59 protein-coding genes (1 of these 59 only partly in view) are annotated in these 55551 nt (G+C 64.5%); 30 read left to right on the forward strand and 29 right to left on the reverse strand.

The window, feature by feature from the left end:
• Positions 1-74: 74 nt before the first annotated feature.
• Both ftsA and FKB36_RS00350 read right to left on the reverse strand, forming a co-directional pair.
• Complete coding sequence (gene ftsA / locus FKB36_RS00345) at positions 75-1430, reverse strand: coenzyme F390 synthetase (protein ID WP_261596039.1); 1356 nt, start codon at positions 1428-1430, stop codon at positions 75-77.
• A 43-nt stretch (positions 1431-1473) separates the two neighbouring features.
• Positions 1474-2982 (reverse strand): SLC13 family permease, encoded by a 1509-nt coding sequence (locus tag FKB36_RS00350; protein ID WP_261596040.1) that lies wholly within the window; start codon positions 2980-2982, stop codon positions 1474-1476.
• 201 nt (positions 2983-3183) lie between these two features.
• On the opposite strand from FKB36_RS00350, the gene FKB36_RS00355 reads away from it, so the two are divergent.
• Positions 3184-4182, forward strand: a complete 999-nt coding sequence (locus tag FKB36_RS00355) for a DUF3821 domain-containing protein (RefSeq protein ID WP_261596041.1) — start codon at positions 3184-3186, stop codon at positions 4180-4182.
• A gap of 4 nt (positions 4183-4186) precedes the next feature.
• Here FKB36_RS00355 and FKB36_RS00360 read toward each other — a convergent pair whose 3' ends face one another.
• From FKB36_RS00360 to FKB36_RS00385, 6 genes are all read right to left on the reverse strand, one after another.
• Positions 4187-4504 carry a HEAT repeat domain-containing protein gene (locus FKB36_RS00360; protein ID WP_261596042.1) on the reverse strand — a complete coding sequence of 106 codons (318 nt, stop codon included), beginning with the start codon at positions 4502-4504 and terminating at the stop codon, positions 4187-4189.
• A 63-nt stretch (positions 4505-4567) separates the two neighbouring features.
• Positions 4568-5743, reverse strand: a complete 1176-nt coding sequence (locus FKB36_RS00365) for a putative hemolysin (protein WP_261596043.1) — start codon at positions 5741-5743, stop codon at positions 4568-4570.
• A gap of 127 nt (positions 5744-5870) precedes the next feature.
• Positions 5871-7691: a DUF2207 domain-containing protein gene (locus tag FKB36_RS00370; protein ID WP_261596044.1), complete on the reverse strand. Its 1821-nt coding sequence runs from the start codon at positions 7689-7691 to the stop codon at positions 5871-5873.
• A 12-nt stretch (positions 7692-7703) separates the two neighbouring features.
• Complete coding sequence (locus FKB36_RS00375; RefSeq protein ID WP_261596045.1) at positions 7704-8267, reverse strand: LemA family protein; 564 nt, start codon at positions 8265-8267, stop codon at positions 7704-7706.
• Positions 8268-8386: 119 nt separating this feature from the next.
• Positions 8387-10063, reverse strand: coding sequence for a PAS domain S-box protein (locus FKB36_RS00380; protein WP_261596046.1), 1677 nt, complete (start codon positions 10061-10063; stop codon positions 8387-8389).
• Positions 10064-10675: 612 nt separating this feature from the next.
• Positions 10676-11515 carry a nucleoside 2-deoxyribosyltransferase gene (locus FKB36_RS00385; RefSeq protein WP_261596047.1) on the reverse strand — a complete coding sequence of 280 codons (840 nt, stop codon included), beginning with the start codon at positions 11513-11515 and terminating at the stop codon, positions 10676-10678.
• A 35-nt stretch (positions 11516-11550) separates the two neighbouring features.
• Here FKB36_RS00385 and FKB36_RS00390 point away from each other — a divergent pair, with 35 nt between their 5' ends.
• Positions 11551-12042 carry a DUF367 family protein gene (locus tag FKB36_RS00390; RefSeq protein ID WP_261596048.1) on the forward strand — a complete coding sequence of 164 codons (492 nt, stop codon included), beginning with the start codon at positions 11551-11553 and terminating at the stop codon, positions 12040-12042.
• A 582-nt stretch (positions 12043-12624) separates the two neighbouring features.
• Positions 12625-13437, forward strand: a complete 813-nt coding sequence (locus FKB36_RS00395; protein WP_261596049.1) for a cache domain-containing protein — start codon at positions 12625-12627, stop codon at positions 13435-13437.
• 39 nt (positions 13438-13476) lie between these two features.
• Here the strand turns inward: FKB36_RS00395 and FKB36_RS00400 are convergent, their stop codons facing one another.
• The gene (locus FKB36_RS00400; protein WP_261596050.1) at positions 13477-14214 is read right to left on the reverse strand and encodes an SAM-dependent methyltransferase; all 738 of its coding nucleotides are present in this window, start codon (positions 14212-14214) and stop codon (positions 13477-13479) included.
• Between the two features lie 213 nt (positions 14215-14427).
• Between FKB36_RS00400 and FKB36_RS00405 the strand changes: the two genes are divergently transcribed.
• The 3 genes from FKB36_RS00405 to FKB36_RS00415 all read left to right on the forward strand — a co-directional run bounded on the left by FKB36_RS00405 (position 14428) and on the right by FKB36_RS00415 (position 17678).
• Positions 14428-16317, forward strand: a complete 1890-nt coding sequence (locus FKB36_RS00405) for a PAS domain-containing protein (RefSeq protein ID WP_261596051.1) — start codon at positions 14428-14430, stop codon at positions 16315-16317.
• A 105-nt stretch (positions 16318-16422) separates the two neighbouring features.
• The gene (locus tag FKB36_RS00410; protein ID WP_261596052.1) at positions 16423-16923 is read left to right on the forward strand and encodes a HEAT repeat domain-containing protein; all 501 of its coding nucleotides are present in this window, start codon (positions 16423-16425) and stop codon (positions 16921-16923) included.
• A gap of 86 nt (positions 16924-17009) precedes the next feature.
• Positions 17010-17678, forward strand: coding sequence for a hypothetical protein (locus FKB36_RS00415; protein ID WP_261596053.1), 669 nt, complete (start codon positions 17010-17012; stop codon positions 17676-17678).
• Here FKB36_RS00415 and FKB36_RS00420 read toward each other — a convergent pair.
• The 5 genes from FKB36_RS00420 to FKB36_RS00440 form a co-directional block, all read right to left on the reverse strand.
• On the reverse strand, positions 17675-18286 hold the full coding sequence (locus tag FKB36_RS00420) for a hypothetical protein (protein ID WP_261596054.1): 612 nt from the start codon (positions 18284-18286) through the stop codon (positions 17675-17677). The two genes, FKB36_RS00415 and FKB36_RS00420, sit on opposite strands and share 4 nt — an antisense overlap.
• Positions 18287-18291: 5 nt before the next feature.
• On the reverse strand, positions 18292-19251 hold the full coding sequence (locus FKB36_RS00425) for a hypothetical protein (RefSeq protein ID WP_261596055.1): 960 nt from the start codon (positions 19249-19251) through the stop codon (positions 18292-18294).
• A 112-nt stretch (positions 19252-19363) separates the two neighbouring features.
• Positions 19364-20233 carry a sulfite exporter TauE/SafE family protein gene (locus tag FKB36_RS00430; RefSeq protein ID WP_261596056.1) on the reverse strand — a complete coding sequence of 290 codons (870 nt, stop codon included), beginning with the start codon at positions 20231-20233 and terminating at the stop codon, positions 19364-19366.
• Between the two features lie 125 nt (positions 20234-20358).
• On the reverse strand, positions 20359-22578 hold the full coding sequence (glgP, locus tag FKB36_RS00435) for an alpha-glucan family phosphorylase (RefSeq protein ID WP_261596057.1): 2220 nt from the start codon (positions 22576-22578) through the stop codon (positions 20359-20361).
• A 44-nt stretch (positions 22579-22622) separates the two neighbouring features.
• Positions 22623-22883: a 2TM domain-containing protein gene (locus tag FKB36_RS00440; RefSeq protein ID WP_261596058.1), complete on the reverse strand. Its 261-nt coding sequence runs from the start codon at positions 22881-22883 to the stop codon at positions 22623-22625.
• A gap of 247 nt (positions 22884-23130) precedes the next feature.
• On the opposite strand from FKB36_RS00440, the gene FKB36_RS00445 reads away from it, so the two are divergent.
• The 3 genes from FKB36_RS00445 (at position 23131) to FKB36_RS00455 (ending at position 25928) form a co-directional block, all read left to right on the forward strand.
• A complete protein-coding gene (locus FKB36_RS00445; RefSeq protein WP_261596641.1) occupies positions 23131-23847 on the forward strand; it encodes an ABC transporter ATP-binding protein in 717 nt (238 codons plus the stop codon).
• Positions 23834-25246: a hypothetical protein gene (locus tag FKB36_RS00450; protein WP_261596059.1), complete on the forward strand. Its 1413-nt coding sequence runs from the start codon at positions 23834-23836 to the stop codon at positions 25244-25246. The genes FKB36_RS00445 and FKB36_RS00450 overlap by 14 nt, the downstream gene beginning before the upstream one ends.
• A gap of 289 nt (positions 25247-25535) precedes the next feature.
• Positions 25536-25928, forward strand: a complete 393-nt coding sequence (locus FKB36_RS00455) for a hypothetical protein (RefSeq protein WP_261596060.1) — start codon at positions 25536-25538, stop codon at positions 25926-25928.
• On the opposite strand, the gene FKB36_RS00460 is transcribed toward FKB36_RS00455, so the two are convergent.
• The 5 genes from FKB36_RS00460 to FKB36_RS00480 form a co-directional block, all read right to left on the reverse strand.
• Positions 25918-26286, reverse strand: coding sequence for a YigZ family protein (locus tag FKB36_RS00460; RefSeq protein ID WP_261596061.1), 369 nt, complete (start codon positions 26284-26286; stop codon positions 25918-25920). The genes FKB36_RS00455 and FKB36_RS00460 overlap by 11 nt on opposite strands.
• On the reverse strand, positions 26283-26792 hold the full coding sequence (locus tag FKB36_RS00465; protein ID WP_261596062.1) for a dual specificity protein phosphatase family protein: 510 nt from the start codon (positions 26790-26792) through the stop codon (positions 26283-26285). The genes FKB36_RS00460 and FKB36_RS00465 overlap by 4 nt, the downstream gene beginning before the upstream one ends.
• Complete coding sequence (locus FKB36_RS00470) at positions 26789-27718, reverse strand: ROK family protein (protein ID WP_261596063.1); 930 nt, start codon at positions 27716-27718, stop codon at positions 26789-26791. Before FKB36_RS00470 ends, FKB36_RS00465 begins: the two co-directional genes overlap by 4 nt.
• A gap of 141 nt (positions 27719-27859) precedes the next feature.
• A complete protein-coding gene (locus tag FKB36_RS00475; protein WP_261596064.1) occupies positions 27860-28090 on the reverse strand; it encodes a KTSC domain-containing protein in 231 nt (76 codons plus the stop codon).
• A 45-nt stretch (positions 28091-28135) separates the two neighbouring features.
• The gene (locus FKB36_RS00480) at positions 28136-28348 is read right to left on the reverse strand and encodes a KTSC domain-containing protein (RefSeq protein ID WP_261596065.1); all 213 of its coding nucleotides are present in this window, start codon (positions 28346-28348) and stop codon (positions 28136-28138) included.
• 144 nt (positions 28349-28492) lie between these two features.
• Here FKB36_RS00480 and FKB36_RS00485 point away from each other — a divergent pair, with 144 nt between their 5' ends.
• Positions 28493-28777, forward strand: coding sequence for a DUF5661 family protein (locus FKB36_RS00485; protein WP_261596066.1), 285 nt, complete (start codon positions 28493-28495; stop codon positions 28775-28777).
• Positions 28778-28843: 66 nt separating this feature from the next.
• Positions 28844-29053 (forward strand): hypothetical protein, encoded by a 210-nt coding sequence (locus FKB36_RS00490; RefSeq protein ID WP_261596067.1) that lies wholly within the window; start codon positions 28844-28846, stop codon positions 29051-29053.
• Between the two features lie 151 nt (positions 29054-29204).
• Here the strand turns inward: FKB36_RS00490 and FKB36_RS00495 are convergent, their stop codons facing one another.
• Positions 29205-29783 carry a GNAT family N-acetyltransferase gene (locus tag FKB36_RS00495; RefSeq protein WP_261596068.1) on the reverse strand — a complete coding sequence of 193 codons (579 nt, stop codon included), beginning with the start codon at positions 29781-29783 and terminating at the stop codon, positions 29205-29207.
• A complete protein-coding gene (locus tag FKB36_RS00500; RefSeq protein ID WP_261596069.1) occupies positions 29780-30370 on the reverse strand; it encodes a GNAT family N-acetyltransferase in 591 nt (196 codons plus the stop codon). The genes FKB36_RS00495 and FKB36_RS00500 overlap by 4 nt, the downstream gene beginning before the upstream one ends.
• 268 nt (positions 30371-30638) lie before the next feature.
• Here FKB36_RS00500 and FKB36_RS00505 point away from each other — a divergent pair, with 268 nt between their 5' ends.
• The 6 genes from FKB36_RS00505 (at position 30639) to cgi121 (ending at position 36759) form a co-directional block, all read left to right on the forward strand.
• Positions 30639-31664, forward strand: a complete 1026-nt coding sequence (locus tag FKB36_RS00505; protein ID WP_261596070.1) for a type II glyceraldehyde-3-phosphate dehydrogenase — start codon at positions 30639-30641, stop codon at positions 31662-31664.
• A gap of 54 nt (positions 31665-31718) precedes the next feature.
• Entirely contained in the window at positions 31719-32666 is a 948-nt protein-coding gene (locus FKB36_RS00510; protein ID WP_261596071.1) for a tyrosine--tRNA ligase, read from the forward strand.
• A gap of 7 nt (positions 32667-32673) precedes the next feature.
• Positions 32674-33450, forward strand: a complete 777-nt coding sequence (locus FKB36_RS00515; RefSeq protein ID WP_261596072.1) for a serine protein kinase RIO — start codon at positions 32674-32676, stop codon at positions 33448-33450.
• A gap of 23 nt (positions 33451-33473) precedes the next feature.
• Positions 33474-34016 (forward strand): KH domain-containing protein, encoded by a 543-nt coding sequence (locus tag FKB36_RS00520; RefSeq protein WP_261596073.1) that lies wholly within the window; start codon positions 33474-33476, stop codon positions 34014-34016.
• Positions 34017-34092: 76 nt separating this feature from the next.
• Entirely contained in the window at positions 34093-36231 is a 2139-nt protein-coding gene (locus tag FKB36_RS00525; RefSeq protein ID WP_261596074.1) for an ATP-dependent DNA helicase, read from the forward strand.
• A gap of 6 nt (positions 36232-36237) precedes the next feature.
• On the forward strand, positions 36238-36759 hold the full coding sequence (cgi121, locus tag FKB36_RS00530; RefSeq protein ID WP_261596075.1) for a KEOPS complex subunit Cgi121: 522 nt from the start codon (positions 36238-36240) through the stop codon (positions 36757-36759).
• 116 nt (positions 36760-36875) lie between these two features.
• Here the strand turns inward: cgi121 and FKB36_RS00535 are convergent, their stop codons facing one another.
• Positions 36876-37373, reverse strand: coding sequence for a MogA/MoaB family molybdenum cofactor biosynthesis protein (locus tag FKB36_RS00535; protein ID WP_261596076.1), 498 nt, complete (start codon positions 37371-37373; stop codon positions 36876-36878).
• A gap of 1059 nt (positions 37374-38432) precedes the next feature.
• On the opposite strand from FKB36_RS00535, the gene FKB36_RS00540 reads away from it, so the two are divergent.
• The 9 genes from FKB36_RS00540 (at position 38433) to pdxT (ending at position 46121) form a co-directional block, all read left to right on the forward strand.
• A complete protein-coding gene (locus FKB36_RS00540; RefSeq protein WP_261596077.1) occupies positions 38433-39716 on the forward strand; it encodes an ORC1-type DNA replication protein in 1284 nt (427 codons plus the stop codon).
• Positions 39717-39720: 4 nt separating this feature from the next.
• Entirely contained in the window at positions 39721-40212 is a 492-nt protein-coding gene (locus tag FKB36_RS00545; protein ID WP_261596078.1) for an Lrp/AsnC family transcriptional regulator, read from the forward strand.
• Positions 40213-40222: 10 nt separating this feature from the next.
• The gene (locus FKB36_RS00550; RefSeq protein ID WP_261596079.1) at positions 40223-41383 is read left to right on the forward strand and encodes an aminotransferase class I/II-fold pyridoxal phosphate-dependent enzyme; all 1161 of its coding nucleotides are present in this window, start codon (positions 40223-40225) and stop codon (positions 41381-41383) included.
• Positions 41384-42026: 643 nt separating this feature from the next.
• Positions 42027-43037, forward strand: a complete 1011-nt coding sequence (locus FKB36_RS00555) for an adenylosuccinate synthetase (RefSeq protein ID WP_261596080.1) — start codon at positions 42027-42029, stop codon at positions 43035-43037.
• Positions 43034-43219 (forward strand): methytransferase partner Trm112, encoded by a 186-nt coding sequence (locus tag FKB36_RS00560; RefSeq protein ID WP_261596081.1) that lies wholly within the window; start codon positions 43034-43036, stop codon positions 43217-43219. The genes FKB36_RS00555 and FKB36_RS00560 overlap by 4 nt, the downstream gene beginning before the upstream one ends.
• A gap of 8 nt (positions 43220-43227) precedes the next feature.
• The gene (locus FKB36_RS00565) at positions 43228-43752 is read left to right on the forward strand and encodes a DUF7524 family protein (protein WP_261596082.1); all 525 of its coding nucleotides are present in this window, start codon (positions 43228-43230) and stop codon (positions 43750-43752) included.
• Positions 43731-44651, forward strand: a complete 921-nt coding sequence (cbiB, locus tag FKB36_RS00570; protein WP_261596083.1) for an adenosylcobinamide-phosphate synthase CbiB — start codon at positions 43731-43733, stop codon at positions 44649-44651. Before FKB36_RS00565 ends, cbiB begins: the two co-directional genes overlap by 22 nt.
• 5 nt (positions 44652-44656) lie before the next feature.
• Positions 44657-45553, forward strand: coding sequence for a pyridoxal 5'-phosphate synthase lyase subunit PdxS (gene pdxS / locus FKB36_RS00575; RefSeq protein WP_261596084.1), 897 nt, complete (start codon positions 44657-44659; stop codon positions 45551-45553).
• Positions 45543-46121: a pyridoxal 5'-phosphate synthase glutaminase subunit PdxT gene (gene pdxT, locus FKB36_RS00580; protein WP_261596085.1), complete on the forward strand. Its 579-nt coding sequence runs from the start codon at positions 45543-45545 to the stop codon at positions 46119-46121. Before pdxS ends, pdxT begins: the two co-directional genes overlap by 11 nt.
• Positions 46122-46132: 11 nt before the next feature.
• Here pdxT and FKB36_RS00585 read toward each other — a convergent pair whose 3' ends face one another.
• The 4 genes from FKB36_RS00585 to FKB36_RS00600 all read right to left on the reverse strand — a co-directional run bounded on the left by FKB36_RS00585 (position 46133) and on the right by FKB36_RS00600 (position 50976).
• A complete protein-coding gene (locus FKB36_RS00585; protein WP_261596086.1) occupies positions 46133-46615 on the reverse strand; it encodes an arsenate reductase ArsC in 483 nt (160 codons plus the stop codon).
• Positions 46612-47697, reverse strand: coding sequence for an ACR3 family arsenite efflux transporter (gene arsB / locus FKB36_RS00590; protein ID WP_315901811.1), 1086 nt, complete (start codon positions 47695-47697; stop codon positions 46612-46614). Before arsB ends, FKB36_RS00585 begins: the two co-directional genes overlap by 4 nt.
• 153 nt (positions 47698-47850) lie before the next feature.
• On the reverse strand, positions 47851-50550 hold the full coding sequence (locus FKB36_RS00595) for a heavy metal translocating P-type ATPase (RefSeq protein ID WP_261596087.1): 2700 nt from the start codon (positions 50548-50550) through the stop codon (positions 47851-47853).
• Between the two features lie 120 nt (positions 50551-50670).
• Positions 50671-50976 (reverse strand): ArsR/SmtB family transcription factor, encoded by a 306-nt coding sequence (locus FKB36_RS00600; protein ID WP_261596088.1) that lies wholly within the window; start codon positions 50974-50976, stop codon positions 50671-50673.
• Positions 50977-51220: 244 nt separating this feature from the next.
• Between FKB36_RS00600 and FKB36_RS00605 the strand changes: the two genes are divergently transcribed.
• Together FKB36_RS00605 and FKB36_RS00610 are read left to right on the forward strand one after the other, a co-directional pair.
• Positions 51221-51625: a DUF2703 domain-containing protein gene (locus FKB36_RS00605; RefSeq protein WP_261596089.1), complete on the forward strand. Its 405-nt coding sequence runs from the start codon at positions 51221-51223 to the stop codon at positions 51623-51625.
• 4 nt (positions 51626-51629) lie between these two features.
• Positions 51630-52001: a putative zinc-binding protein gene (locus tag FKB36_RS00610; protein ID WP_261596090.1), complete on the forward strand. Its 372-nt coding sequence runs from the start codon at positions 51630-51632 to the stop codon at positions 51999-52001.
• On the opposite strand, the gene FKB36_RS00615 is transcribed toward FKB36_RS00610, so the two are convergent.
• A complete protein-coding gene (locus FKB36_RS00615; RefSeq protein WP_261596091.1) occupies positions 51983-52672 on the reverse strand; it encodes a nucleoside-triphosphatase in 690 nt (229 codons plus the stop codon). The genes FKB36_RS00610 and FKB36_RS00615 overlap by 19 nt on opposite strands.
• A 268-nt stretch (positions 52673-52940) precedes the next feature.
• On the opposite strand from FKB36_RS00615, the gene FKB36_RS00620 reads away from it, so the two are divergent.
• Positions 52941-53426 (forward strand): peptidylprolyl isomerase, encoded by a 486-nt coding sequence (locus tag FKB36_RS00620; protein WP_261596092.1) that lies wholly within the window; start codon positions 52941-52943, stop codon positions 53424-53426.
• 10 nt (positions 53427-53436) lie between these two features.
• Positions 53437-53901 carry a ribonuclease III domain-containing protein gene (locus tag FKB36_RS00625; protein WP_261596093.1) on the forward strand — a complete coding sequence of 155 codons (465 nt, stop codon included), beginning with the start codon at positions 53437-53439 and terminating at the stop codon, positions 53899-53901.
• Positions 53902-54126: 225 nt separating this feature from the next.
• Here FKB36_RS00625 and FKB36_RS00630 read toward each other — a convergent pair whose 3' ends face one another.
• On the reverse strand, positions 54127-55419 hold the full coding sequence (locus tag FKB36_RS00630; RefSeq protein ID WP_261596094.1) for an L-lactate MFS transporter: 1293 nt from the start codon (positions 55417-55419) through the stop codon (positions 54127-54129).
• A 6-nt stretch (positions 55420-55425) separates the two neighbouring features.
• Positions 55426-55551, reverse strand: the 3' end of a protein-coding gene (acs, locus tag FKB36_RS00635) for an acetate--CoA ligase (protein WP_261596095.1). 1764 nt of this gene lie beyond the right edge of the window; the window shows 126 of its 1890 coding nt (coding positions 1765-1890); its start codon lies beyond the right edge, outside the window — the gene reads right to left on this strand; its stop codon occupies positions 55426-55428.

Below are 55551 nucleotides of genomic sequence, written 5' to 3' on the forward strand. Positions count from 1 at the left end.
TAAAGTCTCACGCGAAGAACGCGAAGCCGCGAAACCCTGTGTCCCAAAACGAGCCCCCGCATTTCCCGCACTCCTCACCGCCGGTCGACGATCCGCTTCGGCCGGCCGGGCGCCCGGTGGAGTTCGAGCCCGCCCGGCGGCGTGACGCTGCAGAGGATCTGGAGCGACCCGTCCTCGTATGCGCCAGAAAGAGCAGGAACCGAGCGCAAAAGGGAGGCAAGGAACGTCTCTTTGATCTCGTCCTCATCGACGCGGGCGGGATCGAAGCACTCCATGCTCACCCGGAGGACGGTCTCCCCCGCCTCGTCGCCGCCATAGATGAACGCCTCGTACTCCCCGTTCAGGTGAACCATGTTCTCGGGCGCAAAGACCGCCGCCTCCACGTCCACCCGGTTGAGCGGGACATCTCCGATCCGGATCGTCTCCGCCTCCCGCCGGGGGGAGGCGATCCGCATGTGCGTCCGCCCGCACCCGCACCGCTCCCGGGAGACGACCGAGCAGGTATCCTCCGTATCGTAGTTGATGAGGAGTGTCCCCGCCCTCTTTCCCGGCGCAAGGAGCGTCGTGTAGACCAGCCGCCCCGTCTCGCCGTCATGGACGAACCGGTTCATCCCGGGGTCGTAGAGATCGAAGTGAACCAGATCCTCGGGGACGTGGAGCCCTGCCTGGCGGGTGCACTCGCCGCACATCGTCCCCTCGGTACTCCCGTAGGAGTTGTAGACCGGGCATCCCCAGACCTCCTCCAGGTAGCGCCTCGACTCCGGGGCGAAACTCTCGCCCCCGACGACGAGGCGCGCGACACCCGCATCCTGCGGCGGGTGCCCTTCCGCCTCCATCCTGCGGGCGAGCCGCAGGAGCTTGAAGACGCTCCCGATCAACGCCGTCGGGCGGTACTGCTCCAGCACCCTGACCGGGAAGGTGCACTTCCCCTCCGGGACGATCGCCATCCCGATGTCGCGGGCGGCGAGGGTCATGGTGTTTGCCCCGACGTTCATCCCGTAGGAGGCGCAGACCACCACCCGGTCGCCGGCCTCGAAGCCCTGCGAGACAAAGAGCCGGGCATACTTCTCCGCATACCGCTCCCAGTCCTCCCAGGTGAGGAAGAAACTCTTCGGGATACCGCTCGTCCCGGAGGTCTCGTTGACCGTGAAGACCGCTTCCCAGGGGACGCTCTTGAAGCAGAACTCCTTCTCGTGCGGAGGCTGGTATCGCCGGATCGTCGCCCCGGAGACGATGGGCAGCTCGCGGAGGTCCTCGTGCTCCCGGATCGCCTCCGGGCGGATGTTGTGTCGCGTAAACCACCGGCGGTAGAAGGGCGAATGCTCCGTCGCGTACCGGACGGTCAGGCGGATCCGCTCGTCGATGAGGAGATCGAGATCCGATCGCGCGAGCGTCTCCACCGCCGGGTCGTGGTATCGGTTACCTGTCATCCGGCCGGGATAGACGCACGAGATAAAAATAGGTGCCGGGGGATTAGAGCGCCCAGGCAGGAATGTCGAAGGGGATACCGAGCGCCCAGAGGACGACCGTGTAGAGGCAGATCATCCAGAGCCCGACGCCGACGAGGTCGAGCGCCCAGCCGGACTTGAGGAGGTCTTTCGCATCGATGTAGCCGGTCCCGTAGGCGACGGCGTTCGGCGGGGTGGCGACCGGGAGCATGAACGCTATCGAGGCGCAGACCGCGGCGGTCATCATCAGGATGATCGGGTTGATCCCCACGCTGATGGCCGTGACCGCCATGATCGGCATCATGATGGCCGCTATAGCAGTGTTCGAGGTGATCTCCGTGACAAGTGAGGTTCCCAGCGCCACGATGGAGATCAGGAGGACGATCGGGAGCCCATGGATAAGCGTCAGCGACTCGACGATCGCCGCAGCAAGCCCGCTCTCGAGGAACCCGCTCGAGAGGGCGATACCGCCGCCGAAGAGGAGGAGGATCCCCCAGGGGATCTTCACCGCCCACTCCCAGTCCATCGTGAAGATGCCCTCCTTCGTGTCGACCGGGAGGACGAAGAGGAGGAGCGCGCCGAATATCGCGATGGTGGAGTCCTTGATCCCCGGGAAGATCATATCGAGACCCGGGACGATGAACCCGCCGATATCCTTCGTCTGGGCAAACACCCAGGCGAGGGCGGTCAGGGTGAAGACGATCAGCGTCCACCGCTCTCCGGTCGAGAGCGAACCGAGTTTCTCAAGTTCCTCGCGAATGAGCCCCTTTGCGCTCGGGAGAGTCGTCACCATCCGGCGGTAGGAGACCTGCGTGAGCCAGATCCAGGCAATGAGGAGGAATATGGCGGCGAACGGGACGCCGAACTTCATCCAGGTGAAGAAGTCGATGGTGGGCGCGTCGGGAAAGATCGTCGCGAGCTGGGAGATGAAGATCCCGTTCGGGGGAGTGCCGATGATCGTCGCAATCCCCCCGATGCTCGCGGCGTAGGGGATGGATATGATCAGGCATTTTGCAAGTACCGCCTCCTTCCCTTCAAGGTTCTCAAGCGCATGATCAGTCCCCGGCAGGATCGTCAGGATGATCGCGACCGCGATCGGGATCATCATCATCGTCGTCGCGGTGTTCGAGATCCACATCGAGAGGAACGCGGTGGCGATCATGAACCCGAGCACCAGGCGGCGCGGACTTGTCCCGACGAGACGTATGATGTGCAGCGCGATACGCCGGTGCAGGTTCCACCGCTGCATCGACATCGCGATGATGAACCCGCCGAGGAAGAGGAAGATCACCTCATTGCCGTAGGATACCGCCACCTCCACCGGGGAGAGGATGCCGAGCGCCGGGAAGAGGACCAGCGGGAGGAGTGCGGTCGCCTCCAGGGGGATGACGCCGGTGACCCAGAAGAGGACCATAAGGACGGTGACGGCCAGAACGGCCTTCGCCTCGGGCGCAAGAACAGTGGGATCGATGGGGATCGCCAGGATCGCGAAGAAGATGAGGAACGATGCGATAATGAAGGCGACCTTTTTCATCTTCAGGGATTGGCGAAGAGAATATTTAAGCGTAAGGAATCGAATTGCACCCGATTCTGAAGGAGGACAGCCAGATCCGGGATACCGGCGGCTTCCTTCCCATGACCGGGAGAGGCGCACCTCGGCCGAACAGGGCCGGGTGTGGGGGGTCGCCGCGCCGCCACACCAACCTATATCAACAAAATCAGCACAGGGAATGTCATGAGACCGGATCGGATCTTCAGGCGAGGTTTCGCCATCCTCCTTGCCGTCTGTTTCCTTGCCCTCTGTGCCGGAGAGGCCGGGGCCCGCGGGCCGACGATCAACGATATCCAACCCCACGACACCATCTTTGTCCACGAGGAGGGGCTCAACCTCACGCAGCTCCGCGACCCGGCCACGAACAGCCCCGTCACGGAACTGCGGAGATACCAGGACGACAACCCCGACCGGGGTCTCGAAAGGAGCATCCCGGTCGGTGACGACACGGACTTCGAGGTGCAGGAGTTCTTCCTGGGCGGAGACTACGGGACATACTACGCCTTCAACCCCACCGACGGAGCGACTGCACAGGTCATGATCCGTGAACCGCGGCTCTTCATGGATGTGGTGCTCGCGAACCCCCATCACAACGAGCCCCTGGAAGGGCTGACCGTCTCCCCGAACACCCGGATAGCCTTCAGGATAGCCGCCCCCGACGTCGGGGCGTTCTACCAGGCGGGCGGGGTCTATCCGGCGACGATCGATATCGTGCTCACCACACCGGGCGGCGCCGAGACGACGATGATCGGCGGGGTCAACATGGCCGGGCTCAACGTCAGTTCGACCCGGTTCTACACCGATGACCCCGACAGGCCCGGCGCGGTCCGGATCGGTGATATCGGGCGGCCGGGGGAGTACTCCATCCGGGCGGTATGGAGGACGCCTTCGGGGTTCGACGCCTACGCTCCCGACTCTGAAGCGGTGACGTTCACGGTAGCAAACCGTGTCGGGGTGGAAACGACCCCAACGTCGACGCCCACCGCAACCGTGACGGCCGCGCCGACGCCGACAACGGTTCCGCCGACCCCATCCACGACCTCCGCAACCGTGCCGGCCACCCCGACGGTGGTCGAGACGACGGGGCCGGCAACCCCGACACCGACCGCAGCGCCGCTCCCGGCCGCCCTGGCTGCAGCAGCGGTCGGGTTCGCCCTCGCGCTCGCCGGCAGGCGCAGGTAGAGGATCAGCAGAACCGGCAGCCGCAACCGCCGGCCGCGTCCCGGATACGGCGGAGAGCGGCGGCCGCCCATTTTACGACGGCGGGGTCGGTGTCCTCGAGCGCCTCCATGAGCGCCGGAACCGCTCCCGCATCCCCGATCATCCCGAGGGTGTAGGCCGCCCACATCCGGAGGCGGGGATCGGGATCGTCGAGGAGAGAGAGCAGCGGCGGGAGGGCAGCCGGGCCGATGGCAGCGATCTCCGCCGCCGCCGCCATCCGGTCGGCACTGCTGCCGGCGCGGAGGATACCGATCAGCGCATTCGTTCTGTCCGTCACATCCATGGTTGCTCTTCGCTGCGGAAGGGGAAAAAGGTACACGCGACGCTTGTGCTCTCCCAAAAAAGGTCAGTGGGTCTGCCGGTAGTAGTCCCACTCATCCCTCTCGGTGCCGTTTGCAAAGATGCAGACGCCGTACTCGCTCCCGTCGGGGTTCTGCCGGATCTCGTAGGCGTGGCCCTGCTCGATGCACCAGGCCGCGGCCGGGTTCGCGATCCCGGCAGTCTCGCCGCATGCGGAGCAGGCCCACGGGACGGCGAGGATCTCGACCGGGGTTCCCCACTGCTGGAGGGTCATGGTATCGTGGGAGACTTGACCGACGAAGGCAAGGCGCATCCCGTCGACGCGATAGGTCTCGTTCAGGTCGAGCGGGAGGTACTTCGCGCCGTCGTCGGCGACGATACCGTAGAACCCGCCCTCGAGGTCGACATAAGTGACCGTCCCGGTCGTTGCGACGTAGGTCGCGTTCCCTGCCCTATCGATGGCGATGACTTCGACGGGGGTGCCCCACTGCTGGAGGGTCATGGTATTCTCCTTGACCAGAGCAGCGAACGTCACGTTCGTGCCGTCGACCGCCCGGGTCTCGTTCAGGTTGAGCGGGAGGTAGTTGCCGTCGCCGGCGACGAGGCCGTAAAACCCGCCTTCAAGATCGATGTAAGTGACCGTGGCGTTCCCGGAGACGAGCAGGACGCCTTCAATCACCTCGATCGACCGGATCTCCACAGGGGTTCCCCACATCTGGATTCCAGCTGCATCGTCCTGCACGTCGGCGCTGAACTGCACCGAAAGACCGTCCTGCCGGTACTCCGCCGGGAGGTTTCCGGGCAGGTAGTTCCTGCCGTCATCGGTGACGAGGCCGTAGAACCCGCCCTCGAGATCGATGTAGGTGACCGTAGCGTTCGCCGCGACCGTCCGGCGGGTGTCGCCCGCCGCGATCTCGACAACCTCGGCCGGCGTCCCCCACTGCTGGATGGTTGCCGTTTCGTTCATGATATCGACGACGAACGCGACGCGGAGGCCGTCCTGCCGGTACTCCGCCGGGAGGTCGGTGGGGAGGTAGTGCTCGCCGTCATCGGCGACGATACCGTAGAAACCGCCTTCAAGATCGATGTAGGTGACCGTTCCGTTCCCGGAGACGCGGTCGGTCGCCGTCTCATCTCCCCCGGCGGCGATGCAGCCGCAGGCGACGATGGCCCCGAAGAGAACGAGGACGATGACCATATAGTTCGGATTGGATCCCGTCATAAGCATCAACACCGATACATTGCGCCGTCCGGGGTAAGTAAATTGCCTTAACTACGAAGGGATTCGGAGTTATCCGCCCGAAGAGACTTCGGGCACCAGCCGGGAAAAAAGTTATCGAAAGGAGCGGTCAGCGTCCCCCGACGCCGCCGCCGCCAAAGCCGCCGCCACCGCCGAACGACCCGCCGCCACCGAATCCGCCGCTGCCGCCGCCCGAGGACGGCGGGGAGTAGAGGACGATCGGGGCGAAGATCACCGGCATGTTCGAGTAGAGCGGCATCCCGACGTCCGGAAGATCGATACGCAGGTTCTTCATCGCCTCCTCCACTTTATCGCCGAGACCGAGCGCCGTCCCGTAGACCAGCCACTCTCCCCACATCGAGAGATCAGCGGGGGAGTATTGCCGGATCAGCGCGAGATCCGAGAGGAAGTAGGAGAACGCGTCCCACTCGAGTTTCTCCTTGTAGCGGTCGCCTTTCCAGAACCCAAAGAGCGTCGAGGGGAAGAGGGCCGCGATCCCGACCTGGACCGCGGCGATGAAGGCGAGGACGCTTGCCGGAATCAGGAGATAGGCCGCGCCCGGCGCGAGGATGAACGCGAGGATGGCCAGCCCGCACGGGATGGCGCCGAGGAAGATGAGCGGGAGGATCATCGTCCGGCCGTCCTTGATATACCGGTAGGCGAGCGAGGTGTCCACGTCCCGGGTCAGGCCGGCAAGCGACTGCTGGTACTGCTCGATCCGGTGCTGGTAACCGGGGCTCCGCCGGGCGGTCCGGGCGAACTCCTCGAGTTCGGCGGTGTCCACGACGTGATCGTCGGCTATGTTGCCGAGGAAGTTGAGCACCCGCTGCTCGTAAGGATCGGCCGACTCTCCCGAGAGGATCTGGACCGTGACGCCTTTACCGTCCGGTTTTTCAGTCACCACGATCTTCTTCTGCCGGTGAAGATCGAGGACCGTCGCGTAGAACCCGTCCTCGTCGAAATCGAGCGCGTCGCCCTTGAAGAGGAGGTTCACCTGCCAGGGCTTCAGCGCAGTGTTCGGCGTGAAACTCAGGTACTCCGGCACGGTGAACTCCTTCTCCCTGCCGTAACGGAGGTAGGCGCCGAGAAGGACGAACGGCATCGCGAGGACGAGGACGGTCGCAAGGGTGTAGAGGACACCCGCCGCCGCATAGAGGAGGGAGGGCCAGCGGTGGGCGTCGGCCGTCTGCTGCTGCACGCCCGGGACGTACTCGGGGAATCCGCCGATCTCTTCCATGAACGCGGGATCGAGGATCATCTCGATGTTCAACGCGTCGTCCTGCGTGGCGGTTCCCGTGATGACGACCGAATCCGCCGTCCGTTCGACCTCAAGGGTCGGGGGGTGCGTGTAGACCTCCTCGATCTGCCCGGCGAACGGCAGCGTGACCCGGAGGCTGCGGAAGGGGATGTGCTCGTCCACGAGTTTCAGGTTCAGGTGTGCCCATTCCTCGTCGTACTCGACCGGTGGCCGGACAATATAGCGGTACTCCACCGTATAGGTGCCCGGGGCGAAGTAGCCGGGGTTGTAGAGGCCAACCTCATTATCGAACGCAAGACCCCGGATCGTCGAGATATCCGAAGAGGTCGGGCTCCCGGCAGCAACCTGCACCTCGCCCCAGTCATCTTTGACGTAGCCGATAGTTCCGGGCGGGGCGGTCATCCCGGCAAACTCGATATGCGGCCGGTCGATGCTCCCGAAGGTGAGCGGCGCGTCCCAGTAGCGAAAGAGCATCCGGTACTCGCCGGCGGATCTGACGTCGTAGGTGTAGCGTTCGACCAGGGTCCCGTTCGCGTAAAAGACCGCGTCATAATGCTGGACGTCCAGGTCCCCCCGGAAGAGAGCGGGGAGCGCGGCCGCTCCGGCGACCGCCAGCACCCCGACGACCAGGGTGACGGCGAGAAGGGTGAGGATCTGTTGCCGCTCAGTCATCCGCATGATTCATCAGAACGCTATTGTCGGGACGCGCTCGATCTCCTCGCCGAACTCCAGGTACTCGAGTTTCGAGAAGCCCATGGCGCCTGCGATCAGGTTCGAAGGGATCGTGTCGGTCATGGTGTTGTACTGCTGGGCGATGTTGTTGTAGGTGTAGCGGTGCCGGGCGATCTCGTCCTCGACCCCTTTGACCGCGCCCATCAGGTCCTTCACCGTCTGGGAGGTCTTGAGATCGGGGTAGTTCTCCGCGACCGCGAGCAGCCGCCCGAGAACCGACCGCGACTCGCGCTCGATCTCGTTCAGGTCGCCCGGACCGGCGCTGCCGACACGCGCCCGCATCGCGGTCACCCCGGTCAGGGTCTCCTTCTCGAAGGTCGCGTAGCTCTTCACCGCGCCGAGAAGCTGCTCGATCATGTCCAGCCGCTTCTTCATCGCGACCTTCACCTGCCCGACCGTCGCTTCGGCGGAGTTTTTAAGGGAGAAAAACCGGTTGTAGATGCCGATTGCCGCCGCCGCGATGCCGATGACGACCAGCACCACGACGCCGATGAGGACAAGGGAGATGATGTCCAACGTTGTTCACCAATATGTTATGGATTCTGCGGCGTATTTAAGTGATAACCTCGAGGTTGCATCGAGAGCGAGAAAGAGATGGGCGCGGAGGAATCCGGGAAGTTCCGCGCTCCGGCCGGCTACCCGGCGATCTCCTCGCCGGAACTCACCATCGCCACGACGTTGCCGTCCGCGTCTCGCAGAAGGGCGTTGTGCCAGAGGATCGATCGCTCCCGCCCGTCCCGCGTGACGACCGGGCTCTCCTCGAACGGCGGGGGCTCGGCACCGCTGGCCACGAGATGGCTGAAGTTATGCGCGAGCCGATCACGCAATCGCTCGGGGACGACCGTCTCAAACCAGTTCTTTCCTGCGAGATCTCCCTCGGGGTATCCCAGGATCGCGCTCGCCTTCCGGTTGACGAGGTCGATGGTGCCGTCCGTCCGGATGACTGCGATCACCACGCCCGCCGCCTCCAGGTATCCCTGCGCCCGGTCGCGCTCGGCGATCAGGTGAGTCTGTGCAGCGGCGCGATCGGTGACGTCCTCGGCGATCCCGAGCATGTACTTCAGCATGCCTTTTGAACTGAAGATCGGGATCTTCTTCATGGAGAGTGTCCGCCCGCCCGGTATCCGGATCTCTTTCTCGATGGCAGCCGCCCGCTCTACGAGTTCCCGGTCGCCGTCGGCGAAGAAGGCCGCCATATCCGACGGGAAGATCTCCACGGCCCCTCTTCCCGCCATCTCCTCCTGCGTCATCCCGAGGAAGATCTCGGCGGCCTTATTCGAGAATACGAACGTGTTCCCCTCCACCTCCCGGACAAAGACCATACTCGGGATGTTGTTGACCACCGAGTAGAGGAACGACTTCCACTGAGCCACCCGTTTTGCGGCACGCGCCCGCTCGGTGACGTCGCGGCAGACCATCCGGAAGCCGGTGAAGTCGCCGATAACGTCGTAGACCGGTGTTGCGCTCACCTCGAGGATGACGGGGCTCCCGTCCCGGTGGAGCATCGTCCATTCAAAGAGGGTCCGCGACCCCGGATCGGCGAGGAGCGCGGCAAACTGCTCCCTGACCGGCTCCGCCTTCTCAAGGGGCATGAAGTCGCAGGGGATCTTATGGATCATCTCTTCGGGTGCATAGCCGAGGAACTCCCGGCTTTTGGGGCTGACGTAGGTGAACGTGCAGGCCTCGTCGACGTTCAGGATCAGGTCGCTGATGTTCTCGACGAGGCTCCGAAAGAGGAGCTCGCTCTCGCGCAGGGCCTCCTCCGCCCGCCGGCTCTCGGTGATCTCCTCGAGGATGATGGTGACCCCCGGCGCTCCGTCGTTGAAGACGGTGGGGATGAACTTGATCCGGAAGAAGAGTTCCTCGTCGTGGCGCAGGAACCGGAGCTCCTCGGTGACCTCGCGGCCGCCCAGGGAGTCGGTGATCCGGCTCCGTATCAGCGGGTGGTCGAACGCGGCGAGCGGCGACGTCTCGATGCAGTTCCCGATGATGGCGTCCCGCTCCTTCCCCGCAAACGAGCAGACGGCGTCGTTTGCCTGGACGATCCGGCGGTCACGGTCGAGCACCAGGACGAGATCCGACGAGAAGTTGAGCATGGCGGCGATGGGGACCCTCTGCGAGAGGTAGAAGACCTTGGCCTTTCCGTAGGTCTCCATCTCCACCTGGCCCGATACCAGGAGGACGTCGAGGTACCGGGAGACGGTGTTCCGGTTGATCCCGACTGCGGCGGCAAGATCGGAGACCGACATTCCTCGCGGATGCTCTTTTAAGGCCCGGAGCAGGAGAGAAAGTGCGTCGGTAGTGGGATCCATGTGCAAATAGTGTTTCGTGCCGGGAGATATAGGGCTTTGCAGTGCTGCATGCTATGACGCTACACGTAACGCCACACCTCAATGCAAGGCAATAGGCGAAAGTAATAAATATCCAACCGATCAACATCTTGATCCCCAGAGTCGAGAGACGGGGAATCTCTCCGACAGACCGGGCCGCAGAGGCACAGCGGACCGGACCGGCGCAAGAACGGCTGGGATCGGTGAACGGAACATTCACCACGTTGACTGCACCAACGTCACGATGCACCGGAAGAGACCCGGTGCAGACAGGCACACCTCTCTAAACACATACCGGCACGGTGGAATGCGGCACCGGGACGGGTGGCACAACCGCCCCGGGACTCCCCGCAGCCATCGCATGGTTATCACACACCCAATACGCCTCTTTTTTTCTTCTCTCCTTTCAGGACATCCAGAACCAGAGAACAAGATCTATCATTCACCAGAAGATCCCGCCGCTCCTCGATACCCCCGCAGAGAAACGGCCGATCGGGGGGCTCGGCGTCCACTTCATTCGGACGGTGACGGACAGCGTGACCTACGGGCGAGGGCAAGAGGAACGTCCTCTCGATGGAGAAGAAGCGGCCGGCGTCACTCTGAGGCCGGAAGCAGCGACCCGAGCGCCCGGGGCAGATCCTCTTTCCTCGTGACGACGTCCGCGGACTCTTCGAGCATCAGGTTGACGAGCTCGTGATACCCGGCGATCCGGAAGTCGGTGCGGAGTGCGACAACCCTCTTCCCGAGAGCATACGCGTACCCCATCTCCCACGAGGTCCCCGAGTCGGCGTCCGCGCCGTCGATGACCGCGACGACGATATCGACGTCATGAAGCACCGCGATGTGCTGCGCAAAGATGGCCTGGTGCTCCTCCCGGCACCGGGTATGGCTCGTGTCCCCCACCGCCTGGGGGAGGTAGACGTCGAAGAGGTGCGCTTCGAGGAGGTCGCGGAGCGCGAGGTTGTAGGTCTGCTCCGCTTCCGTAAAGAGCGGGGCTGCGAGGTAGACCCGGTAGCGGGCGAACTCCTTCACGTCGACCGCCGGGATATCCGGGAACCGGGCGAGGAACGCCCCCCGGCCCGGCTGCTTTACGGACGAGTGATAGGTCGCCGTCACCCCACAGGCCGGGGAGGAGTCCACCCCGATGATGGCAAGGGGCGGCTCTCCGCGCTCCCGTATCGCGGCGCGGACCTCCGCTTCGAGCCGGTCGAGGAGCGCGGAGAACTCGTCGGTCGCGAGCCGCTCGAGGTATGACCCCGGCGGCCGATCGGCGCCGAGGTAGATCGTCTCCGGGCAGGGGAGCGGAACCATATCGATCGAGAAGCGCCGGCAGCGCTCGACCGCCCGGCAGAAGCAGCGCAGATCCTCATCGGTCGTTATCCCGCGGGCGCGGTACGTGGGATTCTCTATACAGGGAGCGATGAGCACGTACATTGATACTACCTCGACGGCGTACCATAACAAGACAGATGATGCCGCTCTACGCCTACCGGGACAACACCTGCGATCCCCGGAAGTGCACGATGAAGAAACTCGCACAGCGCGGGCTTGTCCGGATCGTCACGAGTATCGCAAAGATCCCCCGCTCGACCCTTCTCCTCGACCCGACGGCGGAGCAGGCGGTCTCCCCCGCCGACCGGGACCTCCCCTCGATGACCGCGCTCGACTGCTCCTGGGAGGTGCTCGATACCGGGGCCGTCGCCTCCTGGCGCAACCGCCGGGCGCTCCCGTTCCTCGTCGCCGCAAACCCGGTGAACTTCGGCCGCCCGTTCCGGCTCACCTCGGTGGAGGCGATGGCCGCGGCGCTCTATATCCTCGGCGAGAAGGAGCAGGCCAGGGAGATCCTCGCGGCGTTCGGGTGGGGGCTGCGGTTTCTCGAAGTGAACGCCGACCCCCTTGAGGACTACGCGCAGGCAAAGGACAGCGCCGAGGTCGTTGCCCTCCAGGCGCTCTACATGTGATGCCTTCCCGGTTGACCGGGAGACCCAGATCTTCCTGCTCTGGGCTACGGATATTGGAAAGGAAAGGAGCTCGTATCGATCTTCGAGGGGGTGCGGGGGGCGGGTGCCCGCCCGACCGCCCAGATGCGGCAAACACCGCACGCGACGAGTGAGTGCGAACATCTCCCACCGGGAGGCGCTCCACTCGCGTCTACAGTTCTCTCATGTCATCGGGGAGATAGTTCCCCAAATTATTAGATGCTCCATACGATATTTATACAATTCTATTTCGTATTGCCGATCAATCCTCATTTTGCCACAATTTGCCGAAACCCTTTTTTTACCGGCCGGCGTTTCAGGAAATGATCCTGAAAAACGGCTTAGAATAGTGAAAAATGAGGATTTGATGACGTTCAAGGGAAACGATCGTTCCCCGGCGCCATCCGAGAACCCCGCGCCCTCGATAATTGTATGAACGTTGCCGGAGATACACCGGATTCCGGCCGCAACCGGAGGCGCTCCAGAGACCGGTGGTGGCGCTATTCCCGGAAATAATACCGGAAAACCAATCATATTTAATAAGGTTCCATCATATCTTCGGTTATGCGAACTGCTGCATTTGTTGCCGCGCTCCTCATCACCGTAGCGGTGCTCGGGGCAGGCTGCACGGGAGAGAACCCGCCGCCTCCAGAGGAGGCGGTCCTCCAGGAGGCCGTCGCCGGAATAAACGGCGAACTCGCGGCGGTAAGGGCCTCGATAGGCGAGAGCGCCCGGGTGCTCGGCGAGGCCGGGCTCACGAGCGCCGCAGGGGAGAGGGCGGTGCGGCAGGCGATGCTGAACCACCCCTACACGGAGTCGACCCTGGTGGTGACGAAGGACGGCATCGTGACGATGGCCGTGCCCGACGGCTACGCCGGCACGGTGGGAAGCGACATATCGTCTCACCTTGAGACCGGGCGATCGGTCCGGGAGCAGGCACCGCTCGTAAGCGAGGTCTTCCCTCTTGCAGAGGGATACGCCGGGGTTGCCCAGAGCTATCCGGTCTTCGGGGAAGGCGGGGAATACCTCGGGTTCGTGAGTATCGCCTACCGTCCCGAGACCCTCATCGGCCGGGTGATCCCGCCCCTGACGGACGGCACCCCGTATGATATCTGGATGGTGCAGACCGACGGAGTCGTGATCTACGACACGACGCCCGAAGAGATCGGGAAGAACCTCTTCTCGGACCCCGCATACCGGTCACCGGCACTCCAGGAGGCGTTCTCCCGTATCGCCGCCGAGCCCTCCGGCTCGCTCACCTACTCGTTCTGGGACACAGATTGGGCGCAGACCGTGACGAAAGAGGCGGTGTGGGGGACCGCCGGGGTCGATGGAACCGAATGGCGTGTCGTCGTCACGCGGAACGTCGATGCGTAGGAGGTGTCGGGCGCAGCCGGGACCCTTTCCTTTTCCCACTCACCAGAACCCGGGCACCAGGACATACATCGCCCAGCCCATCTGCTCCTGGCCGTAGCCGAAATACTCGTCCTGGATGCGGTGGAGGTAGTCGGTCATGAAGTCGCGATCAGGGTGATCGGGGTGGTCGCCGAGCCAGGAGAGGACCGCCTGCCAGATTCCCGACTCGTAGCGGTCCCAGTCGTCGGCACTCGACCGGACAACCGCTGCAACGTCGAGCCCGGCCTCGCGGGCGAGACTGAGGATCTCGTAGCCGGTCAGGACGTCGGGCCACTCCCGGGCGAACTCCGGCGGGACGCGGTCGGACCGCCAGCAGCGGTCGCCGATGACGATCGTCCCCTCGTCGTGGACGAGGCCGAGGAGGGCGTCGAGCGTCGCCGAAAATCCGCCGTGGATGTGGGATGCCCCGATCGCGGCGGCGCAGTCGAACGGTTCGTCGGGGGCGTAGTCGCGGGCGTCCATGCACAGGACGGCGATCCGCTCAGAGAGCCCCGACGACCGGATCGCCTCCTCCGCCCGGGTGCAGGCGTCCTCGCGGGCCTCGATGCCGAGGCCGGATATCCCGTACTCGCGCCCCCAGAGGTCGAGGATCGTGCCGTTCCCGCACCCGACCTCCACGACACGGGACCCCTCCCGGAGCCCCGCCGCCTTTCCTGCGGCGAGCACCTTTGCCGGTGTCGTGGGGTTCATGATCGCGAGTCCTCCCTGGGTTATGCTGACGAGTTCGTTCTTATCCATGGATGACGGTCCTCCGGGTATCCTGTACAGGATACGCCCTCTCCCCATAAATCCGTGTATCCCCATCGGGCCTGCCGGCGCGCGAGCGGCCACCCCCACCCCGGAAACACCACCGTTCATCGCCTGAGGGGCACCCGGTCCATCTGGGGTGCCCCTCCGGCACTATGGGAAAGGTATATATACCACATGGCCGTGTTAGCTGCCAGTGGTTGTATGCAGCCGGAGCAGGACATCCCGGGAAGAGTCCTGCGGACCCTCAAGTTCCGGCCCAGGGGCATGACGATCACCGAGATCGCTCACGCCCTCAAGGCAAACCGGAACTCGGTCTCGAAGCACCTCGAGGTGATGCAGGTGGCGGGCCAGGTCGAGGCACGGCTCGTCGGCAACGCCAAGGTCTACTCCGTCGCGCAGCGCGTACCTCTCTCGGCGTTCCTCTGTTTTACGAAGAACCTGATCCTGGTTCTCGACGCCGACCTCACGATCGTCCAGGCGAACGACCAGTGTCTCAGACGGTTTGGGCGTACGAAAGAGGAACTTGTGGGCGGAAACCTCCGGGAAGCGGCCCTCCCCGTCGTCTCCTCGCCCGAAGCGCTCGCCGTCGTCGAGGAACTCGAGCGGGAGCAGGTGATCACCGACATCTGCCACCGGCACGACGGCGGCAGGGAGTCCTTCTACCAGATGCAGGCGATCCCGACGACGTTCGAGGATGGGGAGAGAGGGTGCACGCTCGTCCTCGAGGATATCACCGAGCAGAAACGATATTTCCGGAACATGGCGTTCCTCGCCCGGACTGCGATCGACCTCGTCGATCTCCAGCCGGTGGAGGACATCTACGGCTACATCCTTGATCGGCTGCAGGAACTCGTACCGGGAGCGTATGGCTACATCCTCTCCTACAGCGAGGCCGAACAGCGGTTCGCCATCCGGGCGGTCGCGGGCGAAGGGTTCCGGGAGGGGCTCACGAAACTTCTCGGGCGGGACCCCATCAACCTGGCCTTCCCGGCCACCCGCGCCTTCGACGCCCCCTTTCACCAGACCCCCCTCTCGCTGCGCGGTCTAGAGGAGTTCGTCCTCCGCCCCGAACCATCCTCGTGGTCGTTCTACGACCTCTGCTTTCGGGCGATGCCTGAGGAGGTCTGCGAGGCGATCCTTGAACGGTTCGATATCGTGAAGTTCTGCTTCATGGGACTGGTCTGGCAGGATCGCCTCTTCGGCACGACAGGCATCTTCCTTCCTCCGGGAAGAGAGGTTGAGAGCCGGGAGACGGTCGAGTCGTTCGTCCGGCAGGCGTCCATCGCGCTTGCCCGGCGGGAGACCGCCGAGCAGCTCCGGCTGAGCGAGGCGCGATTCCGGGGCATGCTCGATGCGTCCCCCTTCGGGGTCGCGCTCATCGACCATGACAGGCGGTTCCTCTACGTCAACCGCCGGTTCGTCGAGATCTTCGGCTACGAGCCGGACCGTGCAACCACGGCCGCAGAATGGATCCGGCAGGTCTTTCCCGACGACGGCTACCGGCAGGAAGCCGTCGATGCCTGGCACTCGGATCTCGAGCGGTCGGTTCCGGGCCAGGTCAGGCCCCGAACGTTCACCGTCCGGTCCCGGGACGGGGCGAAGATGACGATCCTCTCCCGCGCCGTCACCCTCCTCGACGGGACACAGTATGTCACCTGCGAGGACATCACCGAGGAGGCGCGGGCCTACCGCCTCCTCGTCACGGATATCGCCGACCTGCGGCGGCGGGAGCAGGAACTCCTCATCAAAGACCGGGCGATAGCCTCCACCCGCCGGGCGGTCGCCCTCCTTGCTCCGGACGGGGTGGTGACCTACGCGAACGCCGCATACCTCGCCCTCTGGGGCTACCCGGCCGCAGATGAGGTCCAGGGCGCGGACTTCTCAGGGTTCTGGGAACGCCCGGATGAGATCCGGGAGATCGTCCAGGGGGTCCTGAACGGCGGAGCCTGGCACGGCGAGCAGACCGCCCGCCGAAGCGATGGCACGAGGTTCCCGGTGAACCTCCTCGGGACACCGATCGTGGCTGAAGGCGGCAGGGTGATCGGGATGATGGCGGCGGTGACCGCCTGCCAGCCCCGGTCTGATCTATAAATGTATGCCCGGCACTGCTGTTTCACAGTACTGCACGGTGGTTCTGATGCGTAAAGGCTTATTTTACCTCAGGAACATCCCGCGTCTGCCCAAGGAGGTGAAGAGATGCAGAAGGCTATCGAGAGGAGAGAGGCATGGAAGGAAGACACCGGGCGGATCCGGGAGCTGATGCACGTCATGCTCAACGACGACACCTACACCAGCCTGCAGGCGATCAGCGCTCTCGGGGCCATCGGAACCCCGGCGATCGGGCCGCTGGTGGAGACCCTGCTCGCCGTCGACAGCGATGCGCGCTGGACCGTGGCGATGGCGCTCGCCCGGACTGGTCCTGAAGCGGTCGAGCCGCTCATCGGGGTCGTGCTCGTGGCGGACGACGCGATCAAGAACCCGGCTATCTGGGCGCTCGCCGAGATCGGCGACCAGCGGGCGGTCGAACCGCTTGTCGGCACCCTCCGGACCAGCCAGTCCGAGTGCTGCCGGGCGCTGACCGCCGCGGCCCTGCTGAAACTCGGCGACCCGGCGGGGATTGCCGAGGTGGAGAAGGAGTTCGAGCAGGCCGGCGAGGCGTTCACGGGCCTTGCCATGGAAGCCTTCGAGGGGACGTGAGGTTCCCCTCGAGGTACTTTTTTAGCCGTCTCCTCGATCGGCATCGATGGGTAACTTCTAATAGAGCCCGCCAAAAAGAGATCAGTATGCAGGGACGCCATATCCTCGTCCTGATCCTCCTTATAGGCGCCGCCATGGCCGGAGGCTGCACGGCAGAGGAGGAGGCCGCAGATGCACAACCGGTCGCCACGACACCGGCGCCGACGGAGGTGCAGGCGGTGGGAGGGAGCCAGCCGGCCCCAACGCCGCCCGTGCCGCCCCGCGGGAAGGATCAGCCCCAGAGCGTGGGGTTCGTCGACCCCGCGACCTACCATATCCCGACCCCGACGCCCACGACGACGATGATGAAACCGCCACAGGATGTTCGGATCTCCGGGAAGCTGGTGGACTACGCAGAGGTGACCTGCGAATACCCTCCCCGCGTTCTCGCCACCGAGGTCTACCACATCCCCTTCCCCTACTGGGCGGTCAAGGTGAGCGCAACGCCGATGAACGAGTACCCGTGGATCGCAGTGGAGATCCGCGATCCCGACGACCCGAACCGGATCGTCGAGGAGATCCGGTACTCCCGAAGCGAGCTCCTCATCTTCGGGGACGTCTCCGTGAAGAACGCTACCGCGACGAACAGCACGACGGAGAAGGAGAGGACGTACATCATCCGGGAAGGGTATGACGACTACTACTTCACCATCCGCTCGGAGTCGCTGAAGTCGCTCACCATCACCATTCTTGTCCCGGAGAAGTACCTCGTCTAGGCGGGAGGAACTTCCGTCCCCTCTTCTGCGGCGCGGAGTTCGCGGTCGTAATCGGCGATCGCGGCGGCGTACGCCCGCCACGCACTGTCTGCTTCGCCGATGTTACGGTCTGCCGCCCGGTAATCCCGCACATCGTAAGCGCCCGAGGCCGACAACCAGAGCGAGAAGGCGCGGTTCAGGTTGTCAAGCGCCCGGACGTATGCCGACTGCGCCCCGGCGTAGGCCTCCGGGACGGCGTCGGCCGCGACGATCTGGCGGTGGTAGGCCGTAACATCCCCGCCGTACCTCGCGATCGCCGCGAACTCCCGCATATGGGCGTCGCATTCGGCGACCGAGAGGTCGTTTGTGGGGGTGCGCATATGCGCGGAGGTCTTATCGTAAACCAGGAAGAGGTCGGCCTCCGACGCCGCAACATGGCTCTCGAATGCGGCAACCTGTTGCGCCTCGTTGTAACTCATAGCGAGCATCCCCCCGACCAGCAGAACCGCGATCGCGGCAACCGCCGCACCGGCGGCGGTAAAAGCCTTTCTCCGGTCGACGGCCAGTTTCGGAAACTTCAGGTCCGGGAGTTTGGGGATCTTCAGGCCGGACGGCTCAGGGGTATCCATGCCCGTCACGCCCCACCCCCGGGCAGACGGGCCGGCTGAATGCGATATTCTCCCGGCGTGGGGATGTAGCGGAGCGGGACGATCTCCGGTGTTTCCGACCGCACGCTCGGGATACCCGTGCCGCCGGTATCCCCGATGGGGAACGGTCTTCCCCGGATCGACGTGGAACCGACCGAGACGTTACTCCAATAAAAATCCGTCCCCTCGATGAAGTAGTAGTGCTGCCCCTCATGCGTGAAGTACCGCGGCGTGTACTTCGCGTAGTAGGGGTTGAACTCGTTCATCCGGATCCCGAGGGCCATATGATCCGAGTACCGGAGCAGCACCGTATCGTAACCGAGGGCATCGAGGAGCCCCGCCATCAGGATGGAGGCATCCTCGCAGTCCCCCCTCCCGTCGACGAGCGTCTCGACGGGGTATTTCGGATACTCGACACCGTCCTTCTTGTACATAGCGTGACGGGGGAGGACGCCTTCGATGTAGGAGGTCGCGTTGTCGTCCATATCGTAGGGGATCTGCTGGACGAAGAAGACGAGGTTCATCAACCGGAAGTAACCCTCGTCCGGGCTGGCGCTCGGGGGCGCGATCCGGCGGGCGAGATCCACGAGGACCGGCCGGTCGGCATCCGCGAGCGCATACCTTCCCCAGGACGTATAGTCGCTGAACCGCGGGGTCTCCCGGTGCTCACGGAAGAGCGCCTCCGGAACCGTGACCTGTGTCGTCTGGACGCCGCCGTCGATCGCCGTCCAGCGGAAGTTCCGGGTGGAGACCTCCACGTCGTCCGGGAAGGGCGTCGGCGTCGGTACCGGCGTGGGCGGGACGTATACGGGCGGGCTGCCGATCGGCACAGTACCGCGAGAGCCAAAGCCTATCGGCTCCCCGAGGAGGGCGGGTTTCACTACGAGGGCGACGACCAGGATCACGAGCCCGCCCACGAGAACCGGGATAACGTCCTTCCACTCCATCTCCGGGAACCTATCGCGTATCGGTATTAGGATATGGGCGACCGCCCGCTAAAAACCTTGACTACGGCCGGTCCCGGGAGCCCGCTCTGGAAACCCACGTATGCAGACGGTTTCAGGGAACCCCAAAACCAAAGAATGCGGCGATGAACCGTATCGCGGCGTAGAGGAAGTAGAGGCCGAAGACCAGTCGCAGGGTCGCCGGCCGGAACCGCGTGATCGTCGCTGCCCCCGCCTGGGCGCCGGCGATTGACCCGGCGGCGAGGATCAGCCCCGCCCCGACGGCGACATAGCCCTCCACGAGTTTGATCCCGCCCCCGACGATCGCCATCGGTATCATGGACGCGAGCGACGTCCCCATCGTGACGCAGACCGGGGCGCCGAAGAGGTAGAGCAGCCCCGGGACGAGGGCATACCCGCCGCCGAGCCCGGTGATCCCGGTCAGGACGCCGACGGCGCCCCCGAAGAGGAAGTGGCCGGGAGGCGTCCCCCCGATGCACTCCGGCTCCGGTCGGGCGGCGGGCCGGAGCCCGTCCCGGATCATCCAGAGAGACGGGGCGAGGAAGACCAGCCCCAGGATGAGCCCGAGGAAGTGGGTCTGGTCGACGAGGAGAGAGAAGAGCCAGGAACCGATGAGGACGCCGAGAAGCCCTCCGGCGGCGATCCAGATCGCCACCCCCCGGTCGAGGTTCCCCCGCACCAGGTGGCCGACGGCGCCGGAGAGCGAGGTGAAGATGACCACAAAAAGCCCTGTTCCGATGGCGACCGGCTCCGGAAAGCCAAGAGCGAAGTACATGACCGGGAGCATGATCGTCGACCCCCCGACCCCGATGAGGCCGCCGAAGACCCCGGCGACGACGCCGACCGCGAGGAGGATGAGCACGGCAGGGAGATCGAGCGCCGGGTCGACGACGAACGCCGCCCAGAGCATCCCCACGACGACGGCGGAGAGGAGGGCTGCCCGGGCGATCCGGTTCTCCGTCATCCTTCCAGACGCTCATCGCAGAGCGCCGGGTGGTTCTCTCTCGCTTCAGGCCGAAACGCTCTCGGAAGGGGCGGCATACACCTCGTTATGTAGCCCCCGTCTCCCCATGAACCTGCCGGAACCGGTCAACGGGGGAGGCAGGGCTCCTCGAGGCCGGCCACCTGCCTCCCCGGCTCGGCCGCATACCTGCAGACCGAGGGGTAATACATGGTGACGTAATCCTTGAGCATCCGCAGCGAGCAGTACTGCGGGGCGATGCTCTTCATCGACTCCCGCATCATCCGGACCCACTTCAAAGGGACGTCGTTCATCGTCCGCGAGTAGTAGAGCGGCGCAACCTCGTTCTCGATGAGATCGTAGATCGTCTCCGCATCGGCCCGGTTATCTCCCGGAGCGGTCGCATGGCCCTCGAAACCCCAACCGTTCCTGCCGTTGTAGCCCTCGACCCACCAGCCGTCCAGAACCGAGAGGTTCAGCACCCCGTTCATCCCCGCCTTCATACCGCTCGTGCCGCTCGCCTCCATCAGCGGGACGGGGGTGTTCATCCAGACATCGACACCGTGAACCATGTAGCGTGCAAGCTGCTCGCTGTAGTCCTCGACAAACGCTATCCGGCCGCCGAACCGCGGATCCTGCGAGTACTGGTAGATCTTTTGCAGGATCCGCTTGCCCTGCTCGTCGGCCGGGTGGGCCTTCCCGGCGAAGATGAACTGCACCGGCCTCCAGCGGTTGTTCACGATCTTCTCCAGCCGGTCCAGGTCCTCGAAGATGATATCTGCCCGCTTATACTCGGCAAACCGGCGGGCGAACCCGATCGTCAGCGCCGATGTGTCGAGCATCAGCCCTTCGGCAGCGAGGTTTGAAGGCTCATCCCGGTGTCTCGCCCATTTGCGGCGTTTCCGCTCCCGGATCCGGGCGAAGAGTTTCATCTTCAGCCACTGGTGTTCGCGCCAGAGGTCTTCGTCCGGGATCTCGTCGATCATCTCCCAGATGGCCGGGTTGTCGTAGTCCTCCCGCCAGTTCGGGTAGACCGGGTCGGCATACCGGTCGAAGAGCGTCTCGATCCGGTGGTTCAGCCACGAAGGCATGTGGACGCCGTTCGTGATATGATCGATCGGGATCTCTTCAACGGGCAGATCCGGCCAGAGGGGGCGCCACATCTCCCGGGCGACCTCGCCGTGCTTTCTGGAGACGCCGTTGTGGAACCGGGTCATCCGGAGCGCAAAAGCGGTCATGTTGAACCCGGCGCCCGGGCTATGCGGGTCGTCACCGAGCGCCATGAACTCGTCCCAGGTGAGATCGAGCGACGAGCAGTAACTCCGGAAGTACTTCGCCATCAGGTCCTCAGGGAAGACGTCGTGAGCCGCCGCCACGGGGGTGTGGGTGGTGAAGACCGAGGTGCCCCTGACCTGCTCGCGCGCCTCGTCGGGGGGCATCCCGGCCACGAGCCGCTCGCGGAGCCGCTCGAGGAGGGCAAACGCCGAATGCCCTTCGTTCAAGTGCATCGCCGAATAATCCACGCCGAGGGTATGGAGTACCTTCCTCCCGCCGATGCCGAGCACCAGCTCCTGCCGGAGCCGGCACTCGAGCTCTTTCAAGTACAGGCGGTGAGAGATGTTCCGGTTCTCGGGACGGTTCTCATCGATATGGGTATCGAGGAGGTAGAGGGGGACCCTTCCTACCTGCACCTTCCAGACCGCGACATAGATCGGCGGGTCGATCAGGGGCACCTGCACCACGAGCTGCTTTCCGTCGTCGCCCGCCACCCGGAGAATCGGGGCGGCGTCGCGGTCTAGAATCTCAGCGACGTTCTTCTGCCACCCGTCCGCCTCGATGTGCTGGTGGAGATAGCCTTCGGCGTACATGAACCCGACTGCGACCGTCGGTACGCCGAGATCGCTCGATGCCTTGATGTGGTCGCCCGCGAGGATCCCGAGCCCCCCCGCATAGAGCGGGAGCGAATGGTGCAGCCCGAACTCGCTCGAGAGGTAGGCGATCGTCAGTGGAACCCGCTCGGGATAGTGTTGTGCAAACCAGCTCGTCCCCGGCGCCATGTACTCGTGGAACCGGTGCATGATGATGTCGTAGCGGCGGAGATACTCCGGGTTCGCCGCCGCCCGCTCGAAGTACCGCGGCGGGGTATCGAGGAGCATCCGGACCGGGTTGTGGCTGCTCATCTTCCACTCCGCCCGGTTCAGCATCTTGAAGAGCGTGCTCGCCGAGGAGTGCCAGCTCCACCAGAGGTTGTACGCGAGGTCGACCAGCCCGAAGATCCGCTCCGGGACATGGACAAACCGGTCATAGGGTATCTCCGTCTTCATCGCGACGGGCATTACCCGTTCCACCAGATAAGTGCTTCTGTCACCCCACCACCCGGGCGGGAACCGGTTCACCGCCGCTCTTCGCGCTCCATGTACTCCCGGATCTTTCGTTCCTCCCACTCCCTGCCGAAGATCCGGCCTTCGACGTAGACGCTGAATCCATGGATCACCAGCCCGATCCCCCAGAAGAACGTCACCCAGAAGAACCAGAGCGAGTCGGGGCTGAAGAGCATGTTGATCCCGAAGAGGATGAGGTTGACGGCGATATAGATCACGAGATGTTCGTAAAAATCCCCGGATCTCCCCGATACGCCTCCGCGCAGCCGCATACCGTTTCTGTTCGTCCATAGGCTCCGATAACGGACCGGGATACTTATGCCTATCCTTGCCCGGGTGCGGGAGGGGGCCGGCAACAGATAGACCGTCCGGGGCGGCGCCGGGAGAACGGCGCGGGCTAAATACGTGTTTTTGCAGATACGGCCTCAAGGCGAAGAAAGAAGATTGAAAGGTATTATATGCGCCGTTTGCCGATCTTCCTTCAAGAAGACCCGAAGGAGGGTGACTCGCGTGCGGCAGATGATCGAGGCAACCGAACTCACGAAGAACTACGGCAACGTCACCGCCGTGAACAGGGTATCGTTCTCTGTCACGGAGGGAGAACTCTTCGGCCTGCTCGGGCCGAACGGTTCGGGGAAGACGACGATGATCCGGATGCTGACCGGACAGACCCCGCCGACGTCGGGGTCCTCCCGGGTGATGGGGCTCGATCCAGCGAACGACCCCATCGGGGTCCGGGGGCTCGTCGGGATCATCCCCGAGCAGGAGACGCCGCCGAGTTTCCTCACCGCGGAGGAGTACCTGCACTTCGTGGCCGGCATCCGCAACCTCGACTCGGTGGACGAGCGGTGCGACCGCTGGTTCGACCTCCTGGAGTTTGGCGACAAGCGGGACGTCCTCTGCAAGGACCTCTCACGGGGCACCCGGCAGAAACTGATGTTTGCGCAGGCGTTCCTCCACGAGCCCCGTCTCGCCCTCATCGACGAGCCGCTCATAAACCTGGACCCCATCATGCAGCGGACGGTCAAGGACTTCCTCGTGGATTACGTCCAGGACGGCGGGACCATCTTCATCTCCACCCACATCCTCGAGATCGCCGAAGAGATCTGCGACCGTATCGGGATCATCCACAACGGCAGGCTCCTTCACACCGGCCCGGTCGATGACCCCGTCGCGACCGGGAGGCACCTCGAGTCCTTCTTCCTCGACCTGGTGCGGGGCGATGCCGGTGCCTGACCTCTTCTTCGCGATGATGAAGGAAGAGTGGCGGATGCACTCGACCGTCTTCGGGAGCCTCGGGTTCGCCCTCTTCCCGGCGGTCATCGCGATCTTCGCGTTCTTCGGGGCGCTCACCCTCCCGATATTTGCAGACGTCTTCCCGTACGACATGGTCGCGCTCCTCATCCACGCCCTCTTCCTCCTCATGGGCGTGATGGTGGGGTCGTTCGGTCTCATGGGCCGGGAGTTCATGAACCGGCGGTTCGGGCAGGCAAGCCTCATCGCCTACGCTTCCCGGAGCCTCCCGGTCTCGGAACGACGGATCTTCGCCGCCTTCCTCGTAAAGGATACCGTCTACTACATCCTGCTCTACGTCCTTCCCTTTGCAGCCGGGCTCACCGCGGCGACGCCGTTTGTCGGCCTCGATCCAATCCTGGGGCTCCTCGCGTTCGTCTCCCTCGCCCTCGCCTTCCTCCTCGGGCTCTCCGCCGTCTGCTTCCTCTCGACTCTCTACGCACGCTCCGTCGCGCTCCTCGTCGGAGCGGCAGCGGTGCTCGCGGTTGCCGCGCTCGCGGCATACGGCCTCGGGGCGATCACCGTCTCCTCTCTCCTCCCCCCGTACGCCTTCTTCCTCAGCCCTGCCCCCGAACCGCTCGCACTCTCGCTCCTGCTCATCCTGGTGCCGGCAGCCGCATCCGTCCTCCTCGTCACCGTCGATTACGCCGACCGGACGAAGCGGTTCGGAAATCGTCTCGATCCTCTCGCGGAGAGGCTTCGCGGCCTCGACGGCGCGCACTTCATCGCGAAGGACGCCCTCGACCTCCTCCGGAGCGAAGGCGGTGCCGGGAAGGTGCTCTTCTCGTTCCTCCTTCCCCTCGCGCTCGTCTGGATCTGCCTTCAGGTTCTGATCCGGTTCATCCCGGGGATCGATCCGCTGGTGGTCTTTGCGGTTCTGCTCGGGGTGATATCAGCCACGATCTACAACTGGCTGACCGAGTTCGACTCCTTCACCTCCTACACCTTCCTGCCGGTGGAGATCTCGGAGGTGATCGACGCGAAACTGAAGAGCTACGCTCTTTTGAACCTCCTCCCGCTCGGCGTGCTCGTGCTCGCGGCGGCGACCTCCGGCAGCGCGGGGACGTTCCTCCCTGCCCTTGCCGCGTTCGCCTCGGTCTCGGCCTACACCCTCGCGGTGACGGTCTACCTGACCGGGCTCCACCCGAACGTGATGCTCTATCACGCCTGGGTCTTTCTGCGCTACCTCCTCGCGATAAGCCCGGCGCTCCTGCTCCTCATCTTCGCCTCGATCGTCGACCCCGCGTACGCGGCCCTGAGCCTCCTCCTCGTCGCGCCCGCGGCGTTCCTCCTCGCCCGCGCCCGGACGAGGTGGCAGGCGTGGGAGATGCCGAAGTACTGACGCAGACGAATTTTTTGGGGGTGGAAAGAGGATCTCGCGCGAAGACGCGAAGAACGCGAAGTCCTGCATATGGGTGTTGACAACTCCCTCTTCGCGCCTTCGCGTCTTCGCGTGAGTTAGCGGTTGAGGAACAGCGGCGAGAATCTCGTGCGAATTTCGCCGTGCTGCGCGAGCGACAGGATACGGCAGGGATGGTACCCGGCAACCCGGCTCCCGGCCCATGAAGGGCATCTCACTTTCACCCCCCGCGCGGCGTGGTTTTTAACCCCCGGCAGGCGACCCCGGGAGTATGCTAGAGAGAGCAGGCTACCTCCAGAACAGCAGGTGCGCCGCGGCCGACGAGTGGGGGAGACCCTGCCGGATCGTCGAGATCGCCCTCGACGGCAGGCGGTTCGGGGCCAGGGTCGGCGAACTCCAGCAGGCGCTCGGCGGCCGGCGCCCGGCCCGGATCGGGCTGCTCCGCGACGACTGGGGCCCGGTTCTCGGGGATACGGTCGGCCGCGCGGAGCGGTCGCGGGCGGGGAAGGCGGTCGTCTTCGAGCTCGTCACCGGTGAGCGCTACACGGTCCCGGCCGCGGCGCTCCGGGCCGTCCTTGCCCGGACTGCCGCCTTTGCCCCCGTCTCGGCGATCCTCTCCGGGGATATCCCCGCCGCCCGGCGCCGGGCTCCCGTCAGCGGGTAGTCCCCGCCTCGCGGATCGCCGCCTCCCCGGCGTCGCGAAACGCCCGCCCAACGTTGCCCGGGCCGAGGAGGATGCCCCCGAAGACCCGCGAGACCACCAGTGCGTGGCTCTCGAGGGCGTGCCTGCGCAACACCTCAAGGAGGATCCTTCCCGGCCTCCCGACCTCGCCGTCGTTCTTGAACTCCTCGATGGCACCGCACCGGAAGGCGGCGCAGTGGTGGGCGGCCTTCCGGTAGGCCTCCCGGTGGCCGGCGAGGACCCCCGCGAAATCCTCCGGCCCTTCGACCCGGTAGAGGTGCGCGTAGAACCGCGATCGCCGGACCTCGGTCGCAGCGGCGCCGAGAGGCTCCGCGGTCACGCTGTCACCCGCCTCTTCGCGTACTCGTCCCAGTGCGCGGCGAGGAAACCCCGGATCCCCCGACCGGGTTTGTAGGGCGGGTATATTCTGCGGTAGGCCTCCTCGGCCTCGGCAAATCCCTCCGTCGGCAGGACGTCGGTGTAGGCCGCGAGGTAGAGGAGCCCGATCGCCGCCGACCGGGAGACCCCGAACCCGCAGTGGACCAGCACCTGCCGCCCCCCCGAGAGGCACCGATCGATGAAGGCGAGAGCGGCGTCGATCGCTTCCTTCGGTATCTCACCCGGATCCCTCGCATCGACCAGGTTGAGCATCAGCCGGTTCCCCCGCCGGGCAACCAGGTATTCGGGGTGATCCGGCGGCACCGTCTCAAGGGGCGAGTAGGTGACCGCCAGGCAGTGGTAGGGGCTCCGGCAGGCGTGCACCACGCACCAGGTCTCGTGCGTCTCCACCGCGACCTCGTAGTCCTCCTGCGTCCCGACGTAGAGGTTCTGGTAGATCTCGATCATCGTCCCACCTCCAGCACGTACGCCGCCGCGCCGAGGAGCGGCGCCTGCCCCCCGAGGGCGGAGACGACGAGCCGGGGAAGGGCGAGGTAGCGGTCGATGAACGGGTCCATATACCGGAGCACGATATCTCCATAGTAGCGGGCGATCGGCCCGTCGAAGACGATCACAGCGGGGTTGTAGGCGACGATGACCGCCGAGACCCCCCGGGCGTTCACCTCCCCGAGCGCCTCCATGAAGGCGAGGGCGACCGGGTCCTCTGCCCGGGCCGCCTCGAAGATCGCCCGGGTGGAGGAGGCGTCGAAGGCTCCATCCCGGACGCCGGCCGCCTCCCGCCACGCCGCAAAGAACCCGGGGATGTTCTTTGCCGAGGCGTAGGCCTCCCAGTGGCCGGCAAACCCGCACCCGCAGACGAGGTTGTAGCGGGTATCGACGGGGATATGCCCGATCTCCCCCGCGTTCCCGCTCATCCCGAGGAGGAGACGGCCGTTCACCACAGCGCCGCCGCCGATGCCGGTCGAGAGGGTGATGTAGACGACGTTATCGGAGCCGCGGGCTGCACCCGCCCACCGTTCACCGAGGACACCGGCCCGGGCGTCGTTGATCAGGGAGACCGCAAGGCCGAACCGCTCCCGGAGCGGCTCGACGATCTCCACGGCCGGGAACGCCATGTTCGGGGAGCCGACGACCCACCCGCGGGCGGGGTCTATCGGGCCGGCCGATGCGACGCCGATAGCCGTGGCCTCGCTCCCCTCCGGCGACGCGAGGAGGGCCTCCACCCGGGCGGCGATCGCGGCGGTGATCACCTCCCCGGAGGGCCCCGTCGTCGGCGTCGGGACGACGCCGTAGGCGAGTATGGTCGCGTCGGAGCCGACCAGGGCGGCGCGCAGGTTGGTTCCGCCGAGGTCAACGGCAATCATGGTTGTCATGGGGGTCACTTCTCCGGGCAGCAGGTGCTCTTCTTCTCGGATTACGCGAACTAACGGGATAAACCTTGCTTTCGCCCGCGATGGCCTATCCAGGAGAGAGGGCACGGCGGCCAGAGGCACAAACGGTGATGACAGCCCGGATCAGACCTCCTCCCCCACCATCATGCAGGGATACTTCTCCCGCGGGTACCTCCCCTCTATACTCTCGCGAACGAACTGCTCCCTTGATTCGGCCGCGAGGAGAGCGTTGTAGACCTCTTTTGGAACGCCGGCATAGCGATAGGCGTCGGCGCTCTCGCAGATGACGAGGAGCGCCCTCGTCGTCGGGTCGTAGCCGACCGACCGCACACCCCCGGCTGACTCTCGTGACATACGGCGGGTTGTGGCGGGCAGAGATGATAGCGGTTGCGGCGGGCCTCACCGGACCTTCTCGTAGGGGTAGCGCAGCCGGATGAAGTCGCCGAAATACCGCCCTTTCGACCGTGCCGCGAGCATTCCCTCGTAGACGTCGGGCGGTACCCCGACGTAGTGGTAGACCCCGCCGCTGTGGAACTCAACCTCCAGAACCTCGTCTTCCGGGTCGTAGCCGACCGATCTGATGTTGGTGGACTCGACGGTCTGGCGTTGCATGGGCGGGAGTAACGGGGGGTGTGGGGATAAGGGTTGCGGGTGATGGGGAGGGGGTCTGCATCGCCGTGGTGAAGGCTCCGGCTCGTCCGCCTCACGCCACCGTCAGGCTCATAAACCAAAAGACCCATCCTCCAGGAGATCCACATGACACGAAGAGACGTAACCGCGGATGAGGCAAAGGCGATGGGCGAGCACCTCAAGGTCACCTGGGAGGGGTTCGACGTCGAACAGTTCCGGCGGGGCATGGTCGTGGAACTCGAACACGGCCTCCGCGACCCGGCGACGAACGTCACCGACGATGACCTCCTCCTGACGGCAAAGATAGCGCTTGCACACCTGAACGAGTTTCCGGATTACTACGACCGGCTCGAGGAGATGGAAGAAGAGGCGGAGGCCTACTGGGCGAAGCAGAAAGCGCAGGCGCCCTAGAGTCCGGCGATCACTTCCGGCAGGCGATGCACAAAAACTATTGCCCCTCTGTTGCAACGATAACCCATGGAACGAAGGTCGGGGGCCGATTGGATCGGGATACGACAGCGACGGGTCATCGACGGAAGAGAGTACTACGCCGACCGGCTCTACGAGACCCAGCAGGCCGCAAAGACCTATGCGCAGAAGCTGGAGTACCAGGGAAAGGACGTCCACGTCCTCAGAACCGCCACCGAAGGCGGGCGCCGGGGCTACGCCGTCTTCTTCGAGAGATAGTGTCCGGAAAACCTTCAGGCCGGCGGGCGGCCTTCGACGGGGGCGACAACAGGGTGGGGGGCGAACCCCGTCCACATTCCCCATTACACCATCGCACCGGGGTTTAATATAATTCCCGTACGGCAGGAGCTCGAGGGTTGAACCCGCGGGTTCAAGGTTCCCGGATCGTCGGGGCCGTCCACCGCTCCCGCCAATCGTTGCTAAGGGCCCCCCAGACGTCGATGTCCTCAAAGGCCCCCCACTTCCTCACGTGCTCCCGGAGGTGCGCCTCGTGCACCATCCCGCACTTCGCCATCACCCGGCCGGAGGCCGGGTTGCGGGAGAAGTGCATGGCGTAGACCCGGTGCAGCCCGAGGGCCGAGAACCCGTACCCGATCACCGCACGGGCTGCCTCGGTGGCATACCCCCGGTCCCAGCAGGACTTCGCGATCCAGTACCCGAGCTCCGCCCGCCCGTGACTGTGGTCGATCTCGACGAGCCCGACCGCGCCCACGAGACCCGGTTCGCCGCGGCGGGTGACGGCGTAGACGACCTGATCCCCCTGCTCGAACCCGGGCGCGAGGGAGGCTATCCAGGTCTCCGCCGCCCCGTCGGGGTAAGGATAGGGGAGAGCGAGGGCGCGGGATGCGACCTCATAGTCGCCGGCGAACCGCTGCACCTCCGGGGCATCCGCGCGGGTGAACGGTCGCAGGAGCAGGCGGTCGGTCGCGAGGACGGGCTGTCCGGTCATACGGGCACCCCTGACGGCACCAGAGAGACATGCGGTCCGGTGAGACCGGCCTGCTCGCTCAGAATCGCCCATATATCGACATCCTCGTATACGCCCCATTTTTTGATGTGCCCGCGGAGCAGGCCTTCGTGCACCATCCCGCACTTCGCCATCACCCGGCCGGAGGCCGGGTTGCGGGAGAAGTGCATGGCGTAGACCCGGTGCAGCCCGAGGGCCGAGAACCCGTACCCGATCACCGCACGGGCTGCCTCGGTGGCATACCCCCGGTCCCAGCAGGACTTCGCGATCCAGAACCCGAGTTCGCCGCGGGCGTGATCGCCCTCGATCCGGAGACGGGCACCGCCGATGAGCGCCCCATCACGGGCAAGGGTGACGGCGAAAGCCGCGGCGGCGCCGCGTTCGGTGCTTTCGTTGAGCGAAGCGATCCAGACCTCGGCGAGGCCGTCCGGGTAGGGGTAGGGAAGAAGAGTCGTCGCAGAGACGGCGTAGTCCCCGCAAAGCCGCTGCACCGCACGGGCATCTTCCAGGGTATACGGCCGCAGGAGCAGGCGGTCGGTTGCAAGGACGGGCTGCTGAACCATGAACATACCACCATCACCCCGATCGGATATAAGCCCTGCCGCACCGCGCCCCTGCCCGGGGGAGAGTGAGAGCGCCGGCAGGAGCCCTCCTGCCGCTCCCGGGCCCGCGCGGACCCGGTCGCGGTTATATCCCGGGGTTTCATTCGCTCTGCTTTGACGGGGTTCTGGGCATTTCTATCACCCGGACAAGTCCTTTTCCGATGAGAGCCTCTACCATCCTTCCCGCCTGCGAACCAGCAACCTTTATTAATTTTTGTTCTGTATTCCATCTTGCATGATCAAAGTCGCAGTCAACGGGTACGGCACCATCGGCAAACGGGTCGCCGATGCGGTCGCCGCACAGCCCGATATGGAAGTCATCGGGGTCTCCAAGACGAGCGTCTCGGCCGAGGCATACATCGCGAAGAAGCGCGGGTACCCCCTCTACATCGCGGACCTCGGGAAGAAGTCGGCGTTCGAGAAGGCCGGGATCGAGATCGCCGGCGACGTCGAAGCGATGATCAAGGCCGCCGATATCGTCGTGGACGCCACCCCCGGCGGCGTCGGCGAGAAGAACCGGCCGCTCTATGAGAGACTCGGCAAGAAGGCGATCTTTCAGGGCGGCGAGGGGCACGAGGTCGCCGGGTTCTCCTTCAACGCTCACGCGAACTACAAAGAAGCCGAAGGGCACCAGTTCGCCCGGGTCGTCTCGTGCAACTCCACCGGGCTTGTCCGGCTCATCCACGCTCTGGACCAGGCCTTCGGCGTCGAGCGGGTCCGGGCGGTGATGGTCCGGCGCGGAGCGGACCCGAGCGACGTCAAGAGGGGGCCGGTGGATGCCATCGTCCTCAATCCGGCGACCATCCCGAGCCATCACGGCCCCGACGTCAACACCGTCCTCCCCCACATCAACATCGTCACGCTCGCGATGATCGTCCCGACGACGTTCATGCACATGCACAGCATCCAGATGGACTTGAAGAAGGAGACCACCCGGGACGCGGTGCTGAAGGTCTTTGAAGACCACAACCGGATCGGGCTCGTCCGCAAGGCCACCGGGATCAAGAGTAACGCCGAACTCCGGGAGTACACCCAGGACCTCGGCCGGCCGAGGACCGACCTCTGGGAGAACGGGGTCTTCGAGGAGTCGGTCTCGGTCCTGAACGGGAAGGAGTTCTACTGCTTCCAGGCGATCCACCAGGAGGCCGACGTCGTCCCCGAGAACATCGACTGCATCCGCGCCCTGATGGGGACGGTGAAGGACCCGCAGGAATCCATCCGGACGACCAACAAAGCGCTCAACTTCGTCGCCATCGGGTGAAGAGAGAGCGGGGGAGGAAGAAGCATTAACTCCCCGGAAAACCCACTATTTTTAATGGATCCGTACGAACTGGCGACCCGGAACACCGTAGAGGTCGTCACCGACGAGGAACTGCGCGCGCTCATCGACCGCCCGGTCAGGCGGGTCTACACCGGCTATGAACCGAGCGGGGAGATCCACCTCGGCCACATGGTGACGGTGAACAAGCTGATGGACCTGCAAGAGGCAGGGTTCGAGGTGACGGTGCTCATCGCCGACCTCCACGCGTTCCTGAACCGGAAAGGGACGATGGAGGAGATCCGGGAGATAGCCGAGTACAACCGCCTCTGCTTCGAGGGGCTCGGCCTCCGCGGCGCAAAATACGTCCTCGGGACAGACGTGCAGCTCACGCCGGATTACGAGCTTTCCGTCCTCAAACTATCCCAGGCGATCACCCTCAACCGGGCGAAGAGGAGCATGGACGAGGTCGGGCGGCAGATGGACAACCCGACGGTCTCGCAGATGGTCTATCCCATCATGCAGATGGTCGATATCGCGACGCTTGAGGTGGACGCCGCCGTCGGCGGGATCGACCAGCGAAAGATTCACATGCTCGCGCGGGAACATCTCCCCTCGATCGGGTATCCGGCGCCGGTCTGCATCCATACGCCGATCATCAACGGCCTCGACGGGAAGAAGATGTCGTCGTCGGCAGGAAATGTCATATCGGTCGCCGACTCCGAAGAGGATATCAAAAAGAAGATGAAGAAAGCGTTCTGCCCGCCGGAGGTCGAGAACAACCCGGTGCTCGAGATCCTGCGCTACCACGTCTTCCCCCGGACGGATGCGGTCGCCATCCGCCGGCCCGAGAAGTTCGGCGGCGACCGGGAGTTTGCCGCCTACGAGGATCTCGAACGTGCCTACGCCGCGGGTGAGGTCCACCCCCAGGACCTGAAGACGGCGACCGCCGCGCACCTCATCGATATCCTCGCCCCCGTACACGATTACGTCTGCAGCAGGTGATCCGGCCGTGGGCCGCGAAGAAGAGCACGAGCGGTTCGACCGCGAGATCGAGGCGATGGGCGTCAGGGTAAAGGACGCCAACACCGTGAAGGTACGGGACGACGTCTTTGACGAAGTCACCCTGATGGCCCTCTACAAGCTGGTCCACAAGAAGCTGATATCGGTCATCGGCGGGCCAATAAGCACCGGAAAGGAGGCGAACGTCTTCTACGGGGAGCGCGACGGGCAGGGGATCGCGATCAAGATCTACCGGGTCCAGACTGCGAACTTCAAGGCGATGAACGAGTACCTGGCGGGAGACCGCCGGTTCTCGAGCGTCCGGGGGACGCGCAAAGCCCTCGTCTTCGCCTGGACGAAGAAGGAGTACAGCAACCTCGCCCGGGCGCACGAAGCGGGGATTCCGGTCCCCGAACCGCTCGCGTTCGACCGGAACATCCTCCTGATGCAGTTCCTCGGGCGAGACGAGATACCCTACCCCCAGCTCAGGAACGCCGACGTCGAGGACTACGCAGCGGTATACCGCGAGATCCTCGGTTACGTGGAGCGGCTCTACCGGGAGGCGCGCCTGGTTCACGCCGACCTCTCCGAATACAATATCCTCTACCACGAGAAACCATACCTTATCGATATGGGCCAGGCGGTCACCCTGGATCACCCGCGGGCGTCTGCGTTTCTGGTCCGGGATATCAAGAATCTCAATCGATACTTCTCCCGCTACTGCGACGTAGCCGATGAGGAGGAGATCATCAGGACGCTCATCGGCGCCGGCCGCCGGGAGCCCTGAACACCGGAAGAAAGGGTGCAACCATGACCAGACAGGAGATGAAAGTTTCAGCAGCGAGGATCGGTGTGCTCATCGGGAAGAGCGGGTCCACGAAACGCGAGATCGAAGAGAAGACCGGGATATCCCTCCTTATCGACAGCGAGGAAGGGATGGTGACGATCGAGGGGGAGGACCCCATCGCCGTCATGACGGCGACAAACGTCGTCTCCGCGATCAACCGGGGGTTCTCGCCGGAGCGTGCGTTCCGGCTCCTCGAAGACGAAGATATGATGCTCGACATCCTCGACCTCGCCGACCTCTCGGGGACGACCGGGCAGCTCGAGCGGCTCCGGGGCCGGATCATCGGGAAGGCGGGGACGTCCCGCGCCCAGATCGAGGATATGACCGCGACAGAGATCTCGGTCCACGGCAAGACCGTCGCGATCATCGGTCTCCCCGACCAGGTCGAGACCGCGAGGAAAGCCATCGAGATGCTGATCCAGGGCGTACCCCACGAGAACGTCTACGGCTTCCTCGACCGGAAGAAGAAGGAAGCCAAGCAGGCGATGCTGGAGTACTACTCGTGATGCGGCAGGGCCGGACCGACCCTGCCCATGGCGATACGGGAGATATGCAGTTTGCAGTGGAAATGAAGGGGTACAGATGGAGATAGCCGACCTCCCCCTTCCGCCGGATCTCGCGGCCGGCTACGCTCGCCGCGGGATCACGGAACTCTACCCGCCGCAGGCCGCCTGCGTCGAAGCGGGTCTTTTTTCGGGAAAGAACCTCCTCGTCGCCATCCCCACGGCAAGCGGCAAGACCCTGGTCGCCGAGATGGCGATGCACCACCAGGTGGAGAGGGGCGGGAAGTGCCTCTACATCGTCCCCCTGCGGGCGCTCGCGAGCGAGAAGTTCGAGGAGTTCTCGGGGAAAGGCCTCCGGGTCGGGATCGCCACCGGCGACTTCGATCGAAGGGACGAGTACCTGGGAAGAAACGACATCATCGTTGCGACGAGCGAGAAGGTGGACTCGCTCCTGCGGAACCGAACACCGTGGCTCGCGGAGATCACCCTGCTCGTCGTCGATGAGGTCCACCTCATCGACGACCCATCGCGGGGAGCGACGCTCGAGATGGTGATCGCAAAACTCCGCCACAAGAACCCCGGGATGCAGATCATCGCCCTCTCGGCGACCATCGGGAACCCACGGGATCTCGCCGGGTGGCTCGACGCCGGACTCGTCGAGAGCGAATGGCGGCCGGTCGATCTCCGGGAAGGAGTCTTCCTCGAGGACGGCATCCGGTTTGCCGACAGCATCCGGGAGGTCGAACGCAAGAGCAAGTACGAGGACCTGGACCTCGTCCTCGATACGGTCGCCGAGGGCGGCCAGTGCCTGGTCTTCGTCAGCTCGAGGAGGAACGCCGAGGCGTTCGCGAAACGCGCGGCATCCGGTCTGAAAGTCGCAAACCCGGTCCTCGCCGGCTATGCCGAGAAGATACGGTCGGGCGCCTCGACCGATATGGGGAGGATCCTCGCCGCCTGCGTCGCGCAGGGGGCGGCGTTCCACCACGCCGGTCTCTCGCGGGAGGAGCGGGGAATCGTCGAGGCGGGGTTCCGTGAGGGGCAGATCAAGGTCATCTCCTCCACCCCGACGCTCGCGGCGGGGTTGAACCTCCCCGCCCGGCGGGTGATCGTCCGCGACTACCTCCGGTTCAGCGCCGGGGAGGGGATGCTTCCGATCCCGGTCCGGGAGTACCGGCAGATGGCGGGCCGCGCCGGGCGGCCGCGCCTCGACCCCTATGGCGAGGCCGTCCTGATCGCGAAGTCCGAGGAGATGGTCGACGAGCTCTTCGATTACTACATCGAGGCGGAGGCAGAAGACGTCCGGAGCCGGTGCGCAGACGAGGCGGTCCTCTGTACCCACATCCTCTCGCTCATCGCGACCGGTTTCACCCGCGAGACGGGCGAGGTCCTCAGGTTCATGGACGGAACGTTCTACGCCTACCAGGGCGAGAGCCCGCGGGCGCTCTCGCGGGCAATCGACCGGGTGCTCGAGTTCCTGCGGGAAGCGGAGATGATCACCGAGGTGGGGGAGTGGCTCGAGCCGACGGAGTACGGGTCGCTCGTCTCCCGGCTCTACATCGACCCCCGGAGCGCCGAGGTGATCGTGAAGGCGATGACCGGCAGGAAGGACTACACCGATATCGGTTTCCTGCATCTCCTCTGCACGACGCCGGATATGCCGACGCTCTTTGTGCGCAAGAACGATATGTATGCCCTCGACCGGTTCCTCGCCGATCACCGGGACGAACTCTGGATGGAGATCCCCTGGGATGCAGGCGAGGAGTTCGACCGGAGCCTCAAGACCGCGCTCCTCCTCGGCGACTGGGCGGATGAGATCGGGGAGGATGTGATCTGCGAACGCTACAGCGCCGGGCCGGGCGACGTCTACGGGATGGTGGAGAGCGTGGCCTGGCTGGTTCACGCGTCCCGGCACCTCGCCCGCCTCTTCGCCCCGCACCTCGCGGACCCCATCGAGGAGATGGAACTCCGGACGAAGCACGGTATCAAGAAGGAACTCCTGCCGCTCATCAAACTCCGCGGCATCGGGCGCGTCCGGGCACGCCGGCTCTTCAACAACGGTATCGATTCGGTCGAGGCGCTCCGGGAGGCGGGACCCGAGAAGGTCGGGAAGATCCTCGGGCAGGGGATCGCTGCCCAGATCTTCGAGCAGCTCGAGGGAAGACGGGAGGAGATCGCGGAGAGCGGCGAGGAGCAGTCGACCCTCTCCCGGTTCGGGTGAATGGATATGACGAAAGGTGAGTTACCCTGCGAGATCTACCGGGCGCGCTTCACGGTCGATGACAACGCCGCATTCCTCCGGGAGATCCGAACGATCGCCGACGAGCTCGAGACCCACATCATCCTCTTCGACGCCGACCGCCTGGCCGGACGGGATCACGTCGAGGCGGCGATCCGGCACGCCCGGCGGTCCTGGGCAGGCGGCGATCCGATCGCGAACTCGCTTGAGATGGAGGCGCTCCTCTACGCCGCGGGGACCCGGCAGTGTCAGGTGGCCTCGTCGTTCGGGATTCACCCGGGCGAAAACCGTTCGTATCTCGTCGTCTGCCCGCCGGTTCCCGGTGTGCGGGACCGTCTTGCCGGTCTCGTCCGGTTCGTCGAAGAGGACTGGGAGGAGATCGGTCCCGCGAAGCGGGAGCTTCTTGCGGAACTCTTCGCGATCACCCCCGAGGAGGTCGCCGTGGTCGGGGAGGAGCGGTTCGGCGAACTGGTCGTCGAGCGGGTGGCGCTCCTCGACGTCTACCGCTGACCCGGCACTTCATTAAAACGGGTAAGGTAAACTTCAAGAGGTCAACTCATCGACTTCCCTTCGCGTGCTTCGCGGCTTCGCGTGAGGTGGCTATGCTTCCCCGGTGAAACGGCGCACTACCGCTGACCGGCCGAAGCGTGGGTCAGGATGTGCCGGATCTCGGGGATGATGATCTCGTTCGCGGCGAGGGTGACCGCCTTCGTCGAGCCCGGGATGCAGAAGACTGCCCGGCCGCCGACGACCCCGGCGATCGCCCGCGAGAGGATCGCGGCCGCCCCGATCTCATCGTAACTTTTGAGGCGGAAGAGTTCCCCGAACCCGTCGATCGTCTTCTCAAGGAGCGGCGCGACGGCTTCGATCGTCACGTCGTCCGGCGTGAGCCCGGTGCCCCCGGTGACGATGACACAGCTCGCACGTGTAAGTGCCGCGTGGACTTCGGAGCGGATCCGCTCCCGGTCGTCGGGAACGATCGCATAGTGGGTCACCTCGATATCTGCGGCCGCTAGGAGGTCGATGAGCGTCTTCCCGCTTATGTCGGTCTCGGGCTTCCGGGTCGATGAGACGGTGATGACGGCACCGGTCACGGTGAGCGGTTTACGATGGTTGCTGTCCATAGGATCTTCCAGTAACCCTGTACCGTGTATATTACTTCATTCTATCCCCTCTGCGGAGGCGATCGATCCCCGACCCCTTTGTTTCGTGTGGAGAAATGGAGGGCACTGCGAGGCAGGGGCAGGGAAGGGCGGAGAAGTGAGAAACACGAATACAGGATTTATGATGAGGAAACACGGTGATAAGGAAAAATTGACGAGATCACTCTCTCGGAGCCGGTTGGACGGGATGAGTTGGGATGGGCATGAACAGGAGAAAACCAGGTGGACCGGGCCGGGATAGCACGAGATGGGAGGAGGGGGAGAGAACGGAGAGGAGAAGGAAGGAGATAGAACAGGATAGCAGTAGAACGATTGAGATGGAGTGAGACAGGGCAGGAATTGATGGGATCTGAGAAGGAACGAGATAGAACAGGGCAGCAGAACGATCGAGATAGAGTGAGACAGGACAGGGATTGAAGAGATCTGGAAAGAGATAAGATAGAACGGAGGCTGGAGAGATTCTTTAACTTCTCGTGCTCCCTGATCTCCAGATACTTATACCCTGTATCTTCCTGCGCTCTTTTGCTTCCTGATACTCATTTCCGTATGATCTTTCTCTGCTGCTTATTTCCTTCTCAGGCTTCTCATTTCAGGCTATTCCTGTTAAAGAACCCTGATATCACTTGGTTTCTTGTTCCTCCTGGTTTTATCGTTTTATTTTCCTCTTCGTTCCTTTTACCACCTCTGTATTCTGTTTTATCCTTGATTTTTCCGTTTTATTTTCCTTGTTATTATTCGGTAAACTTTTATATCTTTAATTTCAGAGGTACACATGACCATTGTCATCAGTTTTTGAAGAACGATACACCAGGTGTATCGTCATCAGGGTTCCACACGAAACAAAGGGGTCCCGGTGATCCCATCCAACGTTCCCTCGATCTGACCGGTTCATCGAGATCTCCCTATCATCGAACCTCCAGAGTTCCACTGGAAACGAAGGGGTTATCAGTCCCTACAGCGATCATATTAAGAGACCTCGATGCGAAATTTTCGTGTCCTGCTAACCTTCCCGGTGACATCATGTCGGACGATAAAACCAATCCAATGGGACTATTCAAGAAATACCTTACCAATAGGCGTATATTCAAGAACAGGGAAGTGCTGCGCCACAGCTATCGTCCTCAGATTCTTCCTCACCGGAAACCGCAGATCGACGAGCTCGCTTCCATCCTTGCGCCCGCCCTCACGAACGAGACTCCGTCAAACATCCTCATCTACGGCAAGACCGGGACCGGGAAGACGGCCTCGGCACGGTATGTGGGAACGGAGCTTGAGAACGCGAGTGTCCTCGCCGGGACAAAGTGCCGAATCGTCCACCTCAACTGCGAGGTGATCGATACTCAGTACCGGGTTCTCGCCCAGATCGCGAACGGTCTCGACGACGCCGACGACCACCCGAGCGACAGCCCCCGGACAGTCATCCCGATGACCGGGTGGCCGACCGACCAGGTCTACATGGAGCTCAAGAACCAGCTCGAGAGCAGCGGCGGGGTGATGGTCATCATCCTCGACGAGATCGACAAACTCGTCAAGAAGAGCGGCGATGACACCCTCTACAACCTCACCCGGATCAACTCCGACCTCAAGTTCGCGAAAGTGAGCATCATCGGGATCTCGAACGACCTCCGGTTCACTGACTTCCTTGACCCCCGGGTCCTCTCCTCGCTCTCTGAAGAGGAGATCGTCTTCCCCCCCTATAACGCCCCGCAACTCTGCGATATCCTCCAGCAGAGGGCCGAGATGGCGTTTGTCGAGGGGGCGCTCGCCGAGGCGGTCATCCCGCTCTGTGCGGCGCTTGCGGCACAGGAGCACGGCGATGCCCGACGAGCGCTCGATCTCCTCCGGGTCTCAGGCGAGCTTGCAGACCGCGAGAACGCCGCGGGCGTGACCGAAAAGCACGTCAGAATGGCTCAGGAGAAGATCGAGACCGACAGCATGGTGGAGTGCATCTCTACCCTCCCGACCCAGAGCAAGGCGGTCCTCTACGCGATGCTGATCCTGGAGCAGATGGGCAAACGGATCTTCACGAGCGGCGAGGTCACGGTGGTCTATCGGGAGATCGCCCGGATCATCGACCTCGACGTCCTGACACACCGCCGGATAACGGACCTCATCTCCGAACTCAACATGCTCGGCGTCATCAACACCCGGGTCGTCTCGCGGGGCCGCTACGGCCGGACGAAGGAGATGTGGTTCGATGCAACGACCAGCAAGATCGAGGAGGTCGTCACGCGCGACCCGAGGCTCGACGATCAGAGACTCAAGAACCTCGACACCAATCGCTTAAAAGCAATGTTCAGGTGAAACTATGGACGAGAAGGACCGCATCCTCCTCCACCTCCTGGAGGAGAATTGCCGCACCCCGGAAGAAGAGCTCGCGGTGCTGGCCGAGATGAGTGAACAGGATGTACACGACCGGATCGGCCGGCTGGAGAAGGCCGGCGTCGTCCGCCGTTACGGGGCGGTCGTTGATTGGGAGCGGGCCGGCGACGGCAACGTCGCTGCGGTGATCGAGCTGAAGGTCTCGCCCGAGCGGGACTTCGGCTACGACCGGATAGCAGAGCGGATCACCCGGTTTCCCCAGGTCCGGTCGCTCCGGTTGATGACCGGGGCCTACGATCTCCAGCTCCTGGTCACCGGACCGAGCATGCACGAGATCGCCCGGTTCGTCGCCGAGCAGATCGCCCCGATGGACCGGATCCGTGAGACGGCGACGCATATCATCATGAAGACCTACAAGGAGAACGGCACCACCTTCGCCGAACGCGAAGAGGTTGAGCGTCTCCCCTACTCGTTCTGAGGTGAGGCGCTTGAGAGATTTCATCTCGGCCCGGGCCCGTGCGATACCCCCTTCGGGTATCCGGAAGTTCTTCGACATCGCCCAGACGATGGAAGACGTCATATCCCTGGGCGTCGGCGAACCGGACTTCGTGACCCCCTGGTGCGTCTGCGAGGCGTCCATCTACTCGATCGAGCAGGGATCGACCGCCTACACATCGAACAAGGGGACGCCCCAGCTCCGGGACGCCATCAGCCGCTACCTCGATACCCGCTTTGCCACGCACTACGATCCCGAAGCGGAGATGATCGTCACCTGCGGCGTCTCTGAGGCGGCCGATATCGCCATCCGGGCGGTCACCGATCCCGGCGACGAGATCCTGGTCGCGGAGCCCTGCTACGTCTCCTACTCCCCCTGCGTCTCCCTTGCCGGAGGAACCCCGGTGCCCGTCCTCTGCCGGGCAAAGGACGAGTTCCGGCTGACACCCGACGCGCTCGCGGAGTCGATCACCCCTAAGACGAAGGCCCTGATCGCAAACTTCCCGAACAACCCCACCGGCGGGGTGATGGAGGAGAGGGACTGGCGCGGCATCGCCGATCTCCTGGTCGACCATGACCTCCTCCTCATCAGCGACGAGGTCTACGCCGAGCTCACCTACGACGGCGGCCACTTCTCGCCGGCACGACTCCCGGAGCTCCGGGACCGGACGATCACCCTGAACGGGTTCTCGAAGGCCTTTGCGATGACCGGGTGGCGGATCGGATACCTCTGCGCCCCGCCCGGGATCACCGCGGCGGCGTTGAAGATTCACCAGTACGTCGCGCTCTGCGCCCCTGTCATGGGGCAGGTCGCGGCGTATGAAGCACTCCGGAACGGAGGGGCCGAGAAGGACGCGATGGTCCGGGAGTACCGTCTCCGGCGCAACCTCTTCGTCGACGGGCTGAACAAACTTGGTCTTGCCTGCCACCTTCCGAAGGGCGCGTTCTACGCCTTCCCGTCGGTGGAGTCCACCGGCCTGACCGATGTCGAGTTCGCGGAGGGGCTTTTACGCGAGCAGCACGTCGCGGTCGTCCCCGGGAGCGCTCTCGGCCCCTCCGGCGCCGGGCACGTCCGGTGCGCCTACGCCGTCTCGCGGGACGATCTCAAGGAGGCCCTCTCCCGTATGGGAGCCTTTCTGGAATCGTTAAAATAAAAATGCCTCCATAAATATCTTCAAATGAAAATCGCAACTCTTTTATGAGAGATCCGGGAACAGGCAACCGGCATTCTGATGTCCGACAGAGGAATGACGGATAGAGAACCCCTTTATTTCCACTGGAGATGTGGATTTATTCGGGGATTTTGGCAGGTCGGGATCGCGCTATGCTTGTATCGGCCATACGTGCTCTATACTCGAAACTCCGGGCATATCTTTGGGCGCAGAGCCGCACCCCGGTGAAATGATCTGTGTACATATCGGCATCCCGGCCGGAGGAAAAACTCGACGTCTCCGGCCGGAGGAAAAACTCGACGTCTCCGGCCGGAGATGCTCTCGGGGCGAAAATTCCACTGGAAATGAAGGGGTCAAGAACCCAGCGGTGATCGTCTCCGGGGCGATCGGCACAACCCGGGGTTGCCGTACGATGACTGTTGCCGCGGGATATGCGGGATATGCGCAAATATCGGGGTGCGGCGCCCCGTGCCTGCCCCGCATCCCCTCTCCGGGGCGCGGAACGGTGGAGCGGTGGATGCGGGGGCTACTGAAACCCGGTCGCCTTTAAACGGGACGGTCATTTTCCCGGTACCGCATTGTAACGTTTATCAGCATGTATCGCTCCATCCTACTTGATAGAACAATGAGTTGTACTATTATCGTCGGCGGGTTCTTTGGTGACGAGGGGAAAGGAAAGATCGTAGCCCACATCGCTCACCAGGACAGACCATCCATCATCTCCCGGGGCGGGGTCGGCCCGAACGCAGGACATACCGTCCGTATCGGGGAGAAGGAGTACGGAGTCCGGATGGTTCCCTCAGGGTTCGTCTACCCGGAAGCGAGCCTCATGATCGGGAGCGGCGTACTCGTCGATCCTCGTGTCTTCCTGCAGGAGGTCGAACAGGTCGGCGTCCGGGACAGGATCTTCGTTGACGGCCGGTGCGGCGTCATCGAGGAGGATCACATCGCGCGGGACAAGGGGAGCGACCATCTCAGCAAGAAGATCGGGAGCACCGGCACCGGATGCGGCCCGGCAAACTCCGACCGGGTCCTCCGGACGTCCCGGCAGGCGAAAGATGTCCCGGAACTCGCGGATTTCATCACCGACGTGGCCGAGGACGTCAACTGCGCTCTCGACGACAACGAGGTCGTCCTCCTCGAGGGGACCCAGGGCTTCGGGATCTCGCTCTACTTCGGGACCTACCCGTTCGTGACGAGCAAGGATACCTCCGCCTCGCAGATCGCCGCAGACAACGGCGTCGGCCCGACCCGGATCGACGACGTCATCGTCGTCTTCAAGGCCTATCCGACCCGGGTCGGCGAAGGGCCCTTCTCCACCGAGATGACGATGGAGCGGTCGCATGAGCTCGGGATCGAAGAGTTCGGCACTGTCACCCATCGCCAGCGCCGCATCGGCACCTGGGATGGGAAGATGGCGCGCTACTCGGCGATGATCAACGGGTGCACCCAGGCGGCGATCACCGGCATCGACCGGGTCGACCCGGCCTGTTTCGGCGCGACGGAGTACGGGCAGCTGACGAAGACGGCACGGGACTTCATCGCACAGGCCGAAAGGGACATCGGCAAACCCGTCACCCTGATCTCGACGGGCCCCGAGATGTCCCAGATCATCGATCTCCGGAGCGAACTATGAGAAAGAGCCTGATGGAGATACTCTGCTGTCCGGTCTGCAAGGGCGACCTCGAACTGATCGTGGTCGAAGAGAGCGGTGAGGAGGTGCTGGAAGGCACCCTCCGGTGCGCGGCGTGCCGCGTCGACTACCCTGTCAGCGAGGGCATCCCGAACCTCCTCCCAGAGACCGCCTGTGAGGACTGATCGCGCCGATGACGGAGATCTTTCTCAACCGCCGGGGAATCAACTCCATCGAGGTTCCGGACGAGGTTGAGGTAGAGCCGGGGAGCGACCTCCTCCTCCGGATCGTCAACCTCGGATCGCCGCTGCATATCACCCTCGCCTCCCAGAACTCCTCGGCCTTCACCGGTTTCTTCCACGAGAACCTCTACGTAAACGGGCCCGAGGAGTTTATCATCCCCATCCGGGAGAACGTCTACCCCGGCACCTTCACCGTGGAGGTCATCGCCGGATATGGCGCCCGGAAGGCGGAGTTCCTGGTCGTTGTCAGGGAGCCGCCGGCCCCGGAGTGCGAGTGCGCCGAGGGCCCGGCAGCCCCCGCCCCCACGCCGAGGTCGCTACGGTGGGGTGCGTTCATCCCGGCCCTTCTCCTCATCGCCGCCGCCCTGGTTCTCTACGGGCTATGGCTGGCCTACCGGGTGGATCTCTTGAACGCGGCTGCGTTCGCGGCGCTCCTCCTCGGGGTCATCCTCGCATGGTTGCGGCAGCGGTCGTAGTCGCCGCGTCGCTGCTGGTGGACCGGCTGGTCGGCGACCCGCAGTCACGGTATCATCCGGTGGCGCTCCTCGGCCGCTTCATCGGGTGGTGGGGCGTCCCGGCACGGTATCCGGCCGGTCTTCAGCGGATCGCCGGGGTCGCCGGAGCCGTTCTGACCGTCGCGCTCTTTGCCGCACCGTTCGCTCTCGTTGAGTTCGCCGCACCGTGGTACCTCTACCTCCTCCTCGCGCCCTTCCTCCTCAAGGCCTGTCTCGCCTGGCGAGCGCTCGAGGAGCATACCGCCGCGGTGGTGCGGGCGCTCGATGACGGCGGGATCGATGCGGGCCGGTCGGCGGCCGGGATGATGGTGAGCCGGGATACGGCGCACCTTGACCCCGAGCACGTCCTCTCGGCGGCCTACGAGTCGATGACCGAGAACCTGGTCGACAGCATCATCTCCCCGCTCTTCTACTTCGGGCTCTTCGGGCTTGTGGGCGCCGCAGCCTTCCGGGCAATCAACACCATGGATGCGATGCTCGGCTACCGCGACGAACGCGCCCGGATCGGGTGGCTTGCAGCCCGCGCCGACGACGTCGCAAACTTCATCCCGGCGCGGCTGACCGGCCTTGTCCTCCTCGCCTACTTTGCGGCGAAGGGCCGGTTCGCCCCGGCCCGGGCGGCACTCCGGCGCGATGCGAAGAGGCGCCCCGGGTTCAACGGCGGGATACCGATGGCCGTCATCGCCGGCGGCGTCGGGATCCGGCTCGAAAAACCCGGCGTCTACACGATCGGAGACCCGGAACGGACGCTTGCGGAGGGGGGCGCCGATATCGTCCGGGCGGTTCGGGCGGCGACGGTCATCTTCGCCCTCACCGAGATCGCCGCACTATTTTTATTGGTCTCCATGAGCTATACATAGAAGTAATGAAACTCGAGGAACTGAGATTTGGCACCGAGCTGATCAAGCGCGGCTTTGCGTCGATGCAGAAGGGGGGCGTCATCATGGACGTGGTCAACGCAGAGCAGGCGAAGCTTGCCGAAGAGGCCGGTGCTGTCGCCGTCATGGCGCTTGAGAGAGTCCCTGCCGATATCAGAGCGGCAGGGGGCGTGGCCCGCATGGCCGACCCGCAGAAGATCGTCGAGATCATCGATGCAGTCTCGATCCCGGTGATGGGGAAGGCCCGGATCGGCCATTTCGTCGAGGCGCAGATCCTGGAAGCCCTCGGCGTGGATATGGTCGACGAGAGCGAGGTGCTGACCCCGGCCGACGAGCAGTTCCATATCGATAAGGCGCAGTTCTCCGTGCCGTTCGTCTGCGGCGCCCGGAACCTCGGGGAGGCGCTGCGCCGGATCGACGAGGGTGCGGCGATGATCCGGACGAAGGGCGAGGCAGGGACCGGGAACGTCGTCGAGGCGGTCCGCCACATGCGGGCGATCATGGGCGGGATCCGGGCGCTCACCGGCCTCTCCAGCCAGGAGCTCGTCGACTGCGCCCGGGATATCGAGGCGCCGGCAGCACTCGTCATCGAGTGCGCAGAGCGCGGCCGCCTTCCCGTGGTGAACTTCTCCGCGGGCGGGATCGCGACCCCCGCCGACGCGGCCCTGATGATGCAGCTCGGGGCGGACGGCGTCTTCGTCGGGTCGGGCATCTTCAAGTCCGCGAACCCCGAGGCGACCGCCCGGGCAATCGTCGAGGCGGTGAACCACTACGACGACCCGAAGGTCATCGCAGAGGTGAGCAAGGGTCTCGGCGCGGCGATGAAGGGCCTCGACGTCCACCTGCTCCGGGAAGACGAGGTGTTGCAGACCCGTGGGCGTTAAGGTCGGTGTTCTCGCGCTCCAGGGCGATGTCGCCGAGCATATTACGGCGTTCCGTGAGGCACTGACAGACCGGCCGGGCTCGTCGGTCGTCCCGGTCCGGCGCGTGGCGGACCTCGGGGACCTCGACGCGCTCGCGATACCGGGCGGCGAGTCCACCACCATTTCCCGCCTGATCGAGAAGAACGGGCTTTACGAGCCTATCGCGGGGTTCGAGGGCGGAATCTTCGCCACCTGCGCGGGGATGGTCCTCCTCGCGGACAGGGTAGACGACCCGCGGGTGCGGCCGCTCTCTCTCATCCCGATGCATGTGGCGCGGAACGCCTTCGGCCGGCAGGTCGACTCCCGCGAGGCAATGCTCGACGTCGCGGGCCTCGCCGAACCCTTCCGGGCGGTCTTCATCCGGGCCCCGGCGGCGACGGAGGTCGGCCCCGGTGTCGAGGTGCTCGCCCGCATACCGGAAGGGATTGTTGCCGTCCGGCACGGCCGGAAAATGGCGTTCGCCTTCCACCCGGAGCTCGGCGGGGATCTCCGCCTGCACCGGATGTTCTTAGAAAACCTCAGGGTATAGGCCCCCGGGGTTCACCCTTCTTTTCGACTTCCGGGTCGTATACAGTCTGTTGCGTCCGGACCGGGATGGATATCGTCAAACGATCCCGCCCCGCCGAAGGCGGCATCGATCCAGGCCGCGATATCATCCCGCACCACCCGGAAGACGGTCAGCCGTTCCTCCTCGGTCCCGGTCGCGGCGGAAGGGTCGGGGAAACTTGCGTGGACCGTCGATTTTGCCCCGGGGAAGATCGGGCAGGCGATCTTTGCCGCGTCACATACCGTGACCACGACGTCCATCTCCTCCCCGATGAATCTGCCGAGGTCCCTGGACCGCTGCCCGGAGATCTCGATCCCGAGCTCGGCCATCACGCGGACGGCGAGCGGATGGACCTCCGTCGCGACCGTGCCGGCGCTGAATGCCTCATACCGGCCGCCGTACCGCGCCCGCAGATACCCCTCGGCCATCTGTGAGCGGGCCGCGTTGTGCGTACAGATGAAGAGGACGCGGTTCACACGACCCCCTGGTCGACGGCGCACTGTGCGGCCGGCTCATTCGCGTACCACCGCTTCTTGAGCCAGAGCGCGACGTTGACGAGCCCGATCAGGATCGGCACCTCGATGAGCGGGCCGATCACGGTGGCGAACGCGACCTGCGAGCCGATGCCGAAGACCGCAACAGCGACGGCGATGGCGAGTTCGAAGTTGTTCGACGCTGCTGTGAAGGCCAGGGTCGCCGAACGCGGGTAGTCGACGTTGAGCCGGTGGCTCATCCAGAACGCGACGAAGAACATCACTAGGAAGTAGATCAGGAGCGGGATCGCGACCCTGACGACGTCGAGCGGGACCTGGATGATGTTCGCCCCCTGGGTCGAGAACATCACGATGATCGTGAAGAGCAGGGCGACGAGGGTCAGGGGCGAGATCCGCGGGATGAACCGGGTCTCATACCACTCCTTCGATCGTACCCGAAGCAGGATAAAGCGGGTCAGAAACCCGGCGATGAACGGGATGCCGAGGTAGATGAAGACCGAGGTCGCGATCTCGGCGATCGTGATGCTGATCGCGGTGCCGGTCCCGATCCCGAGGAGCGGCGGCAGAACCGTGATGAAAATGTACGCGTAGATCGAGTAGAAGAAGACCTGGAAGACGGAGTTTAAGCCCACCACCGCGGCACAGTAGTCGCAGCTCCCGCCGGCGAGGTCGTTCCAGACGATCACCATCGCAATACAGCGCGCGATCCCGATCAAAATCAGGCCGTACATCAACTCCGGCCGGTCGGCGAGGAAGAGGACCGCGAGAGCGAACATCAGCACGGGCCCGACGATCCAGTTCTGGAAGAGCGATACGCCCAGCACCTTCCGGTCGCGGAAGACGTTGCCGAGTTCCTCGTACCGGACCTTCGCGAGCGGGGGGTACATCATCACGATCAGGCCAATCGCGATCGGGATCGAGGTCGTGCCGACCGCAAAGCCGGTGATCGCCTGCGGGACCGAGGGGAAGAAGTACCCAATCCCGATCCCGATCGCCATCGCGAGGAAGATCCAGAGAGTCAGGTAGCGATCAAGGAATGAGAGCCGTTTCATAGTTTCAGCCATGGTCGTTCTCCGTGGTGTCCGGGGGTGTGTCGGTCCCCGGTGCCGGTGAGCGTCAGTCCACCGGTTGGTATGGCCGCAAGCAGGATCAGGCAGCCACCAATCATCGTCTTTTGTTGCATCACGTCACCTCGAACTCGGTCTGTGTAACTGCAATCAGCGCCGGTTCACAGGGACCGCGGTCACGCCCGCCTTCTTCACCGCCGTCACGATATCGTCGACCGAGACAGCGGCCGGGTCGTAGGTGACCTTCAGCTGGTTCGTGATCCCATTCAGGGTGAAAGCGGTCACCCCCTTCAGGGCCTTCACCCGTCTCTCGACCATCTGCCCCTCACAGGCGCAACCGAGCCCTTCGAGCCGGAACGTCGCGGTCGCAGGACCGGACGATCCGGATCCGTTGCCGGGGATGGGGATTGGAGGCGGCACCTCGTCGGCAGGCTCTCCGCAACAACAGCAACCTTCTGTCTCGACGAGGGTTGGGGTCGGCAGATCCCGGTCAATCGACGTATCACCGCAGCAACATCCGGCCCCCGCGGGGGCTGTCGCCGTTGATGCCGCACCAACGTCCTCCGCACCGGAACAGCACGAACCTGTCGCCCCGGCGGCGACGGAGATCTGCGGCTCTCCGCACGAACAGCAACCGGCTCCGGCCGTTGAAGGAACGGGTAGCACATCGCCCGCAGGTGCGGCACAGGAACAGCAGCCGACAGCCGCCGTCGTCTGCGCTGCAGTCGGAATGGCAGGAGCCTTTATCTGGGCAGCAGCGGGGCTCTCAGGTTCGGCGCCGCTCCGCCACGTCAGCAGACGCAGGGCGTTCAAGATCACGAAGACCGCGCTCCCCTCGTTCAGGAGCAGGCCCGTGACCAGCCCGAGGTAGCCGAGCAGGGCCGCGACGACCATGAACGCGACGTTGATCAGCGAGACGGCGATGTTCTGCCGGATCACGGTGACCGTCCGGTGCGAGAGTTCGCGCACATACGCGAGTTTCCCGAGGTCGTCGGACATCAGCACCACGTCGCCGGTCTCGATCGCGATGTCCGTGCCTGCCGCGCCCATCGCGATGCCGACGTCCGCGGCGGCCATGGCCGGTGCGTCGTTGATGCCGTCGCCGACCATGGCCACCGCACCATACTGCTCTTTCAACTGCCGCACCGCGTCGACCTTATCCGTCGGCAGGAGCTGCGCCCGGTATTCGTCCACACCGACACGCTGTGCAATGACCCGGGCACTCCGTTCGTTGTCCCCGGTCAGCATCACGGTCCGGACACCGGCGCGTCTTAGCCGCTGCAAGGCCTCGACAGCGCCGGGCCGCACTTCGTCGGCGATCGCGACCAGGCCGGCGAGCGTCCCGTCGCGGCTCACGAGGACCACGGTCCGGCCTTCACCCTCGTTCCGGGCAATCGTCTCCTCTGCGTGACCGATGTCGATGCCCTGTTCGAGCATGGCGCGGGGGCTGCCGATGCGGCATGCCCGGCCGTCCACCGTCGCCGCGACCCCGCGCCCGGCCGTCTCCTCGAACTGAACGGCCGGTCGACCCGAGAACGTCCCGCTTTCGCGGGCCTTCCTCACAATTGCGGCCGCGAGGGGGTGACCCGACCGCGACTCGATGCAGCCGGCGAGGTCGAGCAGTTCATCCCCGGTGAGATCGTCAAAGGTCACGACATCCGTGACCGCGGGCCGTCCGATGGTCAGGGTCCCGGTCTTGTCGAACGCGATCGCCTTCACCGTCTCGATGGTCTCAAGGTAGGTGCCGCCCTTGAAGACGGTTCCCTGCTTCGCAGCGTTCGCCATTGCGCCCACCACCGCGACGGGCACGGAGAGCGCAAGGCCGCAGGAGCACGAGACCACGAAGACGACGAGCCCGCGGTAGATGAACGGGTACCACTCGGCACCGAAGAAGAGCGGCGGCACGGTGGCGACCAGCACGCCGAGGACGAACATGGCCGGTGTGTACCACTTGCCGAAGGAGTCCGAGAACCGCTGGTATGACGTCCGCTTCGCCTGCGCCTCCTCGACCGAGAGGATGATCCGGGAGAGCATCGTCTCGGACGCCGGTTTCGTGACCCGGACCTCGAGTGACCCGTTCTGGTTGATCGTCCCGGCGAAAACGTCCTCGCCGGGGCCGCGGTGCACGGGAACCGGTTCTCCCGTGACCGCTGCCTGGTCGACATACGACGACCCCGCGACGACCGTGCCGTCGACCGGCACCCGCTCGCCCGGTCGGACGATCACGACTTCGCCGACGCCGATCGTCTCGACCGCACAGATGGTCTCGCGGCCGTTGCGCCGGACCAGCGCCTCCTTCGGCACGAGCGCCATGAGCGACCGGATCGCACCCCGGGCTTTATCCACGGCGTAGGACTCGAGGACGTCGCCAAGGGAGTAAACGATGATCAGGACCGCGGCCTCCCCCCAGAGGCCGAGCGCCATCGCGCCGACCGAGCCGATCAGCATGAGCAGGTGGATCGTCGGCGTCAGGTTCTTGAGCGCGATCAGGGCCTTTCGTGCCGGATAGTAGACGCCGATGAGCACGGCGAGCAGGTAGAGCCCGTTCACGATGGTGAGCGACGTCCCGAAGTATCCCGCGACGAAGGCGATCACTGCGGTGAGGAAGCTCCCGTAGAGGGCGAGCTGTTGCGGCTCGCGCCACCAGGTGCTCTCCCGTCCCCCGCTCCGCACCTGCGAGGCGGTCATCCCCGTCTCAGCGACGGTGCGGATGATCTCCTGGACACTGATAACCGTGGGATCGTAACTGATCCGGGCCTGGCCGGTGACCGGCGTGATCTCGTGGCCCCGGACGCCGGCGAGGGCATCCAGTTTTCGGGCGAGGAGGTCGGCGTTGCAGGTGCAGTCCATCCCCTGAATCTGCAGGGTAACCGTGTCGGTATCAGATGTTGGTGGAGGAGTGCTCATTTCGCTCCCTTCCCCCGGCGCGCAAACCCCGAACAGGAGATCGCTTCTTTGAATGCTATCACGCTATCGTTCGTCACGGTCACCCCCGCTACAGGAAATGGGTATTTCAATACTCTGAATGTCGAGGATCTTCAGGATCTGAACCGCCTGATCCGATCGGATCCTGTACCAGATGTTTACGCCGTCCCTCCGCGACTCCAGGATCCCGGCCTCTTCCAGGATCCTGAGGTGCTGCGAGACCGTCGGCTGCGCCTTTCCAACGGCCGGCACGAGGGTACATGCACATCGCTCGCCATCCATCAGGCACTGGACGATCTTTACTCGTGTCTCATCGGCGAGAGCTTTCAGCAGTTTTATCCTCCCTTGCACACTCGCATATTGGTATATTCGAATATATGAATATGATCGCGCTGATCGGGATCCGGCGTCTCCTGAGTCGGGCCCGATCGGAGACGGGTGTGGGCCGCCGGTACTGAGGAAAACGTCCGCACTGAAGACGTCTGTAGAAGATAATCACATGCGGTGCAGAACGTCGTCCTCCGGCTCCGGAACCGGTGGTACGGCGGGGAGGCGACAGTGACTTGTCCCGCTACCACCAACGGAGGAGTACACCATGAAGAAGGAACTCGTCATCGAATGGAAGCACATCGGAAACGAGATCGAGAAGACCGCAGAAGAGTTTGAGGAGACCGGAATGACGCTTTCGGCCGTTCTCGCGGAGATCCGGATGCTCCTCGAGATGGAGGGGGTCAGCGTCCGGGTGGACGAGACCGTCCTCCCCGATGATGCCCCCGCAGGATCGGAGAGTCTCCTCTTCAACGGCATCCCGGTCGAGGAACTCCTCGAAGGGGTCGAGGTGACCGCCACGTCCTGCTCCTGCGCATCCTGTGGATCCTGCGAGACCTGCGGGGAGGAGGAGGCGGAGTGCCGGACGCTCCGCTACAACGGCGAGGAGTACGAGGCGATCCCGCCGGAACTGATCGGACGGGCAGCCGCAAAAGCGCTTGAGATGGAGTGAGGCCGTGACGGAACCCGTCATCCTCGTCACCTGCTCCGGCCTCTCGAACACCGGGAAGCTGACCGGTCAGGCGGGGATGGTGGCCCGGCAGCGGTGCCCCGGATCCGTCGAGGCCTGTATCCCGGCACACCGCCTGCCGGCGTCGCTTTCCGGCCGAATCGTCGCACTGGACGGCTGCGAGGACGCCTGTGCGCTCAAAAAACTCCGGGAGAACAGGGTCGAGCCGGACCTGCACGTCGTCGCGACCGAATGCGGGGTCGTCAAGAACGGTATGGCGGAGCCCCGGTTCGCCGAGATCGAGCGGCTCGCGGGCGCGGTAATCGAGGCGATCCGGAGCGGGCAGCAGCCCGGGGTGCATCACCCTTCCGGGCCGTAGCGCCGCCGGAGGATTGCCGGGGCACCCGGGGAACCCCCGGCGGCCGCATCCGCACAGAGCGCCGGAGCAGCGATGCGATCCCCGGGAAGCGAAGGTGTCGGAACTGCGGAGAACGTCTGCGCCTCGCGCCACTCCCAGACGGCATCCATCACGGCTTCCGCCGTCTCCATGACGCTCGCGGTCCCGACGTCCACCACGACGGGATTCTGGATATTCCAGCGCTCGACGACGGTATGGAGGAGCCGGCGTCTGACCGTCCAGATCATCGGGGGGTGCGGGTGCGCGGTCAATCGGTCGAGCTGCTCTGCCCAGACCCCGCCCTGGAGTTCGAACCTCCCCACCTCGTCGACGACCATCAGATCGGTCTCGCGGGGGTCCGGCGGTGCGAGCGCCCTGCGGCCGAAGAGAAGCCCCTCGGGGCGGAAATAGAACCGGCCGTGGGCCTCGCACCGCGGGTCGGGGTCGATCGAGGAGAGTTCCTCGTGCTCGCCGGTAGCGAGGTCGACGAGGGTGAACCCCGACCTCCGCCCGTCCCGCAGATAGCCGGGAGAGATCACGCCCCTGACCCGTACGTTCAGCCCGACGGTGAGCCCGATGACCAGGTGCAGGAACGTCGTCTTGCACTGGCCCTGCCCGCCGGTGATGATGAAGACCGGCGCCCGGCGGCTCATCGGGGGAGTCCTCCGGCGAGATGACGGGTGATCGGTGGCAGGTTCGCTCCGCGGTACATGGTATAACGTACGCACGGCCGACTAATAATAGTTTACTTGTATTGACTGTTTAGGTGATCTTATTGACGCGGTGCGGATCCGGGCTGCCGGAGGCTCGGGGGGTCCGGCGCCCCGGTCTCCCGAAAGAACGGACGGTCGCCCGGCGCGTATGCCGGGCGCCAGGCACTAATAAGTAATACCGGCAGACAATACCTTACGGAGATTTCGTATGGCAGAGACAAAAGTCGTGCTCCACACGACCATGGGCGATATCACGATCCGGCTCTACGACGACATGCCGGTGACCGCGGGGAACTTTGCGAAACTGGCTAAATCAGGGTTCTACGACGGGACGATCTTCCACCGGGTCATTCCCCGGTTCATGATCCAGGGCGGCGACCCCACCGGTACCGGGACGGGCGGACCGGGCTATACCATCACTGACGAGTTCGTGAAGGGCCATTCGAACCGCCGGGGCACCATCGCGATGGCGAACACCGGCCGCCCGAACAGCGGCGGCAGCCAGTTCTTCATCAACCTGGTGGACAACACCTACCTCGACTGGGACAACCCCCAGACGCCGAGCGCCCACCCGGTCTTTGGGGAGGTGGTGGAGGGGCTGGACGTCGTCGACAAGATAGGAAAGGTGGCGACGAACTCCGCCGACAAGCCGAAGGTCCCCGTCCGGATCGAGAAGGCCGAAGTCCGGGAGTAACCCTCTTTTTATGAGCGATGCCGGCCGCCGGGACCCGCGTGAGATCGAGGAGCGGATAGGCTACGCCTTTCGCGAACGCTCGCTCCTTCTCCGGGCGCTCACCCGCCTCGCCTATACCCTGGAGGCGGGCCTTCCCCCGGACGCCCACATGGACGCCCTCGCCACCCTCGGCGATGCGGTCATCAACGTGGCGGTCGTGGAGGCGGTGGTCGCGACCGGGGCGCACGACAAGGGCGCGATCACCAACAGAAAGATGAACCTGGTGAATATGTCCCGGCTCCGCTCTCTCGCGGAAGATCTCGACCTCGCCGACCACGTCCGCTGGGGAAAGGGCGAGGCCGCCCAGAGGGTCTGGACCTCCGGCCGGGTCCTCGCCGAGTGCCTGGAAGCCCTCATCGGCGCCGTTTACCTGGACGGCGGGATGGAGGCGGCCGCCGGGGTGCTCCGGCGGCTTGGCCTCACGGAGAAGGCGTAACCGATCTCTTCGTCGAACGTTTCACACAACCCCCCGGGAAACCCGGTCTTCGATAGAAGGCGTGAAGGGGCGTTGCTCTCTGATAAACTGATCTTCGCGTTCTCCCGCGTGGAAGCTAATAGGTGCAGATAACGATACGGCCTCACGCGAAGAACGCGAAGCCGCGAAGTGCGACCGGTCGGTGATGGAGGATGTGGGGGAGAGGTTCTCCAGAGTCAATCACTCTCACTCCTCCGCCACCGACCCCGGCACACGCGCGCTCGCCGGAACGCTGGCCGGCGGCCGCATCAGGAGCCAGGCGACGGCGAAGCCTGCGGCGGCGAGCGCCGCAACCAGCGGGAAGACCCCGAGGTAAGTCCCGGTCGCCGTCCGGACGAACCCGGCGAGTTGCGGCCCGGCGATGGCCCCGGCGCCGTAGGCGAGGAAGACCACCCCGTAGCAGCGCGGGTAGTCGCACGTCCCGAAGTAGGACGCCGTCGCCGTCGGCGCGATCGCGAGCCAGCCCCCGAGGCACCCCCAGAGGACGGCGAACGCGACGATGTAGCTCGGCACCCCCGGCACGAGCCAGATCAGCAGCGATGCCGCCGCTATCAACGCAAACGTCAGCATCGCCGTCTTCTGCGGGGATATCCGGTCGGTGAGGTTCCCGAACGCCGGGCGCCCGAGGCCGTTGAAGACGGCGAAGAACCCGACGAGGAGCGTCGCGAGCCCCGCGTCCACCCCGGCAAGTTCGGTCCCGACCGGCTTTGCGATCGAGATCGCGGCGAGGCCCGCGAGGCAGCCGATGAAGTAGCAGGCGAAGAGCCCGTAGAACGTCCCCGTCCGGAGCATCGCGCGGCGGTCGCACTCGCAGACCGGCGCCGTGCCGACCCCGGGCGCGGGCGGCGTCCAGCCCGCCGGCCGCCAGCCTGCCGGCGGGAACCGGAGCGGCAGGGCGGAGAGGACCAACAGGGCGATGAGCGCGATCCCGAAGATCCGGAACGTCGCCATCACTCCGTATGCGGCGATGAGCGCGCCTGCCGCGTTCGCCGTGACGAAGGCGGAGAACCCGAACCCGAGGAGGGCAAGCCCGACCGCGAGCCCCCGCCGGTCCGGAAACCACCGGGTTGCGACGGCGACCGGCGCCCCGTAAGCGATGCCGACGCCGAGCCCCCCGATCACCCCGTAGACGATGTAGAGCATCTCGACCGACGTCGCCGTCGAGGCGAGGAGCCACCCGAGGCCGGTGAGGAGCCCGCCGACGATCGTCACCATCCGCGGGCCGTAGCGTTCGAGGTACTTCCCGGTGAGCGGCATCGCTATCGCGAAGAAGGCGAGGAAGACTGAGAACGGGAGGAGCACCTCCCCCGCCGTCACCTCCCGGCCGAGCGTCGCGGTGAAGTGTGCGGCGAGCGGCGCCACAAAGACGCTCCACGCGTATATGCTCCCGAGGCAGAGGTTGACGACGAGGCCGAGGGCCACAAGGCCCCATCGCCCCTTCTCTGCAGGCAGCCCGAAGATCGTCGGTGTCTCTGTCATGCCCGTCTACTCCTCGAGCGTTGAGATGTCGCCCGGGTCCATGCCGAGCTCGCGGGCTTTCAAGACCCGGCGCATGATCTTGCCGCTCCGGGTCTTGGGGAGCCGGTCCATGAACTCGATCTCGGCCGGCAC

Origin of the sequence: Methanoculleus formosensis (assembly GCF_025384765.1) — an archaeon.
GTDB classification, from domain to species: Archaea; Halobacteriota; Methanomicrobia; order Methanomicrobiales; family Methanoculleaceae; genus Methanoculleus; species Methanoculleus formosensis.

Excerpts from the sequence above, each read along its gene's own strand:
- FKB36_RS00480 (WP_261596065.1), bottom strand. The coding sequence starts at position 28,348 with ATGCAACGCCAGACCGTCGAGTCCACCAACATCAGATCGGTCGGCTAC.
- FKB36_RS00595 (WP_261596087.1), bottom strand. The coding sequence starts at position 50,550 with ATGGACTGCACCTGCAACGCCGACCTCCTCGCCCGAAAACTGGATGCC.
- FKB36_RS00390 (WP_261596048.1), top strand. The coding sequence starts at position 11,551 with ATGATGCCGCTCTACGCCTACCGGGACAACACCTGCGATCCCCGGAAG.
- FKB36_RS00620 (WP_261596092.1), top strand. The coding sequence starts at position 52,941 with ATGGCAGAGACAAAAGTCGTGCTCCACACGACCATGGGCGATATCACG.
- FKB36_RS00485 (WP_261596066.1), top strand. The coding sequence starts at position 28,493 with ATGACACGAAGAGACGTAACCGCGGATGAGGCAAAGGCGATGGGCGAG.
- FKB36_RS00535 (WP_261596076.1), bottom strand. The coding sequence starts at position 37,373 with ATGGACAGCAACCATCGTAAACCGCTCACCGTGACCGGTGCCGTCATC.
- FKB36_RS00500 (WP_261596069.1), bottom strand. The coding sequence starts at position 30,370 with ATGTTCATGGTTCAGCAGCCCGTCCTTGCAACCGACCGCCTGCTCCTG.
- FKB36_RS00360 (WP_261596042.1), bottom strand. The coding sequence starts at position 4,504 with ATGGATGTGACGGACAGAACGAATGCGCTGATCGGTATCCTCCGCGCC.
- FKB36_RS00555 (WP_261596080.1), top strand. The coding sequence starts at position 42,027 with ATGAGTTGTACTATTATCGTCGGCGGGTTCTTTGGTGACGAGGGGAAA.
- FKB36_RS00365 (WP_261596043.1), bottom strand. The coding sequence starts at position 5,743 with ATGACGGGATCCAATCCGAACTATATGGTCATCGTCCTCGTTCTCTTC.
- FKB36_RS00495 (WP_261596068.1), bottom strand. The coding sequence starts at position 29,783 with ATGACCGGACAGCCCGTCCTCGCGACCGACCGCCTGCTCCTGCGACCG.
- FKB36_RS00455 (WP_261596060.1), top strand. The coding sequence starts at position 25,536 with ATGCTAGAGAGAGCAGGCTACCTCCAGAACAGCAGGTGCGCCGCGGCC.
- FKB36_RS00630 (WP_261596094.1), bottom strand. The coding sequence starts at position 55,419 with ATGACAGAGACACCGACGATCTTCGGGCTGCCTGCAGAGAAGGGGCGA.
- FKB36_RS00605 (WP_261596089.1), top strand. The coding sequence starts at position 51,221 with ATGAAGAAGGAACTCGTCATCGAATGGAAGCACATCGGAAACGAGATC.
- FKB36_RS00385 (WP_261596047.1), bottom strand. The coding sequence starts at position 11,515 with ATGTACGTGCTCATCGCTCCCTGTATAGAGAATCCCACGTACCGCGCC.
- FKB36_RS00395 (WP_261596049.1), top strand. The coding sequence starts at position 12,625 with ATGCGAACTGCTGCATTTGTTGCCGCGCTCCTCATCACCGTAGCGGTG.
- FKB36_RS00380 (WP_261596046.1), bottom strand. The coding sequence starts at position 10,063 with ATGGATCCCACTACCGACGCACTTTCTCTCCTGCTCCGGGCCTTAAAA.
- FKB36_RS00450 (WP_261596059.1), top strand. The coding sequence starts at position 23,834 with ATGCCGGTGCCTGACCTCTTCTTCGCGATGATGAAGGAAGAGTGGCGG.
- cgi121 (WP_261596075.1), top strand. The coding sequence starts at position 36,238 with ATGACGAAAGGTGAGTTACCCTGCGAGATCTACCGGGCGCGCTTCACG.
- FKB36_RS00465 (WP_261596062.1), bottom strand. The coding sequence starts at position 26,792 with ATGATCGAGATCTACCAGAACCTCTACGTCGGGACGCAGGAGGACTAC.
- FKB36_RS00425 (WP_261596055.1), bottom strand. The coding sequence starts at position 19,251 with ATGGAGTGGAAGGACGTTATCCCGGTTCTCGTGGGCGGGCTCGTGATC.
- FKB36_RS00520 (WP_261596073.1), top strand. The coding sequence starts at position 33,474 with ATGACCAGACAGGAGATGAAAGTTTCAGCAGCGAGGATCGGTGTGCTC.
- FKB36_RS00490 (WP_261596067.1), top strand. The coding sequence starts at position 28,844 with ATGGAACGAAGGTCGGGGGCCGATTGGATCGGGATACGACAGCGACGG.
- FKB36_RS00405 (WP_261596051.1), top strand. The coding sequence starts at position 14,428 with ATGCAGCCGGAGCAGGACATCCCGGGAAGAGTCCTGCGGACCCTCAAG.
- FKB36_RS00545 (WP_261596078.1), top strand. The coding sequence starts at position 39,721 with ATGGACGAGAAGGACCGCATCCTCCTCCACCTCCTGGAGGAGAATTGC.
- FKB36_RS00565 (WP_261596082.1), top strand. The coding sequence starts at position 43,228 with ATGACGGAGATCTTTCTCAACCGCCGGGGAATCAACTCCATCGAGGTT.
- ftsA (WP_261596039.1), bottom strand. The coding sequence starts at position 1,430 with ATGACAGGTAACCGATACCACGACCCGGCGGTGGAGACGCTCGCGCGA.
- FKB36_RS00475 (WP_261596064.1), bottom strand. The coding sequence starts at position 28,090 with ATGTCACGAGAGTCAGCCGGGGGTGTGCGGTCGGTCGGCTACGACCCG.
- FKB36_RS00430 (WP_261596056.1), bottom strand. The coding sequence starts at position 20,233 with ATGACGGAGAACCGGATCGCCCGGGCAGCCCTCCTCTCCGCCGTCGTC.
- FKB36_RS00415 (WP_261596053.1), top strand. The coding sequence starts at position 17,010 with ATGCAGGGACGCCATATCCTCGTCCTGATCCTCCTTATAGGCGCCGCC.
- FKB36_RS00525 (WP_261596074.1), top strand. The coding sequence starts at position 34,093 with ATGGAGATAGCCGACCTCCCCCTTCCGCCGGATCTCGCGGCCGGCTAC.
- FKB36_RS00560 (WP_261596081.1), top strand. The coding sequence starts at position 43,034 with ATGAGAAAGAGCCTGATGGAGATACTCTGCTGTCCGGTCTGCAAGGGC.
- FKB36_RS00625 (WP_261596093.1), top strand. The coding sequence starts at position 53,437 with ATGAGCGATGCCGGCCGCCGGGACCCGCGTGAGATCGAGGAGCGGATA.
- arsB (WP_315901811.1), bottom strand. The coding sequence starts at position 47,697 with ATGGCTGAAACTATGAAACGGCTCTCATTCCTTGATCGCTACCTGACT.
- pdxS (WP_261596084.1), top strand. The coding sequence starts at position 44,657 with ATGAAACTCGAGGAACTGAGATTTGGCACCGAGCTGATCAAGCGCGGC.
- FKB36_RS00355 (WP_261596041.1), top strand. The coding sequence starts at position 3,184 with ATGAGACCGGATCGGATCTTCAGGCGAGGTTTCGCCATCCTCCTTGCC.
- FKB36_RS00410 (WP_261596052.1), top strand. The coding sequence starts at position 16,423 with ATGCAGAAGGCTATCGAGAGGAGAGAGGCATGGAAGGAAGACACCGGG.
- FKB36_RS00440 (WP_261596058.1), bottom strand. The coding sequence starts at position 22,883 with ATGCGGCTGCGCGGAGGCGTATCGGGGAGATCCGGGGATTTTTACGAA.
- FKB36_RS00420 (WP_261596054.1), bottom strand. The coding sequence starts at position 18,286 with ATGGATACCCCTGAGCCGTCCGGCCTGAAGATCCCCAAACTCCCGGAC.
- FKB36_RS00505 (WP_261596070.1), top strand. The coding sequence starts at position 30,639 with ATGATCAAAGTCGCAGTCAACGGGTACGGCACCATCGGCAAACGGGTC.
- FKB36_RS00350 (WP_261596040.1), bottom strand. The coding sequence starts at position 2,982 with ATGAAAAAGGTCGCCTTCATTATCGCATCGTTCCTCATCTTCTTCGCG.
- FKB36_RS00445 (WP_261596641.1), top strand. The coding sequence starts at position 23,131 with ATGATCGAGGCAACCGAACTCACGAAGAACTACGGCAACGTCACCGCC.
- FKB36_RS00400 (WP_261596050.1), bottom strand. The coding sequence starts at position 14,214 with ATGGATAAGAACGAACTCGTCAGCATAACCCAGGGAGGACTCGCGATC.
- FKB36_RS00510 (WP_261596071.1), top strand. The coding sequence starts at position 31,719 with ATGGATCCGTACGAACTGGCGACCCGGAACACCGTAGAGGTCGTCACC.
- FKB36_RS00615 (WP_261596091.1), bottom strand. The coding sequence starts at position 52,672 with ATGAGCCGCCGGGCGCCGGTCTTCATCATCACCGGCGGGCAGGGCCAG.
- cbiB (WP_261596083.1), top strand. The coding sequence starts at position 43,731 with ATGGTTGCGGCAGCGGTCGTAGTCGCCGCGTCGCTGCTGGTGGACCGG.
- FKB36_RS00370 (WP_261596044.1), bottom strand. The coding sequence starts at position 7,691 with ATGACTGAGCGGCAACAGATCCTCACCCTTCTCGCCGTCACCCTGGTC.
- FKB36_RS00470 (WP_261596063.1), bottom strand. The coding sequence starts at position 27,718 with ATGACAACCATGATTGCCGTTGACCTCGGCGGAACCAACCTGCGCGCC.
- FKB36_RS00540 (WP_261596077.1), top strand. The coding sequence starts at position 38,433 with ATGTCGGACGATAAAACCAATCCAATGGGACTATTCAAGAAATACCTT.